A 57358-nucleotide genomic window follows, 5' to 3' on the forward strand; every position below is an offset into this window, starting at 1 on the left:
CAACCCGAGCACGGCAGCGCGCAAGGTTTGGCGAAAGGCGAAGCCGGACCGAAGGATGACCGGCGAAGGCGGGAGTCAGCCCGTCATCGCCGGGCGTGCTCGGGCCGGGCAGTGTCCGTCCGGTCCCCTGCGTGTCCCGGTCGACGCGGCCTGCAGCCCGAGCGCGCTGCGTTCGAACCAGTCCCGCTTTCCGACCCCGCGGTCCTGCGATGCTCGGCTGGCTCCATGGCTCGAACGTGCACACGCAACCGCTCGAACAGGGGCGGACGCAAAGGAACCGGCGACGACGGAATCAAAAGCGAACGCGAGCGCCGAGACCAACGTGAGATGCAAGGCCCGAGCCCCGGCGCGGGCAACCGTGACCACTGCGGCAGCAGAAACCGGAAGACGTATGCGCCGTCACACCCGAAATGGCGGGGCGAGCCCCGACCGCCGGATCGCGGGTCCTCCCGTGCCTTCGCGTTCCACGACATCGACGCCCCTGCAGTCCCGCCTGCGGGGGGGCGACGGATCGAAGATTCGGTCGATCGAGCCGCGATCGGCCGGTCGCCGGGCCGGAGGGCACGGCGTCGAGGTGGGCCGCATTCCGCACGCGCGTCGCCGCCCGGCCGGCCGGGCACGCGCATGAAGCGCTTCGCCCAGCTCTACCGCGAGCTCGACCAGAGCACCGCCACGCTCGACAAGCGCGCGTCGCTGATCCGCTATTTCCGCGAGGCGCCACCGCGCGATGCGGCATGGGCGCTGTATCTGCTCTCGGGCGGCAAGGTGGCCAGCGCCCGCAAGAAGATCGCCAACACCCGCGAGCTGCGGGAGTGGATCGCGGTGGAGTCGGGCACACCGGACTGGCTGGTCGACGACAGCTACGACCAGGTGGGCGACCTGGGCGAGACGCTCGCGCTGCTGCTCGACGATCCCGTCGAAGCATCGCCCGACATCGCGCTGGCGGACTGGATCGAGACGCGTCTGCTGCCCGTCGCGAACAAGGACGTCGAATTGCGCCGGGCCGTCATCGTCGATGCGTGGCGCACGCTGCGCTTCGACGAACGGCTGCTGTTCAACAAGCTGCTCACCGGTGCCCTGCGGGTGGGGGTGTCGCAGCGCCTGGTCCAGCAGGCACTGGCCGAACTGACCGGCATCGACATCGCCCGGCTCGCGCAGCGCATGCTGGGGAGCTGGTCGCCGACGCCGGCGTTCCTGCGCGATCTGCTCACGGTCGAGGAGCTGCCCGGTGATCGCCAGCAGCCGTATCCGTTCTTTCTCGCCTCGCCGCTGGAATCGGCATTGCGGGCCGAGGCCGGGCTGCCCGAGGCCGCTGCGGCGGACGAAGACGAGGCACAGATCCCACCCGACATCGTCGCGCTCGCCAACGACCCCGACGCGGTCGCCCGCGCACTGGGCCCGATCGACGACTGGCTGCTGGAATGGAAGTGGGACGGCATCCGCCTGCAGTTGTTGCGCCGCGACGGCGACGTGGCGCTGTGGTCGCGCGGCGAAGAGCGGCTCGACGGCCGGTTTCCCGAGATCGAGGCGGCCGCTGCCGGTCTGCCCGAGGGCACCGTGCTCGACGGCGAGCTGCTGGCATGGCGCGGTGGCGAGCCTGCGCCGCTGCCGTTCACCGCCCTGCAGACACGGATCCAGCGGCTCAAGCCCGGCCCCAAGACCCTGGCCGACACGCCGGTGCGGCTGCAGGTGTACGACCTGCTCGAGCGCGACGGCGAGGACTGGCGCACCAGGCCCCAGTCGGTACGCCGCGCCGCGCTGGAAGCGCTGCTCGAGGCGCACGACGATCCGCGCATCGTGGCGTCGCCCCGTGTCGATGCGGCGGACTGGCCGGAGGCGGCGTCGCTGCGCGCCCAGGCCCGTGAACGCGGCGTCGAAGGCCTGATGCTCAAGCGCGCCGATGCGCCCTACCAGGCCGGCCGCCGGCGCGGCGACTGGTGGAAGTGGAAGATCGATCCGCTGACCATCGATGCGGTGCTGCTGTACGCGCAGTCCGGGCACGGCCGGCGCAGCACGCTGTATACCGACTACACCTTCGGCCTGTGGGACGGCGACACCCTGGTGCCTGTGGCCAAGGCCTATTCGGGTCTCGACGACAAGGAGATTCTCGCCCTCGACAGCTGGATCCGCGCCCACACCCTCGAACGCTTCGGGCCGGTGCGTTCGGTCACCGCGCATCATGTGTTCGAGCTCGGCTTCGAAGCGGTCAACGTCTCCAGCCGGCACAAGTCCGGCATCGCCGTGCGGTTTCCGCGGATCCTGCGCTGGCGCCGCGACAAGCCGGTGGCCGAAGCCGACCGGCTGGACACGCTGAAGGCCCTGGCGCGATGAGCGCGTGCGATGCGCGCGCATGTGCAGCGGCACTGCCGGATCGCACGGGACGCGGATGCACGCGCGGCGCGCGCATGCGCAGGCGGTGAAGCGCGTGTCTTGCGCACGGGATGCCGCGCCCGGAGACGGCATGGCGGTGAAGCGTCTGCGTGGGCCCGATGCGCCGCTGCGCGCGTGGTTCGACGCCCAGGGATGGACACCGGCGCCGTTCCAGCGCGAAGTGTGGCGCCGTTACCTGGCCGGAGACTCCGGACTGCTGCAGACGCCCACCGGCAGCGGCAAGACCCTGGCCGCCCTGGGTGGGCCGCTGCTGGAAGCCTTGACGCTTCAGGCCGCCGCCGCGCGCATGTCGACAACGCGTCGGGGCGTCAGGCCGGCCGCACCTGCGGATGCAGCCAGCGCGTCGACGCCGCCAGGCGACGATCCGACGCACCACCGGCTGCGCTCGGCGGTCGGTCCCGGCGTCACTGGCGCGCGCGCTTCGGGCGCGAGGCGCGCATCGCCGCCGGCCGGTGCAGTGGCCGGCCGCACCCGCAACGCGCCGCGCGACCTGTCGCTGCTGTGGATCACGCCGCTGCGTGCGCTCGCCGCCGACACGCTGCGCGCGATGCGCACGCCGGTCGCGGCGCTGGGCCTGGACTGGCAGATCGGCCTGCGCACCGGCGACGCCAGCGCCCGCGACAAACGGCTGGCGCGCGAGGGCAAGCTCGATGCGCTGATCACCACCCCCGAATCGCTGTCGCTGCTGCTGTCGTATCCCGATACGGGCCCGAGGCTGGCGACGTTGCGCTGCGTGATCGTCGACGAATGGCACGAGCTGCTCGGCAACAAGCGCGGCGTGCTCCTGCAGCTGGCGCTGGCGCGATTGCGCGCACTGAATCCGCAGCTGCGGATCTGGGGCGTCTCGGCGACGCTCGGCAACCTCGACGAGGCACGCGACGCGTTGCTGCCGCACCTGCACGACGCACCGACCGTGGCCGGCGTCGCGCCGAAGGTGCTGACCATCGACACGTTGTTGCCCGACGAGGACGAGCGTTTTCCGTGGGGCGGCCATCTCGGCCTGGCCCAGCTGCCGCGCGTGCTCGAGCGCCTGATGGCCGAACGCACCAGCCTGCTGTTCTGCAACACCCGTTCGCAGGCCGAGCTGTGGCATCGCGCATTGTCGGCGGTCTGGCCCGAGGCGCCCGAGACACTCGCCCTCCATCACGGGTCGCTGGATCTGAAGTTGCGCGGCGCGGCCGAAGACGGGCTGCGCGACGGCAGCGTGCGTTGCGTCGTGGCGACGTCGAGCCTGGATCTGGGCGTCGATTTTCCCGCGGTCGACCAGGTGCTGCAGATCGGCAGTCCCAAGGGCGTCGCGCGACTGCTGCAGCGCGCCGGTCGCGCCAAGCACCGTCCGGGCGAGGCGGGGCACGTGGTCTGCGTGCCGACGCATGCACTGGAGCTGGTCGAATACGCCGCCGCGCGCGAGGCCGTGGCCCAGGGCAGGATCGAATCGCGCCCGGCGCCGCGGCTCAGCCTCGACGTGCTGGCCCAGCATTGCGTGACACTCGCGCTCGGCGGCGGATTCGATGGTGACGCGCTGCTGGCGGAAGTACGCGGCACTCAGGCCTTCCGTTCGCTGGATCACACGAGCTGGCGCGCCGTGCTCGACTTCATCGTCCAGGGTGGGCAGGCGCTGTCGCACTATCCGGATTTCCGCCGGGTCGAGCACGATGGAGCAGGGCGCTTCGAGGTCACCGACCGGCGCGTGGCGCTGCGGCATCGGTTGTCCATCGGCACGATCACGAGCGACGGTGCGGTGCGGGTGAAACTGCTGCGCGGCGGCGGGCTCGGTTCGGTCGAGGAGAGCTTCGTCGGCCGTATGCGCGCCGGCGACAGATTCCAGTTCGCCGGGCGCACCCTGGAACTGGTGCGGCTGGAGGACATGACCGCCTACGTGCGGGTCGCCAAGGCCGGCACCGGCACCGTGCCCAAGTGGAACGGCGGGCGCATGCCGCTGTCGAGCGCGCTCGCCCACGAGGTGGAACGCGTCTTCGACGGCCCGCGCCTGGCCCCCGAGGTGCGCGCCATCGCCCGGCTGCTCGATCTGCAGCAGCACCTGTCGGCCCTGCCGGCGCCGGACCGCCTGCTGGTCGAATGGGTGCAGGCGCGCGGCGGGCGCCACCTGTTCGTGTTTCCCTTCGCCGGCCGGCATGTCCACGAAGGCCTGGCCGCGCTGCTGTCGCTGCGCTGGGGGCGGCGTGCGCCGAACAGTTTCACCTTCGCGGTTAACGACTACGGACTGGTGCTGTCGCCGGCGCAGGCGGTCGAGATCGACGCCGGCGACGTCGCCGCGCTGCTGACGCCGGAGCGGCTGCTGGAAGACCTGCGCGAGAGCCTCAATCTCGCCGAACTCGCCCGACGCCAGTTCCGCGACATCGCCCGTGTCGCCGGCCTGCTGCCGCCGTCGCTGCCCGGCCGCGCGCCGCGTTCGATGCGCCAGCTGCAGGCCTCGAGCGGTCTGCTGTTCGACGTGCTGCGCCAGCACGATCCAGACCACATGCTGCTGGCCCTGGCCGAGCGCGAGGTCTTCGCCGCGCAGCTCGAAGTGGTGCGCCTTCGCGACACGCTCGAGGACTGCAGCCGACGCACGCTGGATCTGCACCCGATGAACACCTTCACCCCGATGTCGTTTCCGCTGTGGGCCGAGTCATTGCGCGGCCAGCTCAGCACCGAGGACTGGCGCACCCGCGTGCAACGCGCGGCCGCCCAGCTGGAGAAGCGCAATCGTGGTTGAGCCCGCGCTGCCCGGTGCGCTCGACATCCCGCTCGCCGGGGAGACGGTGGTCCTGCTGCCGGACCGCGCGCTGTGGTGGCCGCGGATGTCGCTGCTGGCGATCGCCGATCTGCACCTCGGCAAGGGCGATCATTTCCGCCGCGCCGGCATCGCGCTGCCGCGGGGCGGCACCGCACTCGATCTGCAGCGGCTGGACGCGCTGCTCGACGCCACCCGGGCGGCCCGGCTGCTGGTGCTCGGCGACCTGCTGCATGCGGTGGTGAACGACGCCCCGTGGCGCGCGGCCTGGATTCGATGGCGCGCGGGACGCGCTGCGCTGTCGGTCGAACTCGTCAGCGGCAACCACGATCGCGCCCTGCGCGCGCAGCCGGCGCTGGCCACGACTCTGGGTCTGCACGTCCACGGGCCGTCGCTGGCGTTCGCGCCCTTCGTCTTCGTACACGATCCGGCCGATGCCGCGCCGCCTGCCGGCTATCGTGTGGGCGGGCATCTGCATCCCGTCGTACGCCTGCCCGGCGTCCCCAGGCTGCCCGCCTTCCGCTTCGACGCCGCTGGCGGCGTGCTGCCGGCCTTCACCGCCTTCGCCGGCGGCTGGCGCGTCGATCGCGAGCCGGGTACACGCCTGTTCGCATGCGCGCCGGACGTGGTGGTCGACGTCTCCCGCTGACATTCGCCCGCAGGCTGCACGGCCCGCTGCGGGCCGCTCCGCCGCAGCCGGCCATTGCGGTTAGCATCGGCCTTGGACACGGGAGCTCGGCATGGCAGCTGGATACGGATGGACAGGCGCGTGTGTGAACTGCTGCGCGTGGCTCGGATTGATGGTCGCATGTGCGTCGCCGCTCCCGCTGGACGCGAGCACCGTCACCCCCGCGCCGCCGTTGCTGGGCGGGTATCTGCGCGAGACCCGCATCGTTTATCCGCTGGTGATCGGGGACGGCTGGCGCGCGCAGGATGAAAAGCGCTACGAGCCGCCGGAGATGGGCGTCTCGGTGCGTTACGCCGCCGACTCACGCGAGGGGGCTTGGCTGGATGTCTACTTCTATCCTGCCGGCGAGGTCGGTGCGGCGTTTCTGGATGCGCACATGGCGCAGACCATCGACAATCTGCACGGGGCGGATGGTGCAGTTCACGGGCGGACGCTGCGGTTCGGCGCGATCAGCTCCGACCGCGTCGTGCTGGACGCCGTGGACGACGCGAGCGCGGATGGCGAATTGCGCTCGGCAGCGGGGTCCATGCGCGCGGGCGAGGCGGCCTATCACTCGGCGCTGGCGATCGCGCTGCGCCAGTACTACTTCATCAAGGTGCGCTACACCGTGCCCGAAACCACGGCCTCGCCGGAGTCGGTGCGCACGGATGCCGCCAGGCTGCTCGGCCAGTTGATCGAGCGGGTCGACATCACCAGCACCGGGGCGTGCGGCGCGCCGCTCTCACGCGTCGTCATCGGCGTGGACGAGGCGTTTCCGGATGTCCGCCTGGCCGACGTCACGCGCGACGAGCAGATGCGGGCCGTGCTGACGCCGGACTTCAGGGTCGTGACGCGCGATGCGGGCGATCCTGCGGTGCTGTTGCTGGACACGACCGGCCGGGCGCTGCGCCAGACGCGCTATCCGGGCTGTGCGGGCGAGACCCCGGTGGAGCCGCAGGTGCCCGACGGCCATCGTGAAATCCGCATCGAGTACCGCATGCCCGCGGCACGGCGCGCGGCGTCCGCCGGCCACTGAGGCCGCGATGGCGCCGCGCCCCGTCGCGCTGGCATGATAGGGATCATGGATGGGGCGCGGACGCCGACGCGGCCGCAACAGGGAGCGGGTTCGGGGATGACGGAATTCACCGGCACGGCGTTGGGCTATCCCACGCTCGTCTACAGCATCGTGCTGGCCTTCTGCACGATCTACTGGCTGCTTGCGGCCACCGGCCTCGTGGATCTGGATCTCGAAGGCCTCGATGTCGGCGAGCTCGACCATGCTTCGGGACTGAGCGGCATGCTCGCGCGTATCGGGCTCGACCGTCTGCCGCTGATGCTGGTCGTCACCCTCGTTGCCTTCATCGGCTGGTTTCTGACCTATTTCGTCCACCTGTTCCTGCTCGTCCAGGCTGCGGGCTGGCTGCGCTGGCTGATCGGCACCGGGGTCGCACTGGCAGCGTTCGTTGCCGCCGTCTTCATCGCATCGGCGCTCCTGCGACCGGTGCGTCGCTGGCTGCTGCTGCGCCGCACGCCGGCGCAGCAGTCACTGCTCGGCCGCGTCGGCGTGGTCCGTACTGCGTCGGTATCCGACCGTGCCGGGCTGGCCGACGTCGACGACGGTGGTGCCGGACTGATCCTCCAGGTTCGCGCCGATGGCGGCGTGGCCCTGCAACGCGGTGACCGCGTCGTGCTGGTCGCATTCGATGCGGCCGCACACGCCTGGCGCGTGCTCCCCGAAACCCAGTATCGAACCCTCTGATTCCACGGCCCGCGGCTGCGGGTCTCATGTGCAAGGAGCTGCAATGAGCGTCGCCACGATCGCCCCCTTCCTGATCGGCCTGGGTGTGCTGCTGGTCGCCCTGCTGGGCATCGCGGGCCTGTTCAAGGCCTTCTACAAGAAAGTCGACCAGGGCACCGCGCTGATCGTCAACGACATGAGCGCGCAGCCGAAGGTGCATTTCACAGGTGCGCTGATCATTCCGGTGCTCTACCGCGCCGAACTGATGAAGATCAGCCTGATCACGCTGCAGATCGACCGGCGCGGCAAGGAAGGCCTGATCTGCCGCGACAACATGCGCGCCGACATCGCGGTGGCCTTCTACCTGCGCGTCAACGAAACCCAGGCCGACGTGCTGCGGGTCGCGAAGTCGCTCGGTGCCGATCGCGCGTCCGACAAGCATGCCGTCGACGAACTGTTCAACGCCAAGTTCTCCGAAGCGCTGAAGACGGTCGGCAAGAAGTTCGAGTTCACCGACCTGTTCGAGAAGCGCCAGGAATTCCGCGAGGAGATCATCGCCGTCATCGGCAACGACCTCAACGGCTACGTGCTCGAGGACGTCGCGATCGACTATCTCGAGCAGACCCCCAAGCACGTGCTCGATCCGCACAACATCCTCGACGCCGAGGGCATCCGCAAGATCACCGAGCTCACCGCGACCCAGAATGTGGTCACCAACGAGCTCGAGCAGAACGAGCGGCTGGCGATCACCAAGAAGAACGTCGAGACCCGCGAGGCGACGCTCGCGCTCGAGCGCCAGCAGGCCGAGGCCGAGGCGCGGCAGAAGCGCGAGATCGAGACCATCCAGGCGCGCGAGACCGCGGAAACCCAGAAGGTCCAGGAACAGCAGCGCCAGATGTCGGAGAACGCGCGCATCGAGGCGCAGCAGCTGATCGACATCCGCGAGGAGAACCGCCTGCGCGAGGTCGAGGTGGCGGCGCAGAACCGCCAGCGCGCCGTGGCCATCGAAGCCGAGCGCGTGGAGCGCGCGCGCAAGCTCGAGCAGGTCACGACGGATCGCGAAGTGCAGCTGCAGGGCGTGGAGCGCGACAAGGTGGTCGAGCAGGGCCGCATGGACGTCGCCAACATCACCCGCGAGCGCATTTCCATCGACCGTACCGTCGCGGCCGAGGAAGAGCGCATCAAGGAGCTTCGCGAGGTTTCCGAGGCGGATCGCCTGAAGCAGATCACCATCCTCGATGCCGAGGCCAAGGCCCAGGAATCGATGGTGCGCCAGATCAAGGAAGCCGAGGCCCGCGAGACGGCTGCCCGTCACCGTGCGGTCGAGATCACCACGCTGGCCCAGGCCGAGTTCGATGCGTCCGGCAAGCAGGCCGAGGCCAAGAAGCTGCTGGCCGAGGGCGTGCGCGCCGAGCGCGCCGCGCCGGGCCTCGCCGAGGCACAGGTCAAGGAAGCCGGTGCATCGGCGATCGAGAAGGTCGGCATCGCCGAGGCCCGCGTCGTCGATGCGATGGCCGACGCCAACCTCAAGCAGGGTTCGGCCGAAGCCAAGGTGCTGGCCGAGCAGCTGGCCGCGCGCGCGCAGGGCGAGGAGCAGATGGGCCGCGCCAAGGCGGCCGCGACCGAATCGCTGGGCCTGGCCGAGGCCAGCGTGATCGAGAAGAAGCTGTTCGCCGAGGCGGAGGGCCTGACGAAGAAGTTCGGTGCGATCGACGCGCTCAGCGACACCGCGCGCGGCCACGAGGAGTTCCGCATGACCCTCGACACCAGCCTCAAGCAGGCGCTGGCGGCGTTCGAGGCCGGCAAGGAAGTGTCGAAGGAGAACGCCGAGGTCATCGCCACCGCGCTGCGCAATGCCGACATCGATCTGATCGGCGGCGACGGCGGCATGTTCGAGAATGTGGTCAAGGCGGTCTCGCTGGGCCGGTCCATCGAGGGCATGACCGAGAAGAGCCCGATCCTGCAAGGCCTGCTGCAGCGGTATCTCGGCGTCGGCGAGGGAGCCGCCGGGACGCCGCCGGTCACCGTGGTGCCGGCGGACAGCGTCGGCGCGACGCCCCTCGCGCAGCGCCGCATCGTCGAGGGCGACCCTGCCTGAGGTGTCGTTTGCGGCCCTGGCCGCCATCGTGAACGTGGGCATCCCATGAAGGGATGCCCGCGTGTATCCGGATCGTGACCCAATGACCGAACAGACCCAGGACGCGTCGACCGGCGCCGACCAGCTCGATCTCGCCGTGGCGCGCGGCGGCGCCTACGAGGTGTTGCGCCGCCGGCTGCTGGAACAGGGCGCGCGGCTGCGTGCGCTCGCCGAAGGCCTCAACGCACGGCGGCTGGCCGAGTTCGGCGACAGCCGTCTCGAGGTGATCGGGCGCTTCCGCGTCCGCACCGAGAACAACTGTGTCGGGCGCGATGTCGTCCAGATTCCCGGCGACCATGTGTTGTTCGGCTACAACGTCTTCATCGGGCTCAAGAGCCAGACCCGGATCGAGGACGTGTTCGGCCTCTACCGTCTGGTCGAGGCCGAGGGCGGCTACGACGTGGTGCCGGTCGCTCCCGTGGGCACGTTCCTCGACCAGCCCGGGTTCGTACGCGACTTCACCGAGCTCTACGCGTACTACAAGCACGCCCGCCTGCTGCAGCTGATCGTCCGGGATGACCATCTCCTGGCGGCATTCCAGATCGGTGAGCGCAGCACCGATGTGCGCGTGTTCCGCTGGTCGATCAGCAACAGCGGAGAACTGACCTATCTCGATTCGCGCGGCGAGCGCGATATCGCACTGCCGCCCCCATTCGATTTCGAGTGGACGCGCGCCACCCGCGAACTCGCGGTCGATGGCCGCCATCCGCATCTCAACATCCTGGACACGCTGTTCGTCGACACCACCGGCGGCGATCTCACCGTGAAGGTCGAGAACAACACCGAGACCGGAGCCGGCATCTTCGACGAGGCGGTGGAGGACCGGACCCAGTCGATCGACGATGCGACGTTCGATTTCGCGCGCGTCGGCTCGCTGATCCTGCTCAAGGTGCTGCCCTATCGCGAACAGCAATGGCGCGGGCTGATCTACAACACGATCACCGGCAGGATCGTCCGCAACGACGCCATCGTGCAGGCCTGTGTCCAGCTGCCCGAGGACCACGGCATCATCTTCCCCGGCGGCTACTACCTGCAGAACGGGGACCATCGCGCGTTCGACGCGCAGATGGACGGCATGCAGTTCAAGCGTTCGATCCGCTCGCCCAACGGCGAGGACGTGATGTACATCTTCTACGACCGCGCCGGCGGGCGGTCGGCGCTGTTCGTCTACAACATGATCCAGCGGGCGCTGCAGAACCCGGTTTTCGGCCACGGCTACGCTCTGCTGCACGACGGCCGCATGGTGCTGTTCCATGCCGAGGGCGACGCGCCGACACGCGTGCACCCGATGCAGGTCTGGCAGACGCCGTTCACCAGCGACGAATTCGCCGCCCGTGCACCGGCCGGCAGCAGCTTCATGGGCCGCATCGGCAACCCCGAGCTGGTGCGTGGCATCTCCAACCTGATGGACCTCGCGCGTACGATCGACGGCCGCGAGGTGTCGCTGCAGCGTTACCAGCTGCTGGTCCACGACAGCCGTCGCATGTTCGACGCGCACCACTGGCTCGACGACCCGGGCAGCGACGGGGCAGGCGGGCTGCTGCACGAGATCGCCGCGACCGGCGAATCGGTCCTCGACGAGTACGAGAAGGTGGAGGGGATCCGGCGCCAGTCGGAGACGGCCATGCGCGAGGCGGAGGCCGCGCACAGGATCCTGCTCGGGCGCCTGCAGCCGGAGGCCTGGAACCGGATCGAGGAGTTCGTCGAGGCACTGGGCGAGATCGCGCGGCAACGGGGCCATCTGCTGACCATCCGGGACCTGCGCTACGTCGACACGGTGTCCATCGATGCGATGGGCGAGGCACTGCAGGCTGCGCAGGAACGCGTGGGCGCCGCCACCGGCGCCTTCCTCGCGGGTGAGCGTGCCCTGCAGCCCTTCTCCGAACGCCTGCAGACGCTCGATGCCGAGGCGCAGGCGGCGACGACCGCAAAGGCGCTCGCCGGCTCGATCGCGCAGTTGCAGGTGCTGTCGGCCGATCTGGACATGCTGTCGGAGTTGATGGCGACCTTGAAGGTCGACGATGCCACCGAGCGCACGCGCGTCGTCGACGCGCTGTCCGGCCTGTATGCACGGCTCAACCAGATCCGCGCACGCGCCGACCAGCGCCGACGCACGCTGGGTTCGGTCGAAGCCGTCGCACAGTTCGGGGCCCAGTTCGCGCTCTTCGGCCAGGCGATCGCCGGCGCGTTGGCGCTCGCGACCGACCCCGAACGTTCGGACGAGCAATTGTCCCGGCTGATGGTGCAGCTGGAGGAACTCGAGGGACAGTTCGGCGAGCACGGGCAGTTCCTGGTCGACATCCTCGCGAAGCGGGAAGAGCTGCTCGAAACGTTCGAGGCGCACAAGCAGTCGCTGCTCGATGCGCGCCAGCGCAAGGCGCAGTCGGTGTTCGACGCCGCCGCGCGGATTCTCGAAGGCCTGCCGCGGCGCACCGAGCGCTTCGAGACCGCCGACGAACTCAACGCCTTCTTCGCCGGCGATGCGCTGATCCTCAAGCTGCGCGAGCTCGCCACGCGGCTGCGCGACCACCGCGACACGGTCAAGGCCGACGACGTCGAGGCGCGCCTGAAGGCCGTGCGCGACCAGGCGGTACGCAGCCTGCGCGATCGCAGCGACCTGTTCGAAGGCGGCGGTCAGGTGATCCGGCTGGGGCCTCGGCACCGCTTCAGCGTCAACACCCAGCCGCTGGACCTGACGATCCTGCCGCGCGGCGACGGGCTGTCGATCCATCTCACCGGCACCGATTTCTACGCGCCGATCGACGATCCCGAACTGGACTCGCTGCGCGCCTTCTGGCAGGTGACCCTGGATTCGGAATCACTGGACATCACCCGCGCCGAATATCTCGCGGGGCTCGTGCTGCGGGCCGCGGTGGACGGCTGCGAGGGGCTCGATCTCGACCGGCTGCGCCGCGAGCTGTCCGAGCCCGACGCGCTGGAGCGCAGCGTGCGCGCGTTCGCCGCGCCGCGCTACCGCGAGGGCTACGAAAAGGGCATCCACGACCACGATGCCGCGTTGATCCTGCGCGAACTTCTGCCCCTGCACGCCAAGGCCGGCCCGCTGGCGAGACCACCGGCCGCGCGCGCGCTGGCGCTTGCGTTCTGGGCCTTCGGCCGCGCCGGCACCGCCGCCGACCGTTGGCCCGAACGCACCGCCGGGGCGCGTGCGATCCGGCAGCTGTTCGCGTCCGATGCTGGCCTCGACGCACTGCGCGCCGAGATGTCCGCCACGCTGAAGGGGTTCGTCGCTGCCGCGGATCTGCCGGTGGACGATGCGCTCGCGCCGGTCGCGGCCGACTATCTGCTCGACGAGCTGCGCGAGGGCGCACCCACATTCGGCATCAGCCATTACGCGCGCGACCTGCGCGCGGCGCTGGACCAGGCACTGGACAGCGCCGGCCTGCGCGCCGACGTGGAGCGTGCGCTGGCCGATGGGACGAGCTCGCTGGCTCAGCGCTGGTCGCTCGCTGCGCAATGGCTCGGCGCTCTGGGCGAGAGCGAAACCCACGCGGCCCTGGCCGGCTACGTGCCCGAAGCCATCGTGCTGCTGCTCGCGGCCGATTCACTGCCGCATGCGGTGCGCGAGGTCGCTCTGATCACCACCGTCGACGGCCTCCTCGGGGAACATCCGAGAGTGCACGAGGGACGCCTGCAGCTCTCACTCGACGGCTTCCTGCAACGCTTCGACGAACACCGCCTGCAGTTCGTCCCGGCATTCCATCGCTACCAGGCGGTACGCCAGCGCATCGCCGCGAGGGAGCGCGACAGCTTGCGCCTGTCGGAGTTCAAGGCGCAGCCGCTGACGTCGTTCGTGCGCAACAAACTGATCGACGAGGTCTACCTGCCGCTGATCGGCGACAACCTCGCCAAGCAGATGGGCACGGTCGGTGAGGACAAGCGCAGCGACCTGATGGGCCTGCTGATGCTGATCAGCCCGCCCGGCTACGGCAAGACGACGCTCATGGAGTACGTCGCCAGCCGGCTGGGTCTGGTCTTCATGAAGATCAACGGCCCGGCGCTCGGCCACGAGGTGCGCTCGATCGATCCGGCGCAGGCACCGGATGCGACCTCTCGCCAGGAACTGGAGAAGCTCAACCTCGCGCTGGAGATGGGCAGCAACACGATGCTGTACGTCGACGACATCCAGCACACGCACCCCGAGTTCCTGCAGAAGTTCATCTCGCTGTGCGACGGCACGCGTCGTATCGAGGGCGTGTGGCAGGGGCGCACCAAGACCTACGACATGCGCGGGAGGAAGTTCTGCGTGGTCATGGCCGGCAACCCGTACACCGAGACCGGGGAGGTGTTCAAGATTCCGGACATGCTCGCCAACCGCGCCGACATCTACAACCTCGGCGACGTGCTCGGCGGCATGGAGGCGTCGTTCAAGCTCAGCTATATCGAGAACAGCCTGACTTCCAATCCGGTGCTCGCACCGCTGGCGACGCGCGACATGAAGGACCTCTATCTGCTCGCCGAACGTGCGGCCGGCAAGGAGGTCTCGACCAACGACCTCTCGCACACCTACAGCGGCGCCGAAGTCAACGAACTCACCGCGACACTGCAGCGCCTGTTGCAGGTCAGCGAGATCGTCTACCGCGTCAACCAGCAGTACATCGCCAGCGCCGCCCAGGCGGACCGATACCGCACGGAGCCGGCGTTCCGCCTGCAGGGCAGCTACCGAAACATGAACAAGCTGGCCGAAAAGATCTCGCCGGTGATGAATGCCGCGGAGCTCCAACAGCTGCTCGACGACCACTACATGGGCGAGTCGCAACTGCTGACGACAGGCGCCGAAGAGAATCTGCTCAAGCTGGCCGAGCTGCGCGGGACGCTCGACGGTGCCGGGGCTGCGCGCTGGGCGCAGATCAAGCGCGACTTCATGCGCGACAAGGCGATGGGTGGCGAGGATGCCGACACCGGCGCCCGCGTGGTCGCGCAGCTGGCCGACATCGCCGCGGGCCTGCAATCGATGGGGCGCACCGGCGATCCGCCGTCTGCAGCTGCGCCCTGGGATGAGCTGCTGGCCGCCCTGCGCGACCTGCGGGCCGTTGCCTCGCCACCCACCGCCGGTATGCCCGCCGCACCGAATGCGGCAGATGCTGCAGACATGCTCGCGCGCGGCTTGCGATCCGCGCTGGACGAGGCCGCGGCGCCGCTGCTCGTGCAGCTCGGAGAATCGGTGGCGGGGCAGGCTGCGCTCAACGCCGCGCTCGCAGAACTCGCGCAGTGGCTGCGAACCCGGGATGCGACGCTCGACGATGCGACGCCCGCACGTCGACGCGAGCGCACGCCTGCCGAGCGCCGACTGGATGCCGCGCTCCAGCGCCTGGGCGCGGCCGAGCCCCAGCGAGGTCCGCGGGATTGATGGCGACCGGTGCCGACGACGTGCCGGAGGATGCAGCCGGCATCACCGCCTACGCCGAAGCCATCGTCACCGAGCTGGCCGCGCTCGACGCCGCGCCTGCGCCGGATGCCGCGCCGGCCGCGACGCTCGTTGCCGCGTTGGCTGCTTTGCACACGGCGATGCGTGCGGTGCTGCCCGGCCGACAACGGGCGCGCCCCGGTCTGTTCGACCGCCTGCTCGGGCGCGACGTGGTCGACCAGCACGACGCCGACGCACTCGGCGCACGCATGGGTGTGCTGTTGGTCGACGTCGATCGCGCCGCCGCCGAACTGCGCGCCGAGACCGCGGCCTGGCGCGAGCGTGCCGCCGCTGCCGGCCCCGCACTCGCGCGACTGGAACAGGCTGCGGCCGCGCTGCGCGCCGCCCAGATGGAAGGCGGTATCTCATGCGATCTTCGGCTGCGACGCGCGCAGCACCTCGACACCGTGCGCCACGCCCACGCCTTGTCCGCACGCCAGCGGCAGCTGGTGGTCGCGCAGCAGGAGACCCTGCTCGAGCGCTACCGCAACATCCGCGACATCCTGCTGCCGCTGTGGCGGCAGCGCGCCGACGGCGCGCAGGCGGCGCGGGGCGTCGCCCGCGCGGTGACCGCTGCCGAGATCGAGGCGGACATCGCCCATGAAGTCGATGCAATGACCGCTACACTCGCCACACGCGCGCCCGACCGCGCCGGCCCCAAGGAGACCGAGGCATGACCCACGACACCGCTTATCCCACGCACGTGCCGTCGGCGACGCCGGTGACCGACGATGCCGCGCTCCAGTCGCTGGGCCTGGTGCCCGCCGATCGCGCCGATATCGAGGTCGTCGGTCGCAGTCTGGAGGACATCACGCCCGGCAACCTGCACGTGTTCGGCCGTGACGCGGCGAGCAAAACCGCCGCGTTCTCGAGTCAGCTGCTCGACCAGGTGCGCAACAGCGATCTCGACGCGACCGGCGAGAAGCTGGGTGAAGTCGTGCGGATCGCGCGTTCGCTCGATCTCGGCAGCTTCGCCGGTCGCTCCAAGGTGCCGCTGCTCGGACGCCTGATCGACAAGATGCGCGCCGGCCGCGACGAACTGGTGCAGACCTTCAGCAGCACCAACCAGCAGATCGAGCGGCTGATGGGTGACGTCGGCCGTCAGCAGGATCTGCTGACGCGCCGCATCTCCGACTTCGATCGCATGCACGACGTGGTGCTCGAGGAGCGGCGCGCGCTGGGTGTGCACGTGGTCGCGGGGCGCGAACGCCTGGCCCGTCTCGCTGCCGAACAGACGACGCTCGCCGGCGCGGAAGACCCGCAATCGCGCACGCGCCGCGCCGAAATCGAGAATGCCATCCGCCTGCTCGACAAGCGTGTCGGCGATCTGCTGGTGATGCAGCACGCCGCCGACCAGTCGCTGCCAATGATCCGGCTGATCCAGGCCAATGCGATCCAGCTGGTGGAGAAGTTCAACACCGTCCGCAACATCACGATTCCCTCGTGGAAGCGGCAGTTCGCGATCCAGCTGTCGCTGGGCGAGCAGAAGAATGCGGTGGAACTGTCGAACGCCATCGACGACGCGACCAACGAACTGATGCGCAGCAATGCCGACCTGCTGCGTCAGACCTCGGTCGAGACCGCGAAGGCCAACCAGCGCGCCGTCATCGATATCGGCACGCTGCGCCATGTGCACGAGCAGCTGATCCAGACGGTCGAGGAAGTCCGCAGCATCCATCGCGACGGTATGCAGCAGCGCCGCGAAGCCGAAGGCGAACTCGCGCGCCTGCGCGACGACGTGCAGAAGCGGTTGGCGGCGCCGACGGACGGCGTCTGAAACGGTCACCGGGCTGACGACGCGGGCATTCGGAATGTCTGCCGGGAATCGTCCACCTCGTCCGACCCGCCGCGTCCGTGCCACATCCTGTGTAGGAGCGTGCTTGCGCGCGAGGACGCTGTCCCGGTAACGCTCGTTCGCGCGAGAGCGAACTCCCTACGAACGAGCGGCAGGTCAGCTTGCTCCAGACGTGTGGGTCGCCCGACAACCGGCGACGTGTTCCGGATTCATGACCGGCACGCCGCCACGAGTGGGTCCGACCCGGCCCGTCCGCGCCACATCCGGTGTAGAAGCGCGCTTGCGCGCGAAGGCGCAGTCCCGGTAGAGCGCGTTCGCGCGCGAGCGCGCTCCTACGGGGAGCTCCAGGTCAGCGCGCGCTGTACGCGTGCACTTCGTCGACCAGCACGCGTACGTGATCGGGGTTCATGTCCGGCGACATGCCGTGGCCGAGGTTGAAGACATGGCCGTCGCGCGAGCCGCCGTTGCCTTCGCGGTAGCTGTCAAGGGCATGACGCACCTGTGCGCGGATCGCATCGGGTGCGCCGTAGAGCGTGGTCGGTTCGAGATTGCCCTGCAGCGCGACGCGGCCCTCGGTACGACGCGCGGCATCGCCGAGTTCGATGAGCCAGTCGACGCCGACACCCTCCGCGCCGGAGCGCGAGAGGTCGTCGAGATAGGCGGCATTGCCCTTGCCGAACAGGATCAGCGGGGTGCGCTCGGCGCCGTCGCCGCGTTGCAGTTCCCGGGCGATGCGGGTCAGGTAAGGCAGCGAGAATTCACGGTACATCGCCGGGCTCAGCACGCCGCCCCAGGTATCGAACACCTGCAGTGCCTGCGCGCCAGCCGCGCGCTGCGCGGCGAGGTAGGCGATGACTGCGTCGGTGTTGACCGACAGCAGCGCGTGCAGCGCCTTCGGATCATTGAGCGCCATCGCCTTGATGCGCGCGAAATCCTTGCTGCCGCCGCCTTCGACCATGTAGCAGGCCAGCGTCCACGGGCTGCCGGAAAACCCGATCAGCGGGACGCGGCCGTCGAGCTCGCGGCGGATCACCCGCACCGCGTCCATGACGTAACGCAGTTCCGTCTCCATATCCGGCACGCCGAGCTTCTCGATACTCGCGGCATCACGCACCGGATGGCGGAACTTCGGGCCTTCGCCCTCGACGAAGTACAGCTCCAGGCCCATCGCGTCGGGGATGGTCAGGATGTCGGAGAACAGGATGGCCGCGTCGAGGTCGAAGCGCGCCAGCGGCTGCAGCGTGACCTCGCAGGCGAGATCGGGATTCTTCGCCATCGCCAGGAAACTGCCCGCCTGCTTGCGTGTCGCGCGGTACTCCGGCAGGTAACGACCGGCCTGGCGCATCAGCCAGACCGGCGTGCGGTCGACGGGTTCGCGGCGGAGCGCGCGGAGAAAGCGGTCGTTCTTGAGGGCGGCGGACATCGGGACTGGAATTCCTGGTGGATTCGAAAGGGCGTGCTCAGGCCGGCGCGTCGCTGCCGCGGGCGAACATCAGCTGGAAGCCGCGCTTGAGCTGCGCGTCGCGTGCGGCTTCGAGTGCCTTGAGTGCGCTGGGCTGGTCGAGGAACTGGTCGCGCCGCAGGGAGCTGCGGCCGCCGACCTGGCCGGTTTCGCGCAGCAGGGTCCAGCCGCCCAGCAGATCGGGCTGCAGGGTCAATTGCACGAAGCGCGGGGATTCGTGGCCGTCGGGACGTTGTTGCAGGAACAGGCGCATTGCGGTCGATTGTACGGCCGGCCCCGCCGCGACGCCGCACGTAACATGGCGCTCCCGCTGCCGACGACGGGTTCGACCATGCGCATGCTCGATTTCAGCTCCCTGGGCGCCACCGCCTCGACCCTGCTCGGGCTGGTGCTCGTCACGCTGGTCGCGGTCGGCATCCGCCTGGCGTTCATGCAGCGGATGCAGCGTCGGCGCGAGCGCGAGAACCGGCAGATCAACGAGCGGCTCAAGACCCTGATCGCCGCCTACAAGACGCTTGGTGGCTCGTTCACCGGCGAGCTGGACGTCGATCCGCGGCATCTGCGCGACCTGCGCCAGAGCGCACGCGAGGCGCTCACCGGTGCAGACCCGGGCACCGCCACGCCCGAGGCTGCCTTCGATTCGGATGCCGCGGTGCGCCGGCGGCGGGTCCGCGATGCGGTCGAGGCCGCGTTGTCGGACGTGATCCTGCTCGGCACCGAAGACCAAGTGCGGCTGGCGGCGCAGGCGGCCGGCGACATGGTCGCGCGTCGGCCGGTCCGGGTCTCGGCGCTGGTCGTGTCGTTGCGCGCCTTCATCCGTCAGGCGCTCGACCTCGACCCCGTGCCCGCCGATCTGGTCGTCCCCGACCAGGGACCCGTGCGCGGCGACGGCGGCGCGAAGAAGGGCGCTGCGCAGGGCGGACGCGGTGGCGGTGGTGGGGGCGGTGGTGGGGGCGGCGGAATCGGCGGCACAGGGCCGGGCCTGGGCGGGCCGGGCCGCGGCGCGAGTGAGACGCCCTGAGGCTCAGCCGCGCAGCACGTCCTGCACGGCGGCCTCGGGCACGCCGGCCAGTACGCGGGCGCGGCCGACGCCGTCCCAGACGATGAAGCGCAGGCCGTCGGCCTGGGCCTTCTTGTCGAGACGCATGTGCGCGAGCAGGCGGTCCGGGTCGAGACCCGATGGCAGCGCGACCGGCAGCCCGAGGCGCTGCAGCAGCGCTTGCAGACGCGCCGTGTCCGCCGCCGGCGCCAACCCGAGCACCTCCGACAATCGCGCCGCCAGCACCATGCCCACCGCGACCGCCTCGCCGTGGTTGAGGCCGTCGTAGCCCTGTTCGGTCTCGATCGCATGCCCGAAGGTGTGGCCGAAGTTGAGCAATGCGCGCTCGCCGTGTTCGAACGGGTCGCGCGCGACGATCGCCGCCTTGTGCGCGCAGCTGCGGGCGATCGCGTCGGCCAGCGCCGCATCGTCCATCGTCAGCAGCGCATCGGCGTGGTCATCGAGCCAGCCCAGGAAGTCCGCATCGCCGAGCGCGCCGTACTTCACCACCTCGGCCAGGCCGGCGCGCAGTTCGCGTGCGGGCAAGCTGCGCAACGCGGCGGTATCGGCGATCACCGCGCACGGTGGATGGAAGGCGCCGACGAGGTTCTTGCCCTGCGGCAGGTCCACGGCGGTCTTGCCGCCCACCGCGGAATCCACCATCGCCAGCAGGGTGGTGGGCAGCTGCACGCAGTCGATGCCACGCATCCAGCAGGCGGCGGCGAAGCCGGCCAGATCGCCGATCACGCCACCCCCGAGTGCGAATACCGACGCGTCACGGCGCAGCCGGGCCTCGGCTAGCGCATGGGTGACGTCGGCGAAATGGGCGAGCGTCTTCGCAGCCTCGCCGGCGGGCAGGACATGCCGGTGCAGGCGCAGGCCCGGGCGTGCCGCACGCAGGGCGTCGGCCACGCGATCGGCATACAGCGGCGCCACGTTGCGATCACTGACCAGCATCGCTTCGCCGCCGCGCACGGTCTCGGCGAGCGTGTCGCCGTCGTCGAGCAGACCAGGGCCGATGCGGATGCGATAGGGACGATCACCGGCGACGGTGACCTCGCGATGGGGCGTCGTCATCGAATGGATCCAAGAAGGGCGCAGGGCGACACGGGTGCGTCGCGGTCGCAGATGGGAAGAGGACGCAGGACGCTCCCGCTCATGCGTGGGGCGCGGGATGCGTGTCGGCGGCAGGCGGCTGCCAGTGCGCCTGCACCAGGCGGCCCAGCTGGGCTGCTGCTTCGGCGCAGGCGTGCCGACCGGTATCGAATCGCAGGTGCGCGGCCTCGGCGTAAAGCGGGGCACGCACGGCCGCCAACCGTTCGAGCACGGTGCGCCGGTCGCCGTGGGCCAGCAGCGGCCGCGTGCGGTCGCGGGCCAGTCGCGCCAGCTGGGTGTCCACGTCCGCATGCATATGGATCACCAGCGCGCGGGCGCGCATCCGCGCGCGGTTGTCCGCATCGAGGACCGCACCCCCGCCGGTGGCGACGATCTGGCGGGTGCCCTCCAGCACGTCGGCCAGGATGCTGCGCTCGCGTGCGCGGAATCCGGCTTCGCCCTCGCAGTCGAAGATCATCGGGATGGTGGCGCCGGTGCGGACCTCGATTTCATGGTCCACGTCCACGAACGCCAGACCGCAGCGCCGTGCGAGGCGGCGACCGATCGACGATTTGCCGGCGCCCATCGGACCGACGAGCACGAGGTTGGGGGCGGACTGCATGGCCGCATGCTAGCAGCGGGGCAACGTGGCGCGCCTCGCGGCAGGCATGTCGGGGACCGGGGGCGGGGGTGCTGGCCTACCGGAGCACACTGTTTTTTTGGCGCGCGCGCGGCATCCGGTCGAGCCGCGCGGGACTGCGCCGGCAGAGCGCGACCCCGACGATGGCCGACGTCGTCGCTTGCGCCGACCGCGCAGGCCGCCGGGCGCGATCAGGCCTCCCGCAGGATCCGTCGTCCGGCGTCCAGCGTCACCACTTGATCCGCGTGGTCCGGCAGCGTGCGCAGCGCCTGGCGGCTGACCCGCTCGAAGTGCTGCACGAACCGCGCGATGCCCGCCGCGTTCATGCCGCCGCCGCCCGGCCTGGCCGAATGCAGGGCCTGTTCCTGCTGCAGACGCCAGTCGAAGACCACCTCGAAGCCTGGCGGCTGCAGAAACAGCAGCCTGTCGATGCAGGCCCACAGCGCCGGATAATCGCGGCCAAGCGCGGCGTTGCACCAGCGTCGCCAGGTGCCGGACGGGTCCTCGTCGCGTTCCAGCGCGTTCACCGGTTCGATCAGGCAGCGTGGTGCTTCCGGCGGCGTGCCGACGCACCAGCCCTCGAACACCAGCAGGTCGATCCGCTCCGCCCAAGGCCAGCCCGCTTCGGGCAGGCGGCGGTCCTCGAGCTTGTCGAAGCGCGGCAGCCGCACCGGGGTGCCGGTGCGCACCGCGTCGAACACCGACAGACCCAGGGCCACCTCGTGCGTGCCCGGCGGGCCGCGGGTGGCGAGCAGGGGGTGCACGCGGGCGGCCAGTGCGCGCCGGGCGTCCCGGTCCAGATACAGATCGTCCAGCGAGAGCGCCGCGCCGCGCAGACCGCGCGCCGCTGCCGCGTCGATCAACTGGGCGGCGAGGGTGGATTTGCCGGTGCCCTGCAGGCCGCTGATGCCGAGCACCCGGGCGTCGTGGGACAGCGTGTCGTCGAGTACGCGCGAGACGACGGCATCGGGCCAGCGGGCAGTCGGCGTCGTTCGGGCCATCGCTGCACCTTAGCGCCGGCCGGCGCGGATTGCAGGGCCGTTCGACATCCTCGTGCGCCGGGGCGATCATTCGAGCCATGACCGAAGCCAGCCCCGTCCTGTTGAACGAAGCCCTGTCCACCTTCGCCGCGCTGTTCGAGGAAGCGCAGGCGGCCGGTGAGCCCGATCGCACCGCGATGACCGTGGCCACCGCCTCGCCGGACGGCAGGCCATCGGCGCGGACGGTCCTGCTCAAGGCCTGGGACGCACGCGGCTTCGTGTTCTACACCCACCTCGACGGGCGCAAGGGCAGGGAGCTGCAGGCGAATCCCCAGGCGGCCCTGCTCTTCCACTGGCCGCGCGTGCGTCGGGGAGTCCAGGTGCGCATCGAAGGGCCGGTCGTGATCGTGGCGGACGAGGAGGCCGACGCCTATTTCGCCTCGCGGCCGCGCGGCAGCCAGCTCGGCGCCTGGGCCTCGAAGCAGAGCGAGGTGCTCGAGAGCCGCTCGACGTTCGAGCAGCGGCTGGCTGATGTCGAAGCGGAGTTCGAAGGGCGCGACGTGCCGCGGCCGCCGCGCTGGTCGGGCCTGCGCGTGCGTGCCGACAGGATCGAGTTCTGGTACGGGGCCGACTACCGTCTGCACGAGCGCTGGGTGTACGAGTGCGATGTCGCCGGGGATTGCAGGAAGCGGATGCTGTATCCGTGAACGGCGGGGAGTCGTCATCCGTCGCCGGTGATTCCAATCGGCACGCGAGCCGAGGCACGGCGCAGGCGCCGTCGTCGACGGATGAACCTCCGGTCATCGCGCACGGCTCTTCCAGGGCGACCGGCCCGCAGCGCATCGTCTGCCTGACCGAGGAACCGACCGAAGTGCTGTACGCGCTCGGCGAGCAGGACCGCATCGTCGGCATCAGCGGTTTCACCGTGCGTCCGCCGCAGGCGCGCAAGGAGAAGCCCAAGGTCAGTGCGTTCACCAGCGCGAAGATCGACGAGATCCTCAAGCTCGAACCGGATTTCGTCGTCGGGTTTTCCGACATCCAGGCCGACATCGCCGCCGTGCTCGTGCGCCGCGGCGTCGAGGTGTGGATCAGCAACCACCGCAGTGTCGACGGCATCGTCGACTACGTGCGCCGGCTCGGCGCGCTAGTCGGCTGCGCGGCGCGCGCCGACGCCTATGCCGACGAACTGCGCCGCGGACTGGATGAGATCGAGGCGCAAAGCGCGCGCCTGCCGCAGCGCCCCCGCGTCTATTTCGAGGAATGGGACGAGCCGATCATCACCGGCATCCGCTGGGTCGCCGAGCTGGTGCGCATCGCCGGTGGTGACGACGTGTTCCCCGAGCTGTCGGCCGAACCGCTGGCGAAGGCCCGGATTCTGGCCAATGGCGATCCGGTGATCGAACGCGCGCCCGACATCATCCTCGGCTCGTGGTGCGGCAAGAAGTTCCGCCCCGAGCGCGTGGCCGCGCGTCCGGGCTGGGACGCGATTCCGGCGGTACGCGACGGCGAGCTGCACGAGATCAAGTCGCCGTTGATCCTGCAGCCGGGCCCGGCGGCGTTGACCGATGGCGTGCGGCAGATCGCCGACATCGTGCAGGCCTGGGCGCGCAGGCGCTGAGCAACCGCACGGCACGCCCGCGCGGCACGCCGCGATGTGGCGATGTGAATGGCCGCACGGCAGAGCGTTTGGAGCCGCACGGCGCATGCGTATGCGCATCGCGCCGTCATGCGCGTGCCGACGCGGGTGGAGTGGTCTGCGGTCGCGTCGCGGAACCGCTCAGGACGCGGGCGGCACCGTCGGATCCCGCCATCGGCTGAGCCGCGTGGCGAGCAAGGCGTCGACGACTTCGTGTGCGCGCACGTCGCCGGGCCCGCGCGCGTCGTGGCCCTTGCCCTTGTCGTGGTTGCAGCGTGCGCAGGCCAACGCGAGATTGCGCGGATCATCGGCGTCGTCGCCGACCTGCGCGGTCAACACCGCGGCCGCGCGCCGGCCGAACCAGGCTTGGGGCACCACGTGTTCCAGCGTCGTGTTGCCGAGCGGCTCGCCATCGCCGCGAAGCTGCAGCGTGCTGCGGCAATGCAGGCAGCGCGTCGACCAGATGCCGCCGTCGAGGACGGCGAGGGCATCGGTATGCGCCGCGAGCAGCAGGCGCCGTCGCAGTGCCGCGCGCATGGCTCAGAACCTGTTCAAGGTGCGTCGCGAGGGCAGCGAGGTGGCGCGTGCCGGAGTGGAGAACGCGCCACGTCCGTGGAAGTACGTGAGCGTTCCGAGCACCGCACACGCGTCAGATGGCAGGCGTCGCGGGACGTTGGCCACGATCTCAGGTCTTCAGCACGCCCAGCTCATGCCCGATGCGGGTGAACGCATCGATCGCGCGCTCCAGGTGTTCGCGCGTGTGTGCGGCGCTGATCTGGGTGCGGATCCGCGCCTGCTCCTTCGCAACGACCGGGAAGAAGAAGCCGATCGCGTAGATGCCTTCCTCGAGCAGCCGCTCGGCGAAGCGCTGCGCGAGTTTGGCGTCGTAGAGCATGACCGGGCTGATCGGGTGCACGCCGGGTCGCACGTCGAAACCGGCTGCCGTCATCTGCTCGCGGAAGTAGCGGGTGTTCTCGACCAGCTGCGTGCGCAGATCGCCGGCGGCGTCGAGCATCTCGAAGGCCTTGATGCCGGCCGCGACCACGTGCGGCGGCAGCGAGTTCGAAAACAGATAGGGACGCGAGCGTTGACGCAGCAGTTCGATGACTTCGCGCTTGGCGGTAGTGAAACCACCGAGCGCGCCGCCCATCGCCTTGCCCAGCGTGCCGGTGACGATGTCGATCTTCTTGAGCACGCCCTTCACTTCGGCCGAGCCGCGGCCGGTGGCACCGAGGAAGCCGGTCGCATGGCATTCGTCGATGTGCACCAGGGCGTCGTACTGCGCGGCCAGTGCGGTGATCTCGTCGAGCGGCGCGATGTAGCCGTCCATCGAGAACACGCCGTCGGTGGTGATCAGGATCGTCTGCGCGCCGTCGGCGCGCGCCTGCTTCAGCTGTGCCTCGAGATCCGCCATGTCGCAGTTCGCGTAGCGGTAGCGCTTGGCCTTGCACAGGCGCACGCCGTCGATGATCGAGGCGTGGTTGAGCGCATCGCTGATGACCGCGTCGTGCTCACCCAGAAGCGGCTCGAACAGGCCGCCGTTGGCGTCGAAACACGCGGCGTAGAGGATCGTGTCCTCCTTGCCGAAGAAGTCCGCGATGGTCGTTTCGAGCTGCTTGTGCAGATCCTGCGTGCCGCAGATGAAGCGCACCGACGCCATGCCGAAGCCGTGCGTATCGAGTGCATCCTTGGCGGACGCGATGATGTCCGGATGGTCGGCCAGGCCCAGGTAGTTGTTGGCGCAGAAGTTCAGCACCGTGCGGCCGTCTTCCAGCGTAATTTCGGCCGACTGCGGGCCGGTGATCACGCGTTCGGCCTTGAACAGGCCAGCGTCGCGGATCTCGTCGAGGGTGTCGGCGTAGCGCTGGGTCAGGGACATACGGAGCGATCCAAGAAGACGGGCCGTGCAGTTTACTTGGCCGAGTCGGTTGCGGCTGTGGAGCGCGCTTCGCACCAGATTTCCCATGCGGTCTGCAACGCGCCCACATCCGTCGGCAATCCGTGTTGCGCGCCGCTGACGGCCAACCAGTCGGTGAAGTCGACACCACGGGCCGCAGCGGCACTGATCGTGCCCAGAATGTGCCGTTCCGGACTGGCGTCGATCAGGAACTCCGCGAACAGAAGCGATTGCGAATAAAACATGCCGGCGGGGCCTGCATCAGCGCCGCGCATCGTCATCACCTGCACGCCCGAGGCCGTCTGTGCGCCGCCTTGCGCCTGCATCAAGGCGCGCTGCTGCGCGGTGACGGGGTGTGCCATGGTCAGAAACTCGGCGAGCGGGCGAATCGCTGGCGACGACTGGCGCCAGGCTTCGAAGAAATGACGTTCGCGCGCCGCACGACCCGCGCTGTCTTCCATCAGGACGGCCGAGGCTTCGTCCAGCCAGTCGGGAGCCGGTGTTCCGTAGGCGTCCGGGGATGGTGATGCCTCGGGCCAGAATGCAGCGTGGTACTGCGCGTGGCCGAGCTCGTGCCGAAGCATATCGACGTGCTGGGCTCCGATCTGAGAAAGGGTGCGTTCGATCCGTGCGGCGTCAGCCTCGGGCATGGCGCGTCGCATGACGGTTTCGAACTGCGCGCGCTTGTCCGCCGGCGACAGCCAGCTCTGGGCGAATCCCAAGCCGTGGGTCCGTGCGAATCGGTGTGCGTCGTCGCGGCTGAAGGTCGCGCTCAGGACCAGCAGGCCGGGCGGGAGGCGTCGGCCGAAAATCTGACCGAACTGGACGGCAGCGGCATCCAGTGCCGTCGCCGCCAGTCGGGCGTCGTCGTGCGTGTCGGCGTAGGCCAGTCCATGTGCGGTGGGCAGACAGACCGAGGCAGGCGGCTCGGCCACGTCGGGACACGTGGGTGCGTCGGCCGCAAAGGCGGAGGAGATCGCGGCCGCGAGGCCTGCAAGCACGAAACCACGAAAAAACGCACGTTCGTTGCGCATGCACCACCTCCTGTGGAAATCAGGAGGGTGAATCTAAACCGTGTGGCAGGTCCTCGTACGTGCCACACGTCATGCGGACGCGCGAGCGCGTCGGCGGCTACGCCGCAACGCGCCTGTCGTTCAACGCCAGTCCAGCACCACCTTGCCCGACTTGCCCGATTCCATCAGGTCGAAGCCCCTCTGGAAGTCGTCGGCCGGCAGCTGGTGGCTGAGCACCTTGCCCAGCGGGAAGCCCGACAGCACGAGCTGGGTCATCTTGTACCAGGTCTCGTACATGCGCCGGCCGTAGATGCCCTGGACGGTGAGGCCCTTGAAGATGATGCGGTCCCAGTCGATGCCGGCGCCCTTGGGCAGGATGCCGAGCAGCGCAACCTTGCCGCCGTGGTACATGCAGTCGAGCATGTCGTTGAACGCATGCGGGTTGCCGCTCATTTCCAGGCCCACGTCGAAGCCCTCCATGTGCAGGTCCTTCATGACGTCCTTGAGCGAGGTGTTCGACACGTTGACCACGCGCGTGGCGCCCATGTCGGCGGCGAGCTTGAGGCGGAAGTCGTTGACGTCGGTAACCACGACGTTGCGCGCGCCGATGTGCTTGCAGATGCCCGCGGCCATCACGCCGATCGGGCCGGCGCCGGTGATCAGCACGTCCTCGCCGACGACGTCGAATTCCAGTGCGCAATGCGCGGCGTTGCCGTAGGGGTCGAAGAACGCGGCGAGCTCGCTCGGAATCTGGTCGGGAATCGGCCACAGGTTGGTCGCCGGCATCACCACGTATTCGGCGAACGCGCCGTTGCGCGTGACGCCGATGCCGACGGTGTTCGGGCACAGGTGCGGCTTGCCGGCGCGGCAGTTGCGGCAGTGGCCGCAGACCAGATGGCCTTCCGCGGAGACGCGCTGGCCGATGTCATAGCCGGTGACCGCCGAGCCCAGTTCGACGATGCGGCCGACGAACTCGTGGCCGATGACCAGGCCGGGCGTGATCGTGCGCTGGCTCCACTCGTCCCACAGGTAGATGTGCAGGTCGGTGCCGCAGATCGCGGCCTTCTCGACCCGGATCAGCACGTCGTTCGGGCCCGGGGCCGGCACCGGTACCTCGGCCATCCAGATGCCTTTGGTCGCGTCGCGCTTGACCAGCGCCTTCATTGTCTGGGCCATCGTGGGGAGTCTGCCGTGGGCGAAAAGAGCCGGCGATTATACGGGGCGCGTCGCGCCGTCCCTGCTGCAGCGCGGCGCGCCGGGCGCGTGGTTGCCTGCGGTTAGACTTGGCGCCCCGACACGACTGAACAGGATCCCCATGCGCCTGAAGCTTCTGGCCGCGACACTGCTCGGCGTCTCCCTCGGCTGCAGTGCTCCGATCCTGGCGGGGGAGGGGATGTGGGTGCCGCAGCAACTGCCGGACATCGCACCGGCGCTGCGCAAGGCCGGCCTGAAGCTGAATCCGCAGCGCCTGGCCGATCTCACCGGCGATCCGCTGGGCGCCGTGGTCTCGCTCGGCGGTTGCACGGCGAGCTTCGTCTCGCCGCAGGGCCTGGTGCTGACCAATCATCACTGCGCCTACGGCGCGATCCAGCTCAATTCGACGCCGGAGAACAACCTGATGCGCGACGGCTTCAATGCCGCGGCGCCGGGCGACGAGATCTCCGCCGGCCCCAACGCGCGCATCTTCGCGCTCGACCGCATCGACGACGTCACCGAACAGGTGCAGGCGGCCATTGCCGCCGCCCCCGACGCGCTGGCCCGGACCACGGCACTCGACACGATCGAGAAGTCCCTGGTCGGCGCCTGCGAAGCCGAACCCGGCTATCGCTGCCGCCTGTACAGCTTTTTCGGGGGTGCCCAGTACCGTTTGTTCCGCAACCTCGAAATCCGCGACGTGCGGCTGGTGTACGCGCCGGCCGGGGGCATCGGCAGCTTCGGCGGCGACGTGGACAACTGGATGTGGCCGCGCCACACCGGCGATTTCGCGTTCTATCGCGCCTACGTCGGCGCGGACGGGCGACCGGCGGATTACGCCGAGGGCAACGTGCCGTTCCGACCGCGCCAAGTGCTGCGCATCGCCGAGCGACCGCTGCGCGAAGGCGAGTTCGTGATGGTGGCGGGTTATCCGGGGCGCACCAGCCGTTACGCGACCGCGGACGAGTTCGCCGAGACCGTGACCTGGCGGTATCCGCAGATCGGACGCCACTACCGCGCACTGATCGATCTGGTCGAGGCCCAGGGCAAGACCGATCCCGAGACCGAGGTGCGCTACGCCAGCGTGGTGCGCGGCTGGCAGAACACGCTGAAGAACTACGAGGGCCAGCTGCAGGGCTTCGAGCGCATCGGCGCGCTCGAGCAGCGCCAGGCCGAGCAGGCCGCGGTGCTGGAATGGCTGCGCGGTCGCGGCGAGGCGGGCCAGGCTGCGATCGAGGCGCAGTCGCGCATCGCCGCGCTCGAAGCCCAGGGCATGGCCACCCGTGAGCGCGACCTGGTCCTGGGCCTGCTCGAGAACAGCGGGCTGCTGTCGACCGCGGTGCGTCTGTACCGCCTGTCGATGGAGAAGGAAAAGCCGGACGCCATGCGCGAACAGGGCTTCCAGCAGCGCGATCTGCCGGTGATCGAAGGCGGCCTGCGGCAGATGGATCGCCGGTACGTCCCGGCGATGGACCGCGCGCTCACGCGTTACGCGCTGCAGCAGTACGTGCAACTGCCCGCGGACCAGCGGGTGGCGGCCATCGACGCCTTCATCGGTGGCGATACCGACGCCGCCATCGAGCGCGCGCTCGACCGCCTGGACCGCAGCGCGTTGCGCGCCGGCGACGAACGCCTCAAGTGGTTCGCCGCCGATCGACACGCCTTCCTGCGCAGCCGCGATCCGGCCCTGCAGTACGCCGCGGCCGTGCTGCCCGAACTGCTGAAGATCGAGCTGGCGGCCAAGGCGCGCGCGGGCGACCTGTTGCAGCAGCGCCCGGTCTATCTCCAGGCCGTGGCCGAGTACCGTGCCAGCCGCGGCGAGGCGGTGTATCCGGATGCCAATTCCTCGCTGCGCCTGACCTTCGGCAACGTCACCGGTTACACCGATCTGGCCGGCACGGCGCATACGCCGTTCACCCGCCTGGAGGAGATCCCGACCAAGGCCACCGGCGCCGAGCCGTTCGACGCGCCCAAGGCGCAGCTCGATGCGATCGCCGCGGGCCGTCACGGTGGACTGGCCGACCGTCGCCTGCGCACGGTGCCGGTGAACTTCCTGTCGGACCTCGACGTCACGGGCGGCAATTCCGGCTCGCCGGTACTCGATGCCGACGGCCGCCTCACCGGGCTGCTGTTCGACATGACCTGGGAGGCCGTGGTCTCGAACTGGGTGTTCGACCCGGCGATGACCCGCACGATCTCGGTCGACCAGCGCTACATCCGCTGGGTGATGCAGGAAGTCGATCCCGCGCCTCGCCTGCTGCAGGAAATGGGGGTCGCGCCGCGCAACTGAGCGGCCATGCGCCGGGGTGCCCGCCCGCCCGCGAAACCAGCGGCGCCATGCGCGGGGGCGGCATCCGAGTTGACGCCGGCGCTCTCGGCAGGCGTGTCGATCGCTGCATGAGCGGCCCTCGACGCCACCCCGCCGCGGTGCTGGCGCGCGTCGGCGGAGGGAGCCGCCGGAGCGCCAACCCAGTGACCGGCGACGGCTTCCTGGCGTGGCGGGCGGGATCGGCACGCTGTCGCCCGCCTGATGGCGCGGCAGGTCGATTATTTGGCCGCGGTGGGTCAGGGCCTGACGCCCTTCACCGATCCCCGTGCCTGCAGGGCCAGCCATCGTGTCGCGGCGACGCGCCCGGCATGCATGCACTCCGGATGCCGCCTGACCGGGCATCGGTGCTGCCGTCCTTCGCTAGACTGTCGGGCCTCTCCGAACGGACATCTGCGCATGAGAATCCTGCTTGCCCGACACGGCGAAACGCCATGGAATGCCGAAGGCCGGTACCAGGGGCAGGAGGACATCGCGTTGTCGGAGGTCGGCGAGCGTCAGGCGTCGTTGCTGGGGCAGCGCCTGGCCGATGTGCGCATCGACCGCGCGGTCGCTTCGCCGCTGTCGCGCGCCGATCGCACCGCGCGTCTCGCGCTCGGCGCCACGCGTGAATCGATGCTGCGCACCGATGCGGGCCTTGCGGAGATCGCCCACGGCACCTGGGAAGGCCTGCTGGCCAGCGAGATCCGCGAACGCGATCCCGAGCGCCTGGCCGCGTGGCGCGACGCCCCCGACACCGTGCAGATGCCCGGCGGCGAATCGCTGCAGCAGGTGTTCGACCGCGCCTGGCCGGCGTTCGTCGCCGCCGTCGACGGGCTGGGCCCGGACGACACCGCGCTGATCGTCGCCCACGACGCCGTCAACCGCGTGATCCTGTGCCGCATCCTCGGCATTCCGTTCTCGAAGCTCTGGACCTTCCGCCAGGCGCCGACCACGTTGAACCTGCTCGAAGGCGCGGATGCCGATCGTCTCGACGTCGTGCGCCTCAACGACTGCGCGCATCACACGGCGTTCTTCGGCGAGGCGGTGCACCGGGCGCTGTAGCCCGAACAGCCGCAACAGCCACCGTGTCCACCTGGCGGAGTCTGTGGTTCGGCACCGAGGCGCCGACACTGAGGCATGTCGGCGCGCTGGTCACCGTGTTCACGGTGTGTGGCCTGCTGCTGCTTGGACTGTTCGTCGACTTCATTCCGCCCGCGGTGTTTCGTGGGCGGCAGGCCGTGATCCTGTTCGGCGTGGTTGGTCTGGCGCTGTCCGGACTGTTCTACGGCGCGCTGATCCGCACAGGCGTCCGCACCGGCGTCTGGCCGTCGGACTGGAAACTCTGGCTGGTGGCGCCGGTCATGCCGGTGTTTCTGGGATGGATGGTCTGGCTCGTTATCGCCAAGGCGGTGCCGTGGGCGATCACGCGTCCGCTCGGAAGCGAGCACGAGATGCAGGCGGTCATGCAGACCTCGCATCGCGCCTCGCGACGTTCATGCGACTACCGGTTGAAGGGCGGCCCGCTCGCCGGGACGATGCCGTCGTTCATCTGCATCAGCAGCCGGTATTACCACCGGTATCCAGACCGGACGGTGCGGGTCAGACTTGTGGGAAGATCCACGATTCTGGGTTTCGCCGTGATCTCCATCCACCACGTCTCCAGCGCCGAGCATCTCCATGCCGACTGATCTCTCCACCTGGCTCGCCCGCATCGAAGCGCGCCATCCCACCGAAATCGAGATGGGTCTCGAGCGCGTCGGCGCGGTCTACGCGCGCATGGACTGCGGGCGTCCGGGCGCGCGGGTGATCACCATCGGTGGCACCAACGGCAAGGGCTCGACGGTGGCCTTCGTCGAGGCGATCGCGCGCGCGGCGGGCTGGCGCGTCGGCGCCTACACCTCGCCGCATCTGCTGGCCTACAACGAGCGCGTGCGCATCGATGGCGCGGACGCCGACGATGCGGCGCTGGTCGAGGCCTTCGAGGCGGTCGAGGTCGCGCGCCGCGACACGCCGCTGACCTATTTCGAAACCGGAACGCTGGCCGCGCTGTGGCTGTTCGCGCGCGCGCAGCTGGATCTGGCGATTCTCGAAGTCGGCCTCGGCGGCCGTCTGGACGCAGTCAACATCGTCGATCCCGACGTCGCGGTGATCACCACCGTCGATCTCGACCACCAGGACTGGCTGGGCCACGACATCGAGACCATCGGCTTCGAGAAAGCCGGCATCGCGCGTGCATGGAAGCCGCTGGTGCTCGGCGACACCGACCCGCCGGCCAGCGTGCTGCAGCACGCCTACCGCATCGGCGCGGTCGCGGTGCGCGGCGGCAGCGATTTTCTCTATGCGCCATCGGTCGACGGGCGCTGGATCTGGCGCGAGGTCGGCTACGAGGTCGAGCTGCCGCTGCCCGCGCTCGCCGCACCGGTGCAGCTGCGCAATGCGGCGGTCGCGGTGGCGGCGGTACGCGCCCTCGGGTCTTCGGCGCACGGCGCCATCGACGCCGCCGCGCTGGCCGATGGCATCGCCGGTGCGCGGGTTTCGGCCCGCCTGCAGCGGCACGTGCTCGACGGGGTGGAGATCGTCGTCGACGTCGCGCACAACCCGCAGGCCGCGCGTGCGCTGGCCGAGTGGTTGCAGGCCGAGCCCGCCACCGGGCGGACCCGTGCGGTCTACGCCGTGCTGACCGACAAGGATGCGGCCGGCGTGGCGGCGCCCGTGCTGGCCCACGTCGATCACTGGCATCTGGCCGGCCTGGCCGGGGGCCGGGGGCAGTCGGTGCAGGCACTGGCCCGCCGACTGGGCGATACCGGCGCCGGGAGCGGCGAGCAACATGACGATGTGGCGGCGGCCTTGCGGGCGGCGCGCGCCTCGGCCGCGGCCGGGGATCGCATCCTGGTGTTCGGCTCGTTCCATACCGCGGCCGCCGCGCTGGGCGAGCTCCAGGGCCGGCGTTAATCGGCCCGCCGGCGGCGCCGCGTATAATCGCCGCGGTTCCCTCGCCCTGCCCCTGCATGACGCCCGGATTGAAACAGCGCCTGATCGGCGCCGCTGTGCTGATCGCGCTCGCGGTGATCTTCCTGCCGATGGTGGTCAAGGGCCCTGCGCCCGGCAGTGGGCTGCCCGACATGCCGCTGCGTGTGCCCGACGCGCCCGGTGGCGAATACCGCACCGTCGATCTGCCTCTGGTCGCGCCCGCGCCTGCCGGTCAGGGTGGCGTGTTGGGTGGCGGCCCCTTGTCGGAAGCGTCCGGCGCCGGACCGCAGGCGCCGGTGGCCGATCCGTCCGGTGCGCTGCCGACCGTCGATGCCGGAGCGTCGTCCGAGCCGCTGCCTCCCACCACGGCCGGCGGCGACTACGCCGTGCATTTCGCCGCCTTCGCCACCCAGGCGGATGCGGACGCGATCCTGCGCCAGCTCACGCAGGCGGGCCTGGAGGGCTACCGCGAAGCCTTCACTCTCAACGGCAAACCCGCGCAGCGGGTACGCCTGGGGCCGTATGCGAGCCGCGCCGAGGCCGAAATCGTGCGCGTGCGTGCGGCGCAGGTGCGCGACGATGTCACGCCCCGCGTCGTGGCGCTGGATGCGGCGACGCCGGCGACGAGCGGGCCCGCGCCTGCAACGTCGACCGCAGCTCGGCAGGCGGCGGAACCGCCACCCGCGGCCGCACCACTGCCCGCCCAGACCCCGCCTGCGGTGGTCGCACCGCCGCGTACGCCGGCGCCCGCCGCCGCGCAGACCGCCCCGCCCGCAGAGCCGCCAGCTGCGGCCGCGCCGGGCCCGACGGCCGATGTCGGCTTCGTGGTCCAGGTGGGTGCGTTCAGCTCGGCGACCGATGCCAATGCAATGCGCGATCGCCTGCGCAGCGCCGGCATCACCGCGTTCACCGACAGTGTGCAGACCGACAAGGGCCGTCTGACCCGGGTCAAGGCCGGGCCGGTCACCAGTCGCGGCGAGGCGGAGCAGCTGAAGACGCGCGTCCGCAGCGCGGTCGGTCTCGACGGGCTGGTCCGCGCGCATCCCTGACCGGCTCCGCGGCCGGCGTTACTCCTATTTCCATCGTCCGGGGCGTGGTTTCCGCGCCTCAAGCAGAACTGGATATCGAACATGTGCGGCATCGTCGGCATCGTTGGAACCTCTGAAGTCGCGCCGGCGCTGTACGACGGCCTGACCGTGCTCCAGCACCGCGGCCAGGATGCGGCCGGCATCGCCGTCGCCAGCGGCACGGTCATGCGCGTGCACAAGGGCAACGGCCTGGTGCGTGACGTGTTCGACGCCAAGGCGATGGACCTGCTGCAGGGGCGCGTGGGCATCGCGCACTGCCGCTATCCCACCGCCGGCAGCGAAGGCCACGACGAGGCGCAGCCGTTCTACGTCAACTCGCCCTACGGCATCGCGCTCGCGCACAACGGCAACCTGGTCAACACCGACCAGCTGCGCCAGCAGGTATTCGAGACCGACCGCCGCAACGTCAACACCGAGTCCGATTCGGAAGTCCTGCTGAACGTCTTCGCGCACGAGCTCGACCGCGAGAAGGCGCTGACGCCCGAAGCCGCATTTCGCGCCGTCGAGGGCGTCAACCGCCGTGCCAAGGGCGGCTATGCGGTGGTCGCGACCGTGCTGGGTCTGGGCCTGGTGGCCTTCCGCGATCCGCACGGCATCCGTCCGCTGGTGCTGGGCAAGCGCGAGACCGCCGAGGGCACCGAGTACGCGGTGGCGTCGGAGTCGGTCGCGCTCGACATCCTCGGCTTCGAGCGTCTGCGCGACGTCGAGCCGGGCGAGGGCATCGTGATCACGCCCCGCGGCGAACTGCATCACCGCCCGTGCGCACCGCAGCAGCCGCATGCGCCGTGCATCTTCGAATACGTGTACTTCGCGCGCCCGGATTCGATGATCGAGAACATCTCGGTGCACAAGGCGCGCATGCGCATGGGCGTGACCCTGGGCGAGAAGATCCTGCGCCTGCGGCCGGACCACGACATCGACACCGTGATTCCGATTCCCGACACCTCGCGCGACTCCGCGCTCGAGATCGCCAACGTGCTGGGCGTGAAGTACCGCGAGGGCTTCATCAAGAACCGTTATGTCGGCCGCACCTTCATCATGCCCGGACAGGGCGAACGCGCGAAGTCGGTCAAGCGCAAGCTCAATCCGATTCCGCTGGAATTCCGCAACCGCGTGGTGCTGCTGGTCGACGATTCCATCGTGCGCGGCACCACGTCCAAGCAGATCGTGCAGATGGCCCGCGATGCAGGCGCCAAGAAGGTCTATCTGGCCTCGGCCGCGCCGCCGGTGCGCCATCCGAACATCTACGGCATCGACATGCCGTCGGTCGACGAGCTGGTGGCGCACAACCGCACTGAGAAGGAGATCGAGGAATTCCTCGGCTGCGACTGGCTGATCTACCAGGATCTGGCGGATCTCGAGGCCGCGGTGTCGGGGCCGAAATTTCCCGAGCGCCGCTTCGACAGCTCCTGCTTCAGTGGCGAGTACGTCACCGGCATCGAGCCCGGCTACTTCGAGCGCCTGCAGCAGCTGCGCAGCGACGACGCGAAGAAGAAGCGGCGGGCGTGAACGCGGCGGTGGCCGCGGATGCGCGCGATCTGTTCGCCGCCGCGCAACACTGCCTCGACGCGCGTGATCCCGACACCAAGGTCGCGCTGACCCACGCCTATGCGCGCCGGTTCTCGGCCGGCGAGCTGCCGATCGATCCGGCGGCGCCGGCACCCGCACCGATCCGCATGCCGGGCCGCCCCGAGCGGCCGCGACTGGTGCATCCGCGCGCGCTGCCGCGCCGCGGCTTCGGCAGCACCGAAGGTCGCGCCGCCTTCATCCATGCGATCGCGCATATCGAACTCAACGCGATCGATCTCGGCTGGGACGCCGTCTACCGCTTCCGTGAGCTGCCGCCCGGGTACTACGCGGACTGGGTGCGTGTGGCCGACGACGAGGCCCGGCATTTCGTGCTCCTGCGCGACCGCCTGCGTGCGCTGGGCTTCGATTACGGCGCGTTCGACGCACACAACGGCCTGTGGGAGATGTGCGAGAAAACCGCGCACGACGGCATGGCGCGCATGGCGCTGGTGCCGCGCGTACTCGAAGCGCGCGGACTGGACGTGACCCCGGGCATGATCGTCAAGCTGCGCTCGCTGGGCGACACCGACACCGTGGCCATTCTCGAGCTGATCCTGCACGAGGAGGTGGCGCACGTCGCCGCCGGCAGTCGCTGGTTCCGCTGGTTCTGCGCGCGTCGCGAGCTCGAGCCGGACGCCACGTTCCGTGCGCTGCTGGCCGACTATGCGCGCGCCGTGCTGCACGGCCCGTTCAACCTCGATGCGCGCGTGGCCGCGGGCTTCAGCGAGGAAGAACTGGCGGCGCTGCAGGCGGTGGACGCGGAGCGGACGCAGGCGTAGCCGTAGCCGCGCCGGGATCCGGCGGGCGGCGGCTGGCGGGCATCACGGACGATTGCAGGGTGCCCGGCACGTCCCTGGGAACGCGCTCGCGCGCGAGAGGCATGTTCCGCGAACCGCCGCATCGCGCACGCCAACCTTCCTGCGGAAGGCGGAGACCGCTTCACGCATCGAGGGCCGGACGGGTTCGAGAGAAGATCGGCGGCGGTACGGGCGCGCGATGAGCGATACGTGCTCGTGCAGAACGCGCTCGCGCGCAACGGGAATGTCCCGGCGGTGCGCATCGTGCGCGAGTACCCTCCTACAGCGAGCGGGTGCCCATTGCAGGTCGATCGCCGCGCCGGGTCTTGCGCGCGGGGGATTGCGGCGTTGCGCACGCCTGTCGAGCGTCAGAATGCTCGTGCCGGATCGCAATCGCGTGCGACGGAGGTGTCTCGGCAACGCGCATCGCACGCCGGCGCGCTCCTGCAGAAAGCAGGCGGCACTTCATGGCACCGGTGGCCTCGCGCGTTCAGCACGCAGGCGCGAGGCGGTGTTGCAGCTCAACCGGGTGTCAGGTAAGTCGGCAGGCGCAGACTTGCGCGCGAAGAGGAAAGGTCTTGGCGTGCCCGTCGCGCCCACCGCCTCCTGCACGGGCGCTGCACGGGGACGGCCCTGACGCCACCTCGCGGGCCGCGTTCGCCCCGCGCGTCCTGATCAGGGCGCGTTCGGCAATACCGACAAGCCCAGACGTCCATCGGCCTCGGCACGCAGCACCGAGCCCTGTTCGAACCAGTCGCCGAGGACGATGCGGCGGCAGTCACGGCCGGCGACCTGCAGGTCGTGCACCGCCGGGCGGTGCGTATGGCCGTGGATCATCGTGTCGACGCCGTACCGCACGAACCACTCATCGACCGCGGCCGGCGCGACGTCGGTGAGGGTCTCCATCGTGCCGGCGTCGCGCAGCGCGCCGGCCCGCGCCTGGCTGGCCGCGCGGGCCTGCTGCGCGAACGCGAGACGGGCCGCCAGCGGCTGGGTCAGCATCTGCGCCTGCCAGCGCGGATCGCGCACCTGGCTGCGCACCGTCTGGTACTCGACGTCGCCGGTGCACAGCAGGTCGCCGTGGGTCAGCAGCACCGGGGTGCCGTGAAGCAAGATCACCGCCGGATCCGGCAGCAGGGTCATGCCCGCCCGCTGCGCGTACGCGCGGCCGACCAGGAAGTCGCGATTGCCGTGCATGAACGACACCGGCACGCCGGCGCTCGACAGTGCGGCCAGCCGTTCGGCCACCGCGGCGCCGGCCTCGGACGGATCGTCGTCGCCGACCCAGGATTCGAACAGGTCCCCGAGGATGTACAGGGCGTCCGCACCGCGCGCCTCACCGTCGAGAAAATCCAGGAACAGCGCGGTGATCTCCGGGCGTGCCGGATCCAGGTGCAGGTCGGAGATGAAGAGGGTCGCCATGGACCGCATTGTAATCCGCGGGCGGGGCCGGTCCGGGGGCGCCGGTTAGAATGCGCGCTGTTTCCGCATCGAGCTTCGCGCATGGCCTGCCGCACCCGTTTCGCTCCCAGCCCCACCGGCTATCTCCACATCGGCGGCGCGCGTACCGCGCTGTACTGCTGGCTGGAAGCGCGACGTCGCGGCGGGCAGTTCGTGCTGCGCATCGAGGACACCGACCGCGAGCGCAGCACCCAGGCCGCCATCGACGCCATCCTGCGGGCGATGGACTGGCTGGGCCTGGACTACGACGAAGGCCCGATCTACCAGACCCACCGTCTGGACCGCTATGCCGAGGTCGCCGAGCAGCTGGTCGGCGACGGCAAGGCCTACTACGCCTACGAGACCAAGGCCGAGCTCGACGCGATGCGCGAAGCGGCGATGGCTGCGGGCGAGAAGCCCCGTTACAACGGCGCGTATCGTGAGCGCAACGAGCCGAAGCGCGACGATCCCAACCGCGTGATCCGTCTGAAGAATCCGCAGGACGGCACCGTGGTGTGGGAGGACAAGGTCAAGGGCCGCATCGAGATCGCCAACAGCGAGCTCGACGATCTGGTGATCTTCCGGCCCGACGGCTATGCGACCTACAACTTCGCCGTCGTCGTCGACGATCTGGACATGGGCATCACCGACGTCGTGCGCGGCGACGACCACGTCAACAACACCCCGCGGCAGATCAACATCTACCGCGCGCTCGGCGCCGACGTGCCCGCGTTCGCGCACCTGCCGATGATCCTCGACGAGCAGGGCGCCAAGCTGTCCAAGCGCACCGGCGCGGCCGACGTCATGCAGTACCGCGACGCCGGCTACCTGCCGCACGCGCTGCTGAATTATCTGGTGCGCCTGGGCTGGTCGCATGGCGACCAGGAGATCTTCTCGATCGACGAGATGCAGGCGCTGTTCGATCTCGAGAACGTCAACGCCAAGGCCGCGCGCCTGGACATGGCCAAGCTCGGCTGGCTCAACCAGCAGTACCTGAAATCCGATGATCCGGCCGCGGTGGCCGCGCATCTGGAATGGCATCTGCGCAGCGACGGCTACGACCTGTCCACCGGCCCGGCGCCGGCCGACGTCGTGGTCGCCCTGCGCGACCGCGTGCAGACGCTGAAGGAGATGTCCGAGCGCGCAGCGGTCTGGTATCGCCCGATCGCCGCCTACGACGAGAAGGCGGTCGCCAAGCACCTGAAAGCGGACGCCCGCGCGCCGCTGGCCGATGTCCGCGCGCGTTTCGCAGGGCTGCCGGACTGGACGGTCGAGGCGATCGATGCGGCATTCCGCGAGACGGTCGAGACACTGGCCCTGGGCATGGGCAAGGTCGCGCAGCCGCTGCGCGTTGCGATCACCGGCACGCAGGTCAGCCCGGACATCGGGCACACGGTGTACCTGGCGGGGCGCGAGGCGGCGCTGGCGCGGATCGACGCGGCGATTGCGATGATTCCGCAAGGAAACGAAGCTGCCTGACACGTCGCGAAGCAATGCGATCAAGCTGGTCTGGGCTGTCGACCTCGCCGTCGCCCTCGTTTGCGCATTCCGCTTGCGGCGCGCAACGCGTCAGTCGAATCCGGAACCCGTAGGGCGCCGCCCATGGATGGGCGGCGTTTTCCGATCGAGGCAGGATGCCGAGCCGGAAAATTCCGGAACGGAGTCCGTTATGGGGCTGCTTCGTCGGGAAATCGTTTTTCTGGTTCCGTTGCCTGTGTCGATCGACAAAAGAAATGAAGTCGGCCGCTCGGCGGACGAACGCGTCTGCTCTTCGCTCGAGGTGCAGAAGCACAGCGTTCACTCGCCTGCCGGCGGCCGGACATTTTTTGTTGGCCCATGCGCATAGCGCCAACGGCGAGGCAGGCCCGAAGGGCGAGCATCGAAGATGCGAGTCGAGAAACGTCACCAAGAAATGCCCTTGCCGACGAAGCACGGCTGGCCAGGCGTTCCGGGATTTTCTTGACTCGCCATTCTCGCCCGGTCGAAAACGCCGCCCTCCCATGTGCGGCGGCCCAGGGATCTGAAGGGACCAGCTCGTCGGCGTTTAAAGGGCGATAGCCCAAGCGTCCTGGCGAGCGTTCGAACTCAGGTGTGCGTCGCGAGTCAGGTACAGGCCTGAAGCGGCGACGTCGAACTGCGCGCGAAATCACGGGCGCGCTTGAGTCGGTGCCCGCTCGCACCCATCATGGACCGATGGCCAAGCACGACCACACCTGCACCGATCCGCACCACCACGTCGACGACGCCGCAGCGTTCGTGCGCGCGGTGGAGCACGCCTGCAGCGAACGCGGCCTGCGGCTGACCCCGATCCGCGCCTACGTGCTGAACCTGATCGCCGAGGCCGGCAAGCCGCTGAAGGCCTACGACCTGCTCGACCGCGTGCGCGAAGGCGATGGCCCCGGTGCCGCGGCGCCGCCCACGGTGTACCGCGCGCTGGATTTCCTGCTCGCCAACGGTTTCATCCACAAGCTGCAGTCGGTCAACGCCTTCGTCGCCTGCCACCACCCGAGCACCGCGCAGCACTCGGTGCCGTTCCTGATCTGCGACCGCTGCCACAGTGCGGTCGAGCTGGAGGACGAGGTCGTGGTCGCGTCGCTCGACGAGCGCGCCCGTGCGCTGGGTTTCGTGCCGCAGGCGCAGACGCTCGAGGTCCACGGGCTGTGCGCGCGGTGCGCCGGTGCCGCTGCCTGATCCGACCGGAGCTCACGCCGGCATGCCCGTACGCGTACCCGGCTCTCGGCCGACGCGAGCTCGACGCCCGCGCTGCGGCATGACCGTGCCCCCATCGGCGGCGTGTGTCGGCGCCGCACCATCCGGCGAGCCGGCACGACACGCCTGAAAAAAAGCCCCGCGCCGGCTGGGCCGGCGCGGGGCGGTGACGTCACGCGTCACTGGAGAGTCGACTGCGTCTTCGGGTGGCCCCGATCAGAAATACACGCGGATGCCGCCGGCGATCTGGCGGCCGGGCAGCGGCGCGAAATCGCGCAGCAGCGAGGTATGCGGGCGTGCTTCGCGATCGGTCAGATTGCGGCCGTCGACGAACAGTTCCCACTGGGTCCGGTCCGCCTCGCCCAGACGCCAGGCCACGCCGGCGTTGACCAGGGTGTAGGCGGGACTCGGCTCTTCCAGCGCCGCGACCCGATCCTGCTTCTGGTAGCGCACTGCACCCACGTGGGCCCGCCAGCCGCCCAGCGTCCAGTTCAGATCCGCACCTACGCGTGACGGCGCGATACGTGGCAGGTTGCCGCCCTGCGCGATGTCGGCATGATAGTGGTGCGCGTGATCGCCGTGAGGCACGTCGAAGTGGACCTCGCGCGTGCCGCTTCCGTCCAGCGAGGCGCGCACGATGTCGCCGAAGACGCGCAGGTCGAAATCCCCTGCATCCGATTCGACCAGATGGATCTTCGCCTCGGCCTCCGCGCCGCGGAACGTGGCATCGCCCTGGGTCCAGAGGCGGACCGGGAATCCGTCCTCCACGATGCCGGTATCGGCGAGATAGGTGAAGCGCTTGAACTTGGTCTGGTACACGGCCGCCTTGACCTCGATCCGGTCCGTGTGCGCGTGCAGACCGATTTCGAGACGCTGGCCGCGCTCGGTGTCGAGGTCGGCGTCGCCGATCTCGATCGACCGCGTCGCGATATGCGTGCCCGCTGCGAAGAGTTCCTCGTTGGTCGGCGCGCGCCCGGAGATGTCGGCACCGAAGCGCAGGTCGAACACGTCGGACAGGTGCCAGATCGCCGCACCCGAGAGGCTGCTGGCGTCGAAGCTGCGCGACTCGCCGTTCGACGGATCGATCTCGACCCGCTCATGGCGTCCGCCCAGCTCCAGCTTGAGCGGCCCGAACTCCTTCTCCTGGACGACGAACACGCCGAGCGTATCGGTGACCGCGGGCGGGACGAAGGCCTCCTCGCCGACGGCGCTGAAGTCGACATGCCCGATCTGCAGACCGAACGCGCCGCGCCAGCCGTTGACCTCGTTCTGGACCGCTTCGATCCGGCTCTCGATGCCGCGATTGGTGAACCGGGTCGCGGGCAACCCGTCTTCCAGTTCGACGTGTTCGTAATCGTTCCACGCCGCTCGCACGTTCAGTGCGCTGAGGAACGGCAGAGGGTCGTAGATGCCACCTTTCAGGTCGACCCGGTTCTGGACGAGATCGATGCGCACGGAACCGTGCTCGTCGTGTTCGTGGTCGTCATGGTCATGGTCATGGTCATGGTCATGGTCGTGGTCGTGGTCGTCGTCGTGACCATGGCCCCCGTCCTCGTCGCCGTGGCTGTGCGCCCCGTCGGGCAGCCCGTAGTTGGTGCGATAGGTGCTCAGCGACAGTCCGAGATGTCCGCGGCTGCCGAACCAGGTCGCGCCGACGGCGCCGGCGCGCGTGCGGATCGCGCTGTTGGGCAGGACACCGAAGGCGTTCTCGGCATGCTCGTCGTGGTCGTGGTCGTGGTCGTGGTCGTGATCGTCATCCTGCGCATCGTCGTCGTGGCCGGCGAGGGCGAAGCCGGGGATGTCGAAATCGCCGGTGTTGCGGACCAGGCCGTCGACGTGCAACACGAGGTTGTCGCCGCTCACGCCGTCGAGCCGGAACATTCCGCTGCGTTCACCGTTGCCGCTGCCTGCGCGCAGTTCGGCCCGTCCACTGAGCGGGCGGTCAGGCACCGAGCTCGCGATACGACCATCGACCACGTTGACCGCGCCACCGATCGCGCCGCTGCCGTAGAGCAGGTTCGCCGGCCCCTTCAGCACTTCGATCTGGTCTGCGAGGAAGGGCTCGATGCTGACCGCGTGGTCTGCGCTGACGGTCGACGCGTCCATGCTGCCGATACCGCCCGAGAGCACCTGCACGCGCGGGCCTTCCTGGCCGCGGATGATCGGGCGGCCCACGCCTGGGCCGAAGAAGCTGCTCTGGACGCCCGGCAACGAGGAGACCGTGTCGCCGAGGGTGCCGGACTTGCGGTCCTGCAGGGCGTCACCGTGCAGCACTTCGACGGGGTGGGCGAGGTCCTCGGCTTCGCCACCCAGTGGCACGGCGGTGACCTGGACGGTGTTCAGGGTGCCGAGATGGGCCGGACCCTGTGCCATCGCGACGGTCGGCAGGAGCAGGGCGACCGCCAGTGCGAGGCGGGTCGGAACGGGACGGGAGCGGGAGGGGAATCGGGACATCAAGGGCATCCGGGGTGGGGTAGACTGGTGATCGAATCGGGAATGTTATAATGTCACGCAAATCCCCGCATCCCCCAAAAGACATGCCCGCTCGAAACTCCACCCTGCGCCAGGCCGACCGCGTGGGGTTCGCCGCGTCGTTCCTGTGCGCCGTTCACTGCGCACTGCTGCCCGTGGCGCTGTCGTTGCTGCCTGTCTTCGGCCTCAGCGTGGGTGGCTGGGTCGACATCGACCAGGCCTTCGTCGTCTTCGCGACCCTGCTCGGCGCGACCACGCTGACCCTCGGCTGGCGCCGGCACCGCGCGTTCCACGCCTGGATGCTGCTCGTTCCGGGACTGGCCCTGGTCTGGGCAGGGGCGTTCACCCATCTGCACGACCATTCGGTCGGCCATGCGGTAGTGATGACCATCGGCGGCCTGCTCCTGGCGGCCGCGCATCTGGTGAACCTGCGCCTCACCCACGTCCACGGCCGCGGCTGAGACCGGTCGCCGGCATCACCGCGTGCTAGACTCCGCGGCCCTGTGCGCCCTCGTGGCGCACGTTCGCGTCTATCGCATTCAATTCGCAGCACATCAGGAGCAGACAATGGGCAAGGGCGACCGCAAGACCCTCAAGGGCAAGCGTTACAACGCGAGCTACGGCAACTCCCGTTCGAAGGGCGTCGTCAAGGCCACCGGCACCGCGACCGCGCCGGTCGTGAAGAAGACCGCCACCAAGACCGTCGCCAAGGCGCCGGCCAAGAAGGCGGTCGCGAAGAAGACGGCGTCGAAGGCCGAGTAATCCGCGCCCCGCCGGAACGCCGAGAACCCCGCCTGCGCGGGGTTTTCGCGTTTTCGGGGCACTGGCGGGACCGGCGCGGCCGGCCTCAGCGGGCTGCGCCGGCCTCGACCTCGGTCCACACCCGCATCAGGTTGCCGCCCAGTATCTTGCGGATGTCGCCATCGCTGTAGCCGCGGGCCTGCAGCCCGGCGACCAGGTTCGGAAAGTCCGCCACGTCGCGCAGGCCGGTCGCCAGTGCGCCGCCGACACCGTCGAAGTCCGAGCCGATGCCGACGTGGTCCACGCCGAGCAGGCGTACGCCGTGGTCGATCTGCACCAGTACCGACTCCAGCGGCGTCTCCGGCATCGGGTGTGCTGCATCCCATGCAGCGCGGAACGCCGCCCGGTCCTCGAGCGGCTCGCCCGCCGCTTCGCGTGCGGCATTGCGCGCGTCGAAGGCGGCGCTGGCGTCGAACCAGGCCTGCAGGTCGGCTGCGGCCCTGGGTTCGACGAAGGCGGTGCCGAACGGAATCTGCACCACGCCGCCGCGCGCGGCGAGCGCCTGGGCCAGCTCGTCGCTGATGTTGCGCTCGAAGCCCGGGGTGAAATGACGGAATCCGGAGTGGCTGGCGATCACCGGCACCGTGCTCAGCGCGATCGCCTGGGCCGCCGCCTCGTCGGAGACGTGCGAGACGTCGACCATGATGCCGAGCCGGTTCATCTCGGCCACGACCTCGCGCCCGAAGGGGCTCAGGCCCGTCCAGGGCCGCGTCGCGGCGTAGGACGAGTCGGCCACCCGGTTCGACGCGCTGTGGGCGAGGGTGATGTAGCGGATGCCGCGATCGAAGAACACCTGCAGCTGGGACAGGCTGTCACCGATCGGTGCGGCGTTCTCCATGCCGAGCGGGAGCAGCACCCGCGGCGTGCCGTCCGCCGCGACGCGCAGACGCTCGAGCTCGCCGGGGGAACGCAGGATGGCGAAGCGGCTCGGATGGCGTGCGGTCAGCGCCTCCACCGCGTCGATCTGGCGATGGGCGATATCGCGCGCGCTGCCGTCGGCGTCCTGGGCTGCCGAGGTGTAGATCGACATGAAGGCCACATCGAGGCCGCCGGCGCGGGCCCGCGGGTAATCGAACTCGCGGTCGGGCGCGGCCTCGCCGAGATCCGCCCAGGTATCGAGCAGCGCGCCCGGGGCGTCGATGTGGGTGTCGACGATCACCGCATCGAGTGCCAGCGCGCGCGATGCGTCGGTGGCCTGCGCGGCCGCCGCGCCGGACATGGTCGCGAGCAGGCAGGCGAGTGCGAGACGGGTGAGAACGGCAGGCTGCATCGGGAGGCTCCGGTCAGATGAGACGACGGCCGGCCGCGCAGGCCATCGCCAGCAGCGAGCCTCCCAGCCAGTAGCCGAGTTCGGCGGGGTGGGAAATCCGCCAGCAGGCGAAATCGGCACGCTGGCCCACGACCAGGCGCCCGCGGTCGTGCAGCCCGAGCGCACGTGCGGCATGCACCGTCGCGCCGCGCAAGGCGTCTTCCGGCGTCAGCCGGAAATGCGTGCAGGCCAGCTGCATGCCCTGGCGCAGCGACAGCAGCGGCGACGTGCCCGGGTTGCAGTCGGTGGCCACCGCCATCGCGACGCCCGCGGCGCGGAATGCATCGAGCGGCGGCAGGCGGGTCTCGCGCAGCACGTGGAAGGCGCCGGGCAGCAACACCGCAACGGTGCCGGCCGCCGCCATCGCGGCCACGCCGGAGGCCGAGGTGTGCTCCACGTGGTCGGCCGACAGACCGCCGAACTCCGCCACCAGCGCGGCACCGGCGCCGTCGCTGAGCTGGTCGGCGTGCAGTTTCACCGGCAGGCCCAGCCTGCGGGCCGTCTCGAACACCCGCCGGGTCTGCGCGGGGCTGAAGCCGATGGTCTCGGCGAAGGCGTCGACCGCGTCGACCAGTCCCTCGGCATACAGGCGCGGCAGCCAGTCGCAGACGGCGTCGATGTAGGCGTCGGCACGGCCGGCGAACTCGGGCGGCAGGGCGTGCGCGCCGAGAAACGTCGTGCGCACCGTGATGCCCAGCATCTCGCCGATGCGGCGCGCCACGCGCAGCATCTTGCGTTCGTTGTCGAAGTCCAGGCCGTAACCGGACTTGATCTCCAGCGTGGTCGCGCCGTCGCCGAGCAGGGCGCGTGCGCGCACCAGCGATTGGGCGAGCAGCGTGTCCTCGTCGGCCGCGCGGACGGCGCGCACGCTCGAGACGATGCCGCCGCCGGCCTGGGCGATGGCTTCGTAACTGGCGCCCTGCAGGCGCTGTTCGAACTCGCCGGCGCGCTCGCCCGCGAATACCAGGTGGGTGTGGCAGTCGATGAGCCCCGGAGTGACACAGCCGTCGACCTCGATCACCTGTGCGGCGAGCGCCTCCGGTGCGCCCGGCAGTGCGTCGCGTCGGCCGACGTGCACGAACACGCCGTCACGCCAGGCCAGCGCGCCGTCGTCGATCAGGCCGTAGCCCGCGTCGCCGTCCAGCGTCACCAGACGCGGAGCCAGCAGCAGGCCGTCCCAGCGGTCAGTCACCACCGCCACCGCCACCGCCATCACTGTCGCTGCCGTCCGCACCGTGCTGGCCGCGCTCCGGTGCAGCCGTGCCGCCGGTCAGCGCGCCCGAGCCGTCGACCCGCGCGCGGCGCGTGCGCGAGAGCGCGTCGAACACCGCGCACAGCGCGCAGAAGACGGCCACGAGTGCGGCGAACAGCGCGATGTTGAAGCCGCTCATCCGTGTCTTCCCCCGCAAAGACCGCTAGCCTAACGCACTCCCGTCCGAGCCCGGCTGCCGATGTCCGATACCGCCGAGTCCATCATCGAGCGCGTCGCCGCCGGCTGGCGCCTGCCGGCGATCGCCAACCTGCATTCGCATGCGTTCCAGCGCGCGATGGCCGGCCTGTCGGAAGTGCAGACCGATCCATCCGACTCGTTCTGGACCTGGCGCGAGACCATGTACCGCATGGCGGCGCGCTTCGATCCTGCGCTGCTGCGGGCGGTGGCCACCCAGCTGTACGTGGAGATGCTCGAGGCCGGCTACGGCACCGTGTGCGAGTTCCACTATCTGCACCATGCGCCCGACGGCCGGCCCTATGCGCAGGCCGACGCGATGTCGGAGGCGTTGATCGAGGCTGCGCGCGCGACCGGCATCCGTCTGACCCTGCTGCCGGTGCTGTACATGACCGGCGGATTCGACGGCCGGCCCCTTGGCGAGCGCCAGCGCCGGTTCGGTCACGACGTCGACGGCTATCTGCGCCTGCTGTCGGATCTGCACGCGCGCCAGGACGCGGGCCTGCGCGTGGGCTGCGCGCTGCACAGCCTGCGCGCGGTGCCGGAGGACGCGATGCGCGCCGTCCTCGCGGGGCTGCCGGCCGATACGCGCGTGCACGTGCACATCGCCGAGCAGCGGGCCGAGGTCGAGGACTGCATCGCCGTGCGCGGCGCGCGTCCGGTGGCCTGGTTGCTCGACCACACGCCGGTGGATGCACGCTGGACGCTCGTCCACGCGACCCATCTCGATCCGGCCGAGATCAACGGCATCGCGCGCAGTGGCGCGACGGTCGCCCTGTGTCCGACCACCGAAGCCAATCTGGGCGACGGGCTGTTCCCGCTGCCGGCCTATCTCGATGCGGGTGGCGCATGGGGCATCGGTTCGGACTCGCACATCTCCGTGTCGCCGGTCGAGGAACTGCGTTGGCTGGAGTACGGGCAGCGGCTGGTCACGCATCGGCGCAACATCGCGGTGCGTGCCGGCATGCCGAGCGTCGGCGCGACACTGCTCGACGGCGTGCAGCGCAGCGCCGCCCCGGCGACGGGGTTCGACATTGCCGGCGATCACCTCGTTCTGGATGCCGAGGCACCGGTGCTGGCGGGTGCCGTCCGCGCCGATCTGGCCGACCGCTGGATCTTCTCGGGCAACCGCCCGCTGGTGCGCGAGGTCCATGTCGGCGGCCGGCGGGTGGTCGCCGAGGGCCGTCATCCGCTGCGCGAACAGGCCGCGCGCGAGTACGCGGGGGCGATGCGGACGCTGCTGGCCGAGGCATGAGCACCCGGGGCGGTTGACGCCCGCGCTGGACCGGGACCGCCCTGCGCTCTTTTCGATCTATGCCCGCGCCAAGCTCGACGCACTGCGCAACGAGCCCGTGGTGCCGCCGCTGCGCCCGCTGCAGGACGACGCCGCACGGCTCGCGGTGTCCGAGGCCTCGCGGGTGCGGGTGGCGGCTGCGGACGACGTGCTCGGGTTCGGCGCCTGCACGCCCGGGCGCATCGGCATGCTGTTCGTCGACCCGGCCGGGCGCGGCCGCGGCATCGGGACCGCACTCCTCGCCAGGATGCTGGAGGGCATGGACGCCGCGGTCGATCTCGACGTCGTGGCGTCCGACACCGCCGCCCGCGCGCTGTACGACCGCGCCGGCTTCCGGTTCGACTCCCGCGTGCGCGTGGCCTGCAACGGCATGGCGGTCGAGGTGTCGGGCCTGCGCAGGCCCGCTTCGTCGGCGGATGCCACGATCCGTCGCGCCTGAGCGCGTGTTCGTCGCATCCTTGCGCGCGGACGGTGCGAGATGCCCAGCATGGCACCATTCCAACGCAAGGAGCACCGCCATGCTGAAGACCACACTGAGCCTCGCCATCGCCCTGTGCGCCTGCGGCGTCGCATGCGCCGCGCCGCTCACCGATGCCGCACTGGCGCGCGTCGTCGACCAGCGCCTGGCCGGTGATCGTACCGGCGCCTGTTTCGCGGTCGCGGTGATCGAGGATGCCCACGTCGCCCGCACCTACCGCTGCGCGGACGGCGAGGGCGCGCTGCGCGTGGGCGCGGACACCGCCTTCGAGATCGGTTCGGTCTCCAAGACCATGACCGCCGCGCTGCTGGCCGGCCTCATCGCCGAGGGGCGCGCTTCGCTGGACGACCCGCTCGCGGCGTATCTGCCCGACACCGTCGCCGTGCCGACGTTCGAGGGCCGGCCGATCCTGCTGCGCCACATCGTCACCCACACCTCGGGCCTGCCCGCGTTGCCCGCGCGCATGCAGGGCGCGGATCCCGCCGACCCCTACGCCGCGCTCGACGAGGCGGCGCTGCTCGGCTCGCTGGGCGACGTCAGCCTGGCACGCGCGCCCGGCAGCCGCTTCGAGTACTCCAATTTCGCATCGATGCTGCTGTCCTACGCGGTGGCGCGTCGTGCGGGCCAGCCGTTCGAGGCCCTGCTCGATGCGCGCGTCTTCTCGCCGCTCGGCATGCACGGCGCCTACATCGCGCAGCGGCCCGATGGTGTGCGCGCGGCCACCGGTCATCTGCCCAATGGACGCGCGACCGCGGCATGGACCTTTCCCGACGCGATGGCCGGCGTCGGCGGTGTGCGCGCCACCCTCGACGACATGGTCCGCTATGTGCAGGGCCAGCTCGGCAGTGGGCCGGAGGGCGAGGCCTCGGCCACGCTGGCCGCACTGCAGGCCACCCAGGTCACGGTGTCCGAGCAGCCGCCGATGGCCATGCACTGGATGATCGTCCCGATCGGCGGGCGCCGGGTGCTCATGCATGAAGGCGGCACCGGTGGCTTTTCCTCGCTGGTCGGGTTCGATGTCGAGCGCCGCCGCGGCGTGGTGGTGCTGTCGGACACCGCACTCACCGCACTGGGCGGACTCGGCAGTCTGGGCGCGCATCTGCTCGACCCCGCGGTTCCGGTGGGCGCTCCGCGTCGGGAGGCCGCACCGCCCGCCGAGGTGCTCGACGGCCTGGTCGGGACGTGGCGGTTCGAAACCGGATTGCAGGTGGAGATCGCGCGGCGCGGCAACGGGCTGACCCTGCATCCCCAGGGCCAGCCGGTGTTCGAACTCGGCTACGACGACGCCGGTGATTTCTATCCGCGCGAATTCAACGCACTGCTCTCGCCGAGGCGGGGTACGGACGGCCGCTACGGTTTCGTCTGGCTGCAGGGCGGCGCCGCGTTGCCGGCTACACGTGTCGCGTCGCGGTCGGCGTCGGGCGATGCCGCGACCGTGTCCGCCGCGCCGCTCGCGGACTACAGCGGGACCTACACGTTGCTGCCGGGCTTCGCCCTGACCGTGGACGCGGCCGACGGGCGACTGCGTGCGCAGGCGACGGGACAGGGCGCGTTCGCGCTCGATCCTGTACGCCGCGATGTCTTCGAGGCACCGGCCTACGGCATCGCCCTGCACTTCACCCGCGATGCCGCCGGCGCGGTGACCGGGGTGGACCTGCACCAGGGCGGGCGCGTCGTCTCCGGCGCGCGCGACTGAGGGGGCCTACGATGAGCAGCCGCTCCACCGCGCTGGATGCGCCGCTCCCCGACGACGTCGTCGTGGGCGGGCAGTACCTGTGGACACGCTACCGTCGCTACCCGGTGTTCAGTGCGCGCTGGCTGGCCGGCCGCACATTGCTGTTCGGAAGCGTGCTGCTGGCGTTCGCGCTGCTCACGCTGCTGGGCGGGCTGGCTTCCCCGGCCAGCGTGCGCGGCGCGGTGACGGCCAGCGCCTACACCTTCGTCGGCTTCGTGATGATGACCACCGCGGGCCCGGCCCTGGCGACGATCGTCCGCCACCTGCGCCTGCCCCTGCCGCGCGAACGCATGCTGGTGGTGGCGGGCCTGTGTATCGGCATCCTCGTGTCCTACGTCGTCGACAGCTGGGCCAGCGCCCACATCAACGCCTTCATGCTCAGCGAGATGGGCCACGGCGTGGTCGACCCCGAGGCCATGCGCCAGCAGGCGGCGCTGCCGGGCATGCGAGGCCTGGCGGTGACGATCAAGGTGCTGGCGGCGCTGCTGATCTACGGCCTGCTCGGCGGCGGCGCCGCGGTGCGTGCGTACTTCGGCGAGCAGCGACGCATCGCCGAGAGCCGCCACCGCAGCGAACTGGCCACCGCGTACCTGCAGAAGCGCGAGACCGAACTGCGCCTGGGGGCCCTGCAGGCCCAGGTGGAGCCGCACTTCCTGTTCAACACCCTGGCCTCGGTGCGCGCGCTGGTGCGTCAGGAGCCCGCGCGCGCGGAGGCCATGCTCGACGCGCTGGTGGACTACCTGCGCGCGACCATCCCGCGCCTGCGCGACGGCGAAGCCGCGTTGCACGCGACCCTCGGCCAGCAGCTCGACCTGTGCGCCCGCTATCTGGAGCTGATGCGGCTGCGTACCGCCGACCGCCTGCGCTACACCGTGGACGTCGAGCCGTCACTGCGGATGCGGCCGTATCCGCCGCTGCTGCTGATCACCCTGGTCGAGAACGCGATCAAGCACGGCATCGAGCCGCGGCCCGGCGCCGGACGCGTCGCCATCCGGGCCTGGCAGGAGGGCGCGCAGCTGTGCGTGGCGGTCGCCGACGACGGCGCCGGCCTGCAGCCGGGCCTCGGCGGCGGCATGGGCCTGGCCAACGTGCGCGAGCAGCTCGCCACGCGCTACGGCGATCGCGCCAGCCTGCGCCTGCACAGTCCGTCCACCGGCGGCACCCAGGCCGAGATCCGCAGTCCGCTGGAGGAGGCCGCGTGACGCCGGCCGACATCACCGCGCTGATCGCCGAGGACGAGGCGCCGCAGCGCGCGGCGCTGCTGGATCTGCTCGCGGCCGTGTGGCCCGCGCTACGCGTGGTGGCCGCGTGCGAGGACGGCATCGCCGCATTGCAGGCGGCCGCCGAGCACCGGCCGCGGGTAGCGTTTCTGGATATCCGCATGCCCGGCGTCGGCGGTCTGGACGTCGCGCGGGCGGTGGTCGCCGGAGGTGGCCTCGTGGTGTTCACCACCGCCTACGACGACTACGCGATCCGCGCCTTCGAGGCCGGCGCCGTGGACTATCTGCTCAAGCCCGTGCAGCCCGCGCGGTTGCTTCAGGCGGTCTCGCGCCTGCAGGACCGCCTGCAGCAGGCGCCGCAAGCTGATCTGCAGACCCGGGTGGACGAGCTGGAAGCGCGCCTGCGACCGCAGGGCGAACGCGTGATCCGCTGGATCACCGCCGGCATCGGCGACAGCGTGCGCATGATCGGCATCGACGAGGTGCTGTTCTTCCAGGCCCAGGACAAGTACGTGCGCGTGGTGACCGCCGAAGGCGAGGCGCTGATCCGCACGCCCGTCAAGGAGCTGCTCGCCGGACTGGATCCGGACGTGTTCTGGCAGGTGCATCGGGGCACCGTGGTGCGGGTATCGACGATCCACCGCGTGCGTCGCGACGAACTGGGCAAGACCCGCATCGAGCTGCGCGGCCACGGCGAGGCGCTGCCGGTCAGTGCCGCCTTCGTGCACCGCTTCCGCGGGATGTAGCCGACCTCAGGCCTGGAACAGGCCGGCCGGCGCCGCATCCGGCCAGGCGCCTTCGAGCGCCAGCAGGAACTGCTTGGTCGGCAGGCCGCCGCCGAAGCCGGTGAGCGCGCCGCTCGCGCCGATCACGCGATGGCAGGGCACCACGATCGACAGCGGGTTTCGCCCGTTCGCCGCGCCCACCGCGCGCGTCGCGGTGGGTCGGCCGAGCATGCGTGCCAGCCCCGCATAGCTCTCGGTACGGCCGTAGGGAATGCGCATGAGCGCGTCCCACACCGCGCGCTGGAACGGGGTGCCCTGCGCGGCCAGCGGCAGATCGAAGGTCCTGCGGGTGCCGGCGAAATAGCCGTCGAGCTGGCGTGCGGCCAGATCCAGCAGCGGATGGTCGCCGTCGTGCCACGGCGCCGGGCGAGGCACCGGATGCCGGTGCAGCGGAAACTCCACCGCATGCAGGCCCGCATCGGATGCGGCCAGCCGCAGTCGGCCCACGGGGCTGTCGAACGTGCGGGTGAACACGGGGGGCAGGGCGGCGGACGTCACGGTGTCGGTCTCCGGCAGGCAGGTGAAGCGGGTCGAGCGGGCGCGCGCTCCGCAGCCTCGCGCCACAGATGCAGCACGGCATAGCCGCGCCAGGGCCGCCAGGCCTCGGCGCGCGCACGCAGGTCACGTGCGCCGAGGCGCGTGCCGTCCCCGGGCAGGGTCTTCTGCAGCACCAGGTCTTCGGCGGGAAACGCGTCCGGATGGCCCAGCGCGCGCAAGGCGATGTACTGCGCGGTCCACGGCCCGATGCCGGGCACGGCGGTCCAGCGCCGGACGAAGACATCCAGCGGATGGTGGGCCTCGAAGTCCACCGCGCCCTCCAGCAGTGCGCGCGCCACCGCACGCAGCGTGGCCGCCCGCGCCGTGGTCAGGCCGATGCCGGACAGGTCCGCGTCGGCGAGCGCCGCCGGCGTTGGAAACAGGTGGCCGAACCCCTGCGCGGCGAACGCCTCGGGAACGGGCGCACCGAAACGTTGTGACAGCCGCGCGGTGACCGTACGCGCGGCGGCCACGCTGATCTGCTGGCCGATCACCGCGCGGATCGCGATCTCGAAGCCGTCCCAGCCGCTCGGCAGGCGCAGGCCGGGCCGGGCGGCCACCAGCGGCGCGAGTCGCGGATCGCGGGCGAGGTGGGCGTCGATCGCCAACGGGTCGGCATCCACGTCGAACATGCGCCGCACCCGGCGCACCGTCTCCTGCAGGCGCGACGGCGGGCAGCCGTGCACCTCGAGGCGCAGTGCATCCGCGCCCGGCCATGCACCCACGCGCAGCCAGCCCGGCGACGCCGCGTCGCCGATCACCCGCGTGTAGTGGGTCCCGTCGACATGCTCGATACCGGGCAGGGCGCGCCCGCGCAGAAAGGCGAGCATCGCCGCCAGGTCGTAGGGCGGGCGATAGGCCAGGCGCAGGCCGAGCCCGTCGTCGCCATGGGCGCGCGGGGTCCTGCGCAGGTCGCGTGGCGGCATCCGGTACGCCGCCAGAAATGCCGCATTGAACCGGCGCACGCTGCGGAAGCCCGATGCCAGTGCCACCTCGGTGATCGGCAATGCGGTCTCGCTGAGCAATTGCTTGGCGAACAGCAGGCGCCGCGTCCCGTGCACACCGACCGGGGCCGCGCCCAGGCGTTCGACGAACAGCCGCCGCAACTGGCGCTCGCCCAGGTGCAGGCGCTCGGCCAGTGCCGCCACCGGTGCATCGTCGAGCGTGCCGCGGTCGATCAGGGCCAGCGCGCGCGCCACGATGTCGTCGCCGCGGTGCCAGCGTCCGTCGGTCGGCGACAGTTCCGGGCGACAGCGCAGGCAGGGTCGGAATCCGGCGGCCTCGGCGGCTGGGGCATTGGGGTAGTAGTCCACGTTGCGCGCCTTCGGTGCCGGCGCGGGACAGACCGGACGGCAGTAGATCCCGGTCGTGCGCACCGCCGTGAAGAACAGGCCGTCGAAGCGCGCATCGCGGCTGAGACGGGCCTGTTCGCAGGTGGCGGCATCGGGCAGGGCGGTCGACGGCATGGGCGCAGGCTAGCACCGGCCGTGTGCGGTCACTGGCCGCTTTCGGACATCCATGTCGTGCCGCGCTGCGCCTTCGGCGACATCGATCGCGCGGCGCGCACGGACGCATCAATCGAGGCGTCCGCCGATGACTTCGCTCGGCAGGGCGCGTGCCTCCCGTCGCGTCGCCGACGCCGGACGGCGTCGGCCTAGCGTGCGCGCTCGCGCAGCGCCGGCAGCAGCGTGGCCGGATCGCCGTCGTTGGGCTGGGCCTCGATACCCAGCAGACGGGTCAGCAATGGATAGACGTCGACGTTGTCGAAGCCGTCCAGCGTGACCCCCCGGCGGAACACCGGGCCGTGCGCGACGAACATCGCGCGCATCTCCGGCAGGTCGGGATCGTAACCGTGCGAGCCGCGGGTGCGTTGCGGGCGACGGGCGAGGCCGGCTTCGGAGATCGCATCCCAGCCCGGGTGCATCTGGCACACGATCGGCGGTACCCGTGGATGCGTACCGAACTGCCAGCGCGCCGGCATCGCCTCGCGGCGCCAGCAGTCGTACTGCGCATGCGCGCCCAGCAGGCGCGCGGCGACCGCGGCTTCGAAACCGGGATTCGGCACCAGGCCGATCACCTGCCCGGTGGAGACGATGCGTGCTTCCTCGCGGGACGCCATCGATTCGACCGCGATCACCTGGCCCGTGGGCACCTCGGCCATCCCGTGATCGGAAAGCACCAGCAGGTTGACGCGGTCGAGCAGCCCGCGGCTGCGGATACCGTCCATCAGCCGGCCCAGGGCGGCGTCGACATCGCGCAGGGCCTGGCGGTACTGCGGGGAGTTGGGGCCGTAGTCGTGCCCGGCCTTGTCGGGATGCTCGAAATACAGCGTGGCCAGCCGCGGGCGCGTGGCGGACGGCTCGTCGAGCCACTCCAGCATCGTCGCCACGCGGGTGTCGATCGGGCGGCCTTCGTCGTACGGCAGCCAGCGTGTGGGGCGCAGCCCGCGCACGGCGGCTTCGCTGCCCGGCCAGGACAGGGTGGCGGTGGGCAGGCCGGCGCGTTCGGCGGTCACCCACACCGGCTCGCCGTCGGCGTACCAGTCGCCATTGCTCACGGCCTCGCGGTCCGACAGGCGGAACTCGCCCAGCTCGGCGTCGTACATCGAGTTGTGGATCAGACCGTGGCGATCCGGGCGCAGGCCCGTCACCAGGGTGTAGTGGTTGGGAAAGGTCAGCGATGGATAGGACGGCCGCATCCATGCCTGCACGCCGTCCGCAGCGAGGGCATCGAGGGTCGGCGTGTCGCCCCGGCCGAGGGCATCGGGCCGGACCCCGTCGAGCGAGACCAGCACCACCGTCGGCGGCTCGCTGGCGGCCGCGGCGGCATCGGGGGCGGGGAGCGAACTGCAGCTGCACAGCCACAGCAGGAACGGCAGCGCGATCACGCGCGCAGGAGACACGTCAGGCATGCGGCGCATGATACCGGCCGTTCATGACGTTTCACCGTCGAAGCGTCCGCGACAACGTGGTCTGAACGTTCAGGCAATGACGACCATGGAGCGCTGTCAGCGGCGTATCGTGGCGCCACCCGATGGTCAGCACCGCGGAGGTGCGCAATGAACAGCAAATGGTGGATCGCCGCAGTCTGCGCCGGCCTCGTCGTGGGCGTGCTGCCGAATGCGGCGCAGGCCCAGCAGCAGGAAGAACAGGAAGAGACGATGCGGGAACGTGGACAGCGCGCCAGCCCGGCCGACCGGTTCTGCATCCGCGAGACCGGCTCCCGTGTGACCGCGAACCGCAGTGCACGCTCCAAGCGCGCCGAAGAGGAATGCGTCGGCGGCGGTGGCCGCGTCTACACCCGCGAGGACATTGAGCGCACTGGTTCGACCGACGTGCGCGATGCGCTGCGCCGGCTCGACCCGTCGATGTTCTGAGCCCGGTCGTTGTGCCGCACCACGAGGGAGTGCGCCCGCAGGCGCACTCCCTTTTTTTTCCCATGTCGCGGATCAGAACCGCAGTTCGGCGCCCAGCGTGAGCGTGCGCGCGGTGCTCACGTCGTCGTCGAAGCGGTAGCGGTTGCCGTCGCGGTAGATCGACGAATACGCGTAGCCGTTGACCATCGCATTGACGTTGAAGTTGCGGGTCACGTCGACGCCCAGGCCGAGGCCGAAGTACGCGCCGCCGCCATCGTCGCTGAAGCGGCCTTCCTCGCTCAGGCCCGGCGCTTCGAAGCGGTAGCGGAATTCCTGGTCGTAGCCCATGTAGCCGAGGCGCGCGATCGCGAACCAGCGGCTGTCGGCGCCGAACTGGAAGCGTGCGTTCGCACCCACATAGCCGTAGTCGGCCTCGAACTCGCGTCGTTCCGACACGCCGGAGATGGCGTAGGTGTCGCCGATCTCGCCCAGCCGGCCGTAGCCCGCTTCCACGCCGACCAGCACCGGCGACGCGCCGGCCTGCCAGCGGTAACCCGCGCCGATCGACTGCGTGCTGCTGGAGTCGTCCCTGAAACCGGTGTCCGACAGCGTCGCCCGGCCGGCCTGTGCGCCGACGAAGAAACCACTCTGGGCCTGTGCGCACGGCACGGCCAGGACACCTGCGATGGCGACCATCGCCACGCGTCCACACTTGATCATGTTGTCCCCTTGAGATGAAAGCCGCCGCGGCCTGAATCGACCGCCGCGGACCCCCGCGTCCGGCGGGGCGCGGAGTCTAGCGCGCGGCTGCGCGCCGCGTCATCAGCAGGCGTCGGACTGTCCGCTCACGTAGCGCAGCCCGCGCAGCAGCTGCGCGCGGAACACCGGATCCGCATACAACGCCGCATCGTGGCCCAGCCCGGTGTACCAGGCGCGACCGCCGGCATTGCGGTGGCACCAGGCGATCGGGTGGTCGTCGCCCATGCCGCCATCGGGGTGCGACGCCGGATCGATCGACGCGGTCACGCGCACGTGCGGCCGCGGGTTGCGCCGGTAGTCGTAGATCTCGTCAGTGACGCGCCACTCTTCCAGCCCATCCGGCCCGGCGCCGTCTTCGAACACCACGCGCACCGACTGCAGCCCTTCGGGATGCCGTGCGAACCACGCACCGACCAGCTCGCCGTACCACGGCCAGGTG

48 protein-coding genes (1 of these 48 running past the window's edge) are annotated in these 57358 nt (G+C 70.3%); 29 read left to right on the forward strand and 19 right to left on the reverse strand.

Going from position 1 to position 57358, the window contains the following annotated elements; translation table 11 throughout:
* Positions 1–624: 624 nt before the first annotated feature.
* The 9 genes from H0E82_RS07035 to H0E82_RS07075 all read left to right on the forward strand — a co-directional run bounded on the left by H0E82_RS07035 (position 625) and on the right by H0E82_RS07075 (position 16872).
* Complete coding sequence (locus H0E82_RS07035) at positions 625–2331, forward strand: cisplatin damage response ATP-dependent DNA ligase (protein WP_180544729.1); 1707 nt, start codon at positions 625–627, stop codon at positions 2329–2331.
* A 130-nt stretch (positions 2332–2461) separates the two neighbouring features.
* On the forward strand, positions 2462–5110 hold the full coding sequence (locus H0E82_RS07040) for a ligase-associated DNA damage response DEXH box helicase (protein ID WP_180544730.1): 2649 nt from the start codon (positions 2462–2464) through the stop codon (positions 5108–5110).
* A complete protein-coding gene (gene pdeM, locus H0E82_RS07045) occupies positions 5103–5777 on the forward strand; it encodes a ligase-associated DNA damage response endonuclease PdeM (RefSeq protein ID WP_328796971.1) in 675 nt (224 codons plus the stop codon). The genes H0E82_RS07040 and pdeM overlap by 8 nt, the downstream gene beginning before the upstream one ends.
* 151 nt (positions 5778–5928) lie before the next feature.
* Complete coding sequence (locus tag H0E82_RS07050; RefSeq protein ID WP_180544731.1) at positions 5929–6831, forward strand: hypothetical protein; 903 nt, start codon at positions 5929–5931, stop codon at positions 6829–6831.
* A gap of 96 nt (positions 6832–6927) precedes the next feature.
* Entirely contained in the window at positions 6928–7554 is a 627-nt protein-coding gene (locus tag H0E82_RS07055; RefSeq protein WP_180544732.1) for a hypothetical protein, read from the forward strand.
* Between the two features lie 43 nt (positions 7555–7597).
* Positions 7598–9631 carry a flotillin family protein gene (locus H0E82_RS07060; protein ID WP_180544733.1) on the forward strand — a complete coding sequence of 678 codons (2034 nt, stop codon included), beginning with the start codon at positions 7598–7600 and terminating at the stop codon, positions 9629–9631.
* A gap of 82 nt (positions 9632–9713) precedes the next feature.
* The gene (locus H0E82_RS07065; protein WP_180544734.1) at positions 9714–15038 is read left to right on the forward strand and encodes a DNA repair ATPase; all 5325 of its coding nucleotides are present in this window, start codon (positions 9714–9716) and stop codon (positions 15036–15038) included.
* On the forward strand, positions 15038–15772 hold the full coding sequence (locus tag H0E82_RS07070; protein ID WP_180544735.1) for a hypothetical protein: 735 nt from the start codon (positions 15038–15040) through the stop codon (positions 15770–15772). Before H0E82_RS07065 ends, H0E82_RS07070 begins: the two co-directional genes overlap by 1 nt.
* On the forward strand, positions 15769–16872 hold the full coding sequence (locus H0E82_RS07075) for a toxic anion resistance protein (protein WP_180544736.1): 1104 nt from the start codon (positions 15769–15771) through the stop codon (positions 16870–16872). Before H0E82_RS07070 ends, H0E82_RS07075 begins: the two co-directional genes overlap by 4 nt.
* Positions 16873–17239: 367 nt before the next feature.
* On the opposite strand, the gene hemE is transcribed toward H0E82_RS07075, so the two are convergent.
* Positions 17240–18313, reverse strand: coding sequence for a uroporphyrinogen decarboxylase (gene hemE, locus H0E82_RS07080; RefSeq protein ID WP_180544737.1), 1074 nt, complete (start codon positions 18311–18313; stop codon positions 17240–17242).
* A gap of 37 nt (positions 18314–18350) precedes the next feature.
* A complete protein-coding gene (locus H0E82_RS07085) occupies positions 18351–18605 on the reverse strand; it encodes a WGR domain-containing protein (protein ID WP_180544738.1) in 255 nt (84 codons plus the stop codon).
* Positions 18606–18683: 78 nt separating this feature from the next.
* On the opposite strand from H0E82_RS07085, the gene H0E82_RS07090 reads away from it, so the two are divergent.
* Positions 18684–19373 (forward strand): hypothetical protein, encoded by a 690-nt coding sequence (locus H0E82_RS07090; protein ID WP_180544739.1) that lies wholly within the window; start codon positions 18684–18686, stop codon positions 19371–19373.
* A gap of 3 nt (positions 19374–19376) precedes the next feature.
* On the opposite strand, the gene aroB is transcribed toward H0E82_RS07090, so the two are convergent.
* From aroB to H0E82_RS07105, 3 genes are all read right to left on the reverse strand, one after another.
* Positions 19377–20468 (reverse strand): 3-dehydroquinate synthase, encoded by a 1092-nt coding sequence (gene aroB / locus H0E82_RS07095; RefSeq protein WP_180544740.1) that lies wholly within the window; start codon positions 20466–20468, stop codon positions 19377–19379.
* A gap of 79 nt (positions 20469–20547) precedes the next feature.
* The gene (locus H0E82_RS07100; RefSeq protein WP_180544741.1) at positions 20548–21108 is read right to left on the reverse strand and encodes a shikimate kinase; all 561 of its coding nucleotides are present in this window, start codon (positions 21106–21108) and stop codon (positions 20548–20550) included.
* 209 nt (positions 21109–21317) lie between these two features.
* Positions 21318–22127 (reverse strand): kinase, encoded by an 810-nt coding sequence (locus H0E82_RS07105; protein WP_180544742.1) that lies wholly within the window; start codon positions 22125–22127, stop codon positions 21318–21320.
* 77 nt (positions 22128–22204) lie between these two features.
* Here H0E82_RS07105 and pdxH point away from each other — a divergent pair, with 77 nt between their 5' ends.
* Both pdxH and H0E82_RS07115 read left to right on the forward strand, forming a co-directional pair.
* Positions 22205–22813, forward strand: a complete 609-nt coding sequence (pdxH, locus tag H0E82_RS07110) for a pyridoxamine 5'-phosphate oxidase (RefSeq protein WP_180544743.1) — start codon at positions 22205–22207, stop codon at positions 22811–22813.
* A 95-nt stretch (positions 22814–22908) separates the two neighbouring features.
* Positions 22909–23724, forward strand: coding sequence for a cobalamin-binding protein (locus H0E82_RS07115; protein ID WP_180544815.1), 816 nt, complete (start codon positions 22909–22911; stop codon positions 23722–23724).
* Positions 23725–23883: 159 nt separating this feature from the next.
* On the opposite strand, the gene H0E82_RS07120 is transcribed toward H0E82_RS07115, so the two are convergent.
* The 4 genes from H0E82_RS07120 to tdh form a co-directional block, all read right to left on the reverse strand.
* The gene (locus tag H0E82_RS07120) at positions 23884–24279 is read right to left on the reverse strand and encodes an HNH endonuclease (protein WP_180544744.1); all 396 of its coding nucleotides are present in this window, start codon (positions 24277–24279) and stop codon (positions 23884–23886) included.
* A gap of 148 nt (positions 24280–24427) precedes the next feature.
* The gene (gene kbl, locus H0E82_RS07125; RefSeq protein WP_180544745.1) at positions 24428–25621 is read right to left on the reverse strand and encodes a glycine C-acetyltransferase; all 1194 of its coding nucleotides are present in this window, start codon (positions 25619–25621) and stop codon (positions 24428–24430) included.
* A 32-nt stretch (positions 25622–25653) separates the two neighbouring features.
* A complete protein-coding gene (locus H0E82_RS07130; protein WP_180544746.1) occupies positions 25654–26673 on the reverse strand; it encodes a hypothetical protein in 1020 nt (339 codons plus the stop codon).
* Between the two features lie 120 nt (positions 26674–26793).
* Positions 26794–27828: an L-threonine 3-dehydrogenase gene (tdh, locus tag H0E82_RS07135; protein ID WP_180544747.1), complete on the reverse strand. Its 1035-nt coding sequence runs from the start codon at positions 27826–27828 to the stop codon at positions 26794–26796.
* A gap of 217 nt (positions 27829–28045) precedes the next feature.
* Here tdh and H0E82_RS07140 point away from each other — a divergent pair, with 217 nt between their 5' ends.
* From H0E82_RS07140 to H0E82_RS07170, 7 genes are all read left to right on the forward strand, one after another.
* Positions 28046–30136: a S46 family peptidase gene (locus H0E82_RS07140; RefSeq protein ID WP_180544816.1), complete on the forward strand. Its 2091-nt coding sequence runs from the start codon at positions 28046–28048 to the stop codon at positions 30134–30136.
* A 435-nt stretch (positions 30137–30571) separates the two neighbouring features.
* Complete coding sequence (locus H0E82_RS07145) at positions 30572–31216, forward strand: histidine phosphatase family protein (RefSeq protein ID WP_180544748.1); 645 nt, start codon at positions 30572–30574, stop codon at positions 31214–31216.
* Between the two features lie 23 nt (positions 31217–31239).
* Positions 31240–31842: a hypothetical protein gene (locus tag H0E82_RS07150; RefSeq protein WP_180544749.1), complete on the forward strand. Its 603-nt coding sequence runs from the start codon at positions 31240–31242 to the stop codon at positions 31840–31842.
* Positions 31832–33106: a bifunctional tetrahydrofolate synthase/dihydrofolate synthase gene (gene folC, locus H0E82_RS07155; protein WP_180544750.1), complete on the forward strand. Its 1275-nt coding sequence runs from the start codon at positions 31832–31834 to the stop codon at positions 33104–33106. Before H0E82_RS07150 ends, folC begins: the two co-directional genes overlap by 11 nt.
* Before the next feature lie 56 nt (positions 33107–33162).
* Complete coding sequence (locus tag H0E82_RS07160) at positions 33163–34173, forward strand: SPOR domain-containing protein (protein WP_180544751.1); 1011 nt, start codon at positions 33163–33165, stop codon at positions 34171–34173.
* An 81-nt stretch (positions 34174–34254) separates the two neighbouring features.
* Positions 34255–35721, forward strand: a complete 1467-nt coding sequence (purF, locus tag H0E82_RS07165; RefSeq protein ID WP_180544752.1) for an amidophosphoribosyltransferase — start codon at positions 34255–34257, stop codon at positions 35719–35721.
* Complete coding sequence (locus H0E82_RS07170) at positions 35718–36560, forward strand: ferritin-like domain-containing protein (RefSeq protein WP_328796972.1); 843 nt, start codon at positions 35718–35720, stop codon at positions 36558–36560. Before purF ends, H0E82_RS07170 begins: the two co-directional genes overlap by 4 nt.
* Positions 36561–37253: 693 nt before the next feature.
* Here H0E82_RS07170 and lpxH read toward each other — a convergent pair.
* Positions 37254–38000 (reverse strand): UDP-2,3-diacylglucosamine diphosphatase, encoded by a 747-nt coding sequence (gene lpxH / locus H0E82_RS07175; RefSeq protein WP_180544753.1) that lies wholly within the window; start codon positions 37998–38000, stop codon positions 37254–37256.
* Positions 38001–38081: 81 nt separating this feature from the next.
* Here lpxH and gltX point away from each other — a divergent pair, with 81 nt between their 5' ends.
* Both gltX and H0E82_RS07185 read left to right on the forward strand, forming a co-directional pair.
* Positions 38082–39497, forward strand: coding sequence for a glutamate--tRNA ligase (gene gltX / locus H0E82_RS07180; protein WP_180544754.1), 1416 nt, complete (start codon positions 38082–38084; stop codon positions 39495–39497).
* Between the two features lie 714 nt (positions 39498–40211).
* Positions 40212–40709 (forward strand): transcriptional repressor, encoded by a 498-nt coding sequence (locus H0E82_RS07185; RefSeq protein ID WP_180544755.1) that lies wholly within the window; start codon positions 40212–40214, stop codon positions 40707–40709.
* Between the two features lie 234 nt (positions 40710–40943).
* On the opposite strand, the gene H0E82_RS07190 is transcribed toward H0E82_RS07185, so the two are convergent.
* Positions 40944–43181: a TonB-dependent receptor gene (locus tag H0E82_RS07190; RefSeq protein WP_180544756.1), complete on the reverse strand. Its 2238-nt coding sequence runs from the start codon at positions 43179–43181 to the stop codon at positions 40944–40946.
* 83 nt (positions 43182–43264) lie between these two features.
* On the opposite strand from H0E82_RS07190, the gene H0E82_RS07195 reads away from it, so the two are divergent.
* On the forward strand, positions 43265–43660 hold the full coding sequence (locus H0E82_RS07195; RefSeq protein ID WP_180544757.1) for a MerC domain-containing protein: 396 nt from the start codon (positions 43265–43267) through the stop codon (positions 43658–43660).
* A 106-nt stretch (positions 43661–43766) separates the two neighbouring features.
* A complete protein-coding gene (locus tag H0E82_RS07200; RefSeq protein ID WP_180544758.1) occupies positions 43767–43961 on the forward strand; it encodes a 30S ribosomal protein THX in 195 nt (64 codons plus the stop codon).
* Between the two features lie 85 nt (positions 43962–44046).
* Here H0E82_RS07200 and H0E82_RS07205 read toward each other — a convergent pair whose 3' ends face one another.
* The 3 genes from H0E82_RS07205 to H0E82_RS07215 are packed head-to-tail and all read right to left on the reverse strand — an operon-like array spanning position 44047 to position 46700.
* A complete protein-coding gene (locus tag H0E82_RS07205) occupies positions 44047–45270 on the reverse strand; it encodes a dipeptidase (protein WP_180544759.1) in 1224 nt (407 codons plus the stop codon).
* Between the two features lie 13 nt (positions 45271–45283).
* Positions 45284–46522: an imidazolonepropionase gene (gene hutI / locus H0E82_RS07210; RefSeq protein ID WP_180544760.1), complete on the reverse strand. Its 1239-nt coding sequence runs from the start codon at positions 46520–46522 to the stop codon at positions 45284–45286.
* A complete protein-coding gene (locus H0E82_RS07215) occupies positions 46494–46700 on the reverse strand; it encodes a hypothetical protein (RefSeq protein WP_180544761.1) in 207 nt (68 codons plus the stop codon). Before H0E82_RS07215 ends, hutI begins: the two co-directional genes overlap by 29 nt.
* 60 nt (positions 46701–46760) lie before the next feature.
* Here H0E82_RS07215 and H0E82_RS07220 point away from each other — a divergent pair, with 60 nt between their 5' ends.
* The 5 genes from H0E82_RS07220 to H0E82_RS07240 all read left to right on the forward strand — a co-directional run bounded on the left by H0E82_RS07220 (position 46761) and on the right by H0E82_RS07240 (position 52229).
* Positions 46761–48011, forward strand: coding sequence for a formimidoylglutamate deiminase (locus H0E82_RS07220; RefSeq protein WP_180544762.1), 1251 nt, complete (start codon positions 46761–46763; stop codon positions 48009–48011).
* A 13-nt stretch (positions 48012–48024) separates the two neighbouring features.
* Complete coding sequence (locus H0E82_RS07225; RefSeq protein WP_219338439.1) at positions 48025–48489, forward strand: GNAT family N-acetyltransferase; 465 nt, start codon at positions 48025–48027, stop codon at positions 48487–48489.
* Between the two features lie 79 nt (positions 48490–48568).
* Complete coding sequence (locus tag H0E82_RS07230; protein WP_180544764.1) at positions 48569–50224, forward strand: serine hydrolase; 1656 nt, start codon at positions 48569–48571, stop codon at positions 50222–50224.
* An 11-nt stretch (positions 50225–50235) separates the two neighbouring features.
* Positions 50236–51465, forward strand: coding sequence for a sensor histidine kinase (locus tag H0E82_RS07235; protein WP_180544765.1), 1230 nt, complete (start codon positions 50236–50238; stop codon positions 51463–51465).
* Positions 51462–52229, forward strand: coding sequence for a LytR/AlgR family response regulator transcription factor (locus tag H0E82_RS07240; RefSeq protein WP_180544766.1), 768 nt, complete (start codon positions 51462–51464; stop codon positions 52227–52229). Before H0E82_RS07235 ends, H0E82_RS07240 begins: the two co-directional genes overlap by 4 nt.
* A gap of 6 nt (positions 52230–52235) precedes the next feature.
* Here H0E82_RS07240 and H0E82_RS07245 read toward each other — a convergent pair whose 3' ends face one another.
* From H0E82_RS07245 to H0E82_RS07255, 3 genes are all read right to left on the reverse strand, one after another.
* A complete protein-coding gene (locus H0E82_RS07245; RefSeq protein WP_328796973.1) occupies positions 52236–52766 on the reverse strand; it encodes a methylated-DNA--[protein]-cysteine S-methyltransferase in 531 nt (176 codons plus the stop codon).
* Positions 52763–54271 carry a DNA-3-methyladenine glycosylase 2 gene (locus tag H0E82_RS07250; protein WP_180544767.1) on the reverse strand — a complete coding sequence of 503 codons (1509 nt, stop codon included), beginning with the start codon at positions 54269–54271 and terminating at the stop codon, positions 52763–52765. Before H0E82_RS07250 ends, H0E82_RS07245 begins: the two co-directional genes overlap by 4 nt.
* Positions 54272–54459: 188 nt before the next feature.
* On the reverse strand, positions 54460–55716 hold the full coding sequence (locus H0E82_RS07255) for an alkaline phosphatase family protein (protein ID WP_235974207.1): 1257 nt from the start codon (positions 55714–55716) through the stop codon (positions 54460–54462).
* Between the two features lie 147 nt (positions 55717–55863).
* Here H0E82_RS07255 and H0E82_RS07260 point away from each other — a divergent pair, with 147 nt between their 5' ends.
* Positions 55864–56181 (forward strand): hypothetical protein, encoded by a 318-nt coding sequence (locus tag H0E82_RS07260; protein WP_180544769.1) that lies wholly within the window; start codon positions 55864–55866, stop codon positions 56179–56181.
* Between the two features lie 72 nt (positions 56182–56253).
* Here the strand turns inward: H0E82_RS07260 and H0E82_RS07265 are convergent, their stop codons facing one another.
* Positions 56254–56880, reverse strand: coding sequence for a porin family protein (locus tag H0E82_RS07265; RefSeq protein ID WP_180544770.1), 627 nt, complete (start codon positions 56878–56880; stop codon positions 56254–56256).
* Between the two features lie 102 nt (positions 56881–56982).
* Positions 56983–57358 carry the 3' portion of a ThuA domain-containing protein gene (locus H0E82_RS07270; RefSeq protein ID WP_235974208.1) on the reverse strand. It continues 389 nt past the right edge of the window, so 376 of the gene's 765 nt are visible here — the last part of the coding sequence; the start codon falls outside the window, past its right edge; its stop codon occupies positions 56983–56985.

Origin of the sequence: Luteimonas deserti (assembly GCF_013425765.1) — a bacterium.
Classification (GTDB): Bacteria; Pseudomonadota; Gammaproteobacteria; order Xanthomonadales; family Xanthomonadaceae; genus Luteimonas; species Luteimonas deserti.

Bases quoted from the DNA above. Each gene is read 5' to 3' on its own strand.
- H0E82_RS07035 (WP_180544729.1), top strand. From the start codon at position 625: ATGAAGCGCTTCGCCCAGCTCTACCGCGAGCTCGACCAGAGCACCGCC.
- H0E82_RS07040 (WP_180544730.1), top strand. From the start codon at position 2,462: ATGGCGGTGAAGCGTCTGCGTGGGCCCGATGCGCCGCTGCGCGCGTGG.
- H0E82_RS07050 (WP_180544731.1), top strand. From the start codon at position 5,929: ATGGTCGCATGTGCGTCGCCGCTCCCGCTGGACGCGAGCACCGTCACC.
- H0E82_RS07055 (WP_180544732.1), top strand. From the start codon at position 6,928: ATGACGGAATTCACCGGCACGGCGTTGGGCTATCCCACGCTCGTCTAC.
- H0E82_RS07060 (WP_180544733.1), top strand. From the start codon at position 7,598: ATGAGCGTCGCCACGATCGCCCCCTTCCTGATCGGCCTGGGTGTGCTG.
- H0E82_RS07065 (WP_180544734.1), top strand. From the start codon at position 9,714: ATGACCGAACAGACCCAGGACGCGTCGACCGGCGCCGACCAGCTCGAT.
- H0E82_RS07070 (WP_180544735.1), top strand. From the start codon at position 15,038: ATGGCGACCGGTGCCGACGACGTGCCGGAGGATGCAGCCGGCATCACC.
- H0E82_RS07075 (WP_180544736.1), top strand. From the start codon at position 15,769: ATGACCCACGACACCGCTTATCCCACGCACGTGCCGTCGGCGACGCCG.
- hemE (WP_180544737.1), bottom strand. From the start codon at position 18,313: ATGTCCGCCGCCCTCAAGAACGACCGCTTTCTCCGCGCGCTCCGCCGC.
- H0E82_RS07085 (WP_180544738.1), bottom strand. From the start codon at position 18,605: ATGCGCCTGTTCCTGCAACAACGTCCCGACGGCCACGAATCCCCGCGC.
- H0E82_RS07090 (WP_180544739.1), top strand. From the start codon at position 18,684: ATGCGCATGCTCGATTTCAGCTCCCTGGGCGCCACCGCCTCGACCCTG.
- aroB (WP_180544740.1), bottom strand. From the start codon at position 20,468: ATGACGACGCCCCATCGCGAGGTCACCGTCGCCGGTGATCGTCCCTAT.
- H0E82_RS07100 (WP_180544741.1), bottom strand. From the start codon at position 21,108: ATGCAGTCCGCCCCCAACCTCGTGCTCGTCGGTCCGATGGGCGCCGGC.
- H0E82_RS07105 (WP_180544742.1), bottom strand. From the start codon at position 22,127: ATGGCCCGAACGACGCCGACTGCCCGCTGGCCCGATGCCGTCGTCTCG.
- pdxH (WP_180544743.1), top strand. From the start codon at position 22,205: ATGACCGAAGCCAGCCCCGTCCTGTTGAACGAAGCCCTGTCCACCTTC.
- H0E82_RS07120 (WP_180544744.1), bottom strand. From the start codon at position 24,279: ATGCGCGCGGCACTGCGACGGCGCCTGCTGCTCGCGGCGCATACCGAT.
- kbl (WP_180544745.1), bottom strand. From the start codon at position 25,621: ATGTCCCTGACCCAGCGCTACGCCGACACCCTCGACGAGATCCGCGAC.
- H0E82_RS07130 (WP_180544746.1), bottom strand. From the start codon at position 26,673: ATGCGCAACGAACGTGCGTTTTTTCGTGGTTTCGTGCTTGCAGGCCTC.
- tdh (WP_180544747.1), bottom strand. From the start codon at position 27,828: ATGGCCCAGACAATGAAGGCGCTGGTCAAGCGCGACGCGACCAAAGGC.
- H0E82_RS07140 (WP_180544816.1), top strand. From the start codon at position 28,046: ATGTGGGTGCCGCAGCAACTGCCGGACATCGCACCGGCGCTGCGCAAG.
- H0E82_RS07145 (WP_180544748.1), top strand. From the start codon at position 30,572: ATGAGAATCCTGCTTGCCCGACACGGCGAAACGCCATGGAATGCCGAA.
- folC (WP_180544750.1), top strand. From the start codon at position 31,832: ATGCCGACTGATCTCTCCACCTGGCTCGCCCGCATCGAAGCGCGCCAT.
- H0E82_RS07160 (WP_180544751.1), top strand. From the start codon at position 33,163: ATGACGCCCGGATTGAAACAGCGCCTGATCGGCGCCGCTGTGCTGATC.
- purF (WP_180544752.1), top strand. From the start codon at position 34,255: ATGTGCGGCATCGTCGGCATCGTTGGAACCTCTGAAGTCGCGCCGGCG.
- lpxH (WP_180544753.1), bottom strand. From the start codon at position 38,000: ATGGCGACCCTCTTCATCTCCGACCTGCACCTGGATCCGGCACGCCCG.
- gltX (WP_180544754.1), top strand. From the start codon at position 38,082: ATGGCCTGCCGCACCCGTTTCGCTCCCAGCCCCACCGGCTATCTCCAC.
- H0E82_RS07185 (WP_180544755.1), top strand. From the start codon at position 40,212: ATGGCCAAGCACGACCACACCTGCACCGATCCGCACCACCACGTCGAC.
- H0E82_RS07190 (WP_180544756.1), bottom strand. From the start codon at position 43,181: ATGTCCCGATTCCCCTCCCGCTCCCGTCCCGTTCCGACCCGCCTCGCA.
- H0E82_RS07195 (WP_180544757.1), top strand. From the start codon at position 43,265: ATGCCCGCTCGAAACTCCACCCTGCGCCAGGCCGACCGCGTGGGGTTC.
- H0E82_RS07200 (WP_180544758.1), top strand. From the start codon at position 43,767: ATGGGCAAGGGCGACCGCAAGACCCTCAAGGGCAAGCGTTACAACGCG.
- H0E82_RS07205 (WP_180544759.1), bottom strand. From the start codon at position 45,270: ATGCAGCCTGCCGTTCTCACCCGTCTCGCACTCGCCTGCCTGCTCGCG.
- hutI (WP_180544760.1), bottom strand. From the start codon at position 46,522: ATGGCGGTGGCGGTGGCGGTGGTGACTGACCGCTGGGACGGCCTGCTG.
- H0E82_RS07215 (WP_180544761.1), bottom strand. From the start codon at position 46,700: ATGAGCGGCTTCAACATCGCGCTGTTCGCCGCACTCGTGGCCGTCTTC.
- H0E82_RS07220 (WP_180544762.1), top strand. From the start codon at position 46,761: ATGTCCGATACCGCCGAGTCCATCATCGAGCGCGTCGCCGCCGGCTGG.
- H0E82_RS07230 (WP_180544764.1), top strand. From the start codon at position 48,569: ATGCTGAAGACCACACTGAGCCTCGCCATCGCCCTGTGCGCCTGCGGC.
- H0E82_RS07235 (WP_180544765.1), top strand. From the start codon at position 50,236: ATGAGCAGCCGCTCCACCGCGCTGGATGCGCCGCTCCCCGACGACGTC.
- H0E82_RS07250 (WP_180544767.1), bottom strand. From the start codon at position 54,271: ATGCCGTCGACCGCCCTGCCCGATGCCGCCACCTGCGAACAGGCCCGT.
- H0E82_RS07255 (WP_235974207.1), bottom strand. From the start codon at position 55,716: ATGCCTGACGTGTCTCCTGCGCGCGTGATCGCGCTGCCGTTCCTGCTG.
- H0E82_RS07260 (WP_180544769.1), top strand. From the start codon at position 55,864: ATGAACAGCAAATGGTGGATCGCCGCAGTCTGCGCCGGCCTCGTCGTG.
- H0E82_RS07265 (WP_180544770.1), bottom strand. From the start codon at position 56,880: ATGATCAAGTGTGGACGCGTGGCGATGGTCGCCATCGCAGGTGTCCTG.